At 72.2% G+C, this 56,294-nt stretch carries 51 protein-coding genes and 2 pseudogenes (1 of these 53 running past the window's edge); 26 read left to right on the top strand and 27 right to left on the bottom strand.

Going from position 1 to position 56,294, the window contains the following annotated elements; all coding sequences use genetic code 11:
• From ACZ592_RS34130 to ACZ592_RS34115, 4 genes are all read right to left on the bottom strand, one after another.
• Positions 1-137, bottom strand: partial view of a GOLPH3/VPS74 family protein gene (locus ACZ592_RS34130; RefSeq protein WP_471585581.1) — the 5' end (the start) only. It extends 472 nt beyond the left edge of the window; only the first 137 of its 609 coding nucleotides appear in the window; the start codon lies at positions 135-137; its stop codon lies beyond the left edge, outside the window.
• 92 nt (positions 138-229) lie between these two features.
• Entirely contained in the window at positions 230-934 is a 705-nt protein-coding gene (locus ACZ592_RS34125; protein ID WP_471585580.1) for a DUF3159 domain-containing protein, read from the bottom strand.
• Between the two features lie 114 nt (positions 935-1,048).
• Positions 1,049-2,953 carry a S9 family peptidase gene (locus ACZ592_RS34120; protein WP_471585579.1) on the bottom strand — a complete coding sequence of 635 codons (1,905 nt, stop codon included), beginning with the start codon at positions 2,951-2,953 and terminating at the stop codon, positions 1,049-1,051.
• Between the two features lie 98 nt (positions 2,954-3,051).
• Positions 3,052-3,711 carry a TetR/AcrR family transcriptional regulator gene (locus ACZ592_RS34115; protein ID WP_471585578.1) on the bottom strand — a complete coding sequence of 220 codons (660 nt, stop codon included), beginning with the start codon at positions 3,709-3,711 and terminating at the stop codon, positions 3,052-3,054.
• Between the two features lie 150 nt (positions 3,712-3,861).
• Here ACZ592_RS34115 and ACZ592_RS34110 point away from each other — a divergent pair, with 150 nt between their 5' ends.
• Entirely contained in the window at positions 3,862-4,866 is a 1,005-nt protein-coding gene (locus tag ACZ592_RS34110) for a YihY/virulence factor BrkB family protein (RefSeq protein WP_471585577.1), read from the top strand.
• On the opposite strand, the gene ACZ592_RS34105 is transcribed toward ACZ592_RS34110, so the two are convergent.
• Positions 4,863-5,471, bottom strand: a complete 609-nt coding sequence (locus ACZ592_RS34105; RefSeq protein ID WP_471585576.1) for a HutD/Ves family protein — start codon at positions 5,469-5,471, stop codon at positions 4,863-4,865. The two genes, ACZ592_RS34110 and ACZ592_RS34105, sit on opposite strands and share 4 nt — an antisense overlap.
• A 194-nt stretch (positions 5,472-5,665) precedes the next feature.
• Here ACZ592_RS34105 and ACZ592_RS34100 point away from each other — a divergent pair, with 194 nt between their 5' ends.
• The gene (locus ACZ592_RS34100; RefSeq protein WP_471585681.1) at positions 5,666-6,220 is read left to right on the top strand and encodes a YciI family protein; all 555 of its coding nucleotides are present in this window, start codon (positions 5,666-5,668) and stop codon (positions 6,218-6,220) included.
• A gap of 13 nt (positions 6,221-6,233) precedes the next feature.
• Here the strand turns inward: ACZ592_RS34100 and ACZ592_RS34095 are convergent, their stop codons facing one another.
• Entirely contained in the window at positions 6,234-6,764 is a 531-nt protein-coding gene (locus ACZ592_RS34095; protein ID WP_471585575.1) for a TetR/AcrR family transcriptional regulator, read from the bottom strand.
• 464 nt (positions 6,765-7,228) lie between these two features.
• Between ACZ592_RS34095 and ACZ592_RS34090 the strand changes: the two genes are divergently transcribed.
• Both ACZ592_RS34090 and ACZ592_RS34085 read left to right on the top strand, forming a co-directional pair.
• Positions 7,229-8,248 carry an ATP-binding cassette domain-containing protein gene (locus ACZ592_RS34090; protein WP_471585574.1) on the top strand — a complete coding sequence of 340 codons (1,020 nt, stop codon included), beginning with the start codon at positions 7,229-7,231 and terminating at the stop codon, positions 8,246-8,248.
• Entirely contained in the window at positions 8,245-9,042 is a 798-nt protein-coding gene (locus tag ACZ592_RS34085; RefSeq protein WP_471585573.1) for an ABC transporter permease, read from the top strand. Before ACZ592_RS34090 ends, ACZ592_RS34085 begins: the two co-directional genes overlap by 4 nt.
• Here ACZ592_RS34085 and ACZ592_RS34080 read toward each other — a convergent pair.
• The 5 genes from ACZ592_RS34080 to ACZ592_RS34060 form a co-directional block, all read right to left on the bottom strand.
• Positions 9,023-12,163: an ATP-binding protein gene (locus ACZ592_RS34080; protein WP_471585572.1), complete on the bottom strand. Its 3,141-nt coding sequence runs from the start codon at positions 12,161-12,163 to the stop codon at positions 9,023-9,025. The genes ACZ592_RS34085 and ACZ592_RS34080 overlap by 20 nt on opposite strands.
• 217 nt (positions 12,164-12,380) lie before the next feature.
• Complete coding sequence (locus ACZ592_RS34075; protein ID WP_471585571.1) at positions 12,381-12,905, bottom strand: SRPBCC family protein; 525 nt, start codon at positions 12,903-12,905, stop codon at positions 12,381-12,383.
• A 30-nt stretch (positions 12,906-12,935) separates the two neighbouring features.
• Positions 12,936-14,168 carry a DegT/DnrJ/EryC1/StrS family aminotransferase gene (locus ACZ592_RS34070; protein ID WP_471585570.1) on the bottom strand — a complete coding sequence of 411 codons (1,233 nt, stop codon included), beginning with the start codon at positions 14,166-14,168 and terminating at the stop codon, positions 12,936-12,938.
• 125 nt (positions 14,169-14,293) lie between these two features.
• Positions 14,294-15,472: a GNAT family N-acetyltransferase gene (locus ACZ592_RS34065; RefSeq protein ID WP_471585569.1), complete on the bottom strand. Its 1,179-nt coding sequence runs from the start codon at positions 15,470-15,472 to the stop codon at positions 14,294-14,296.
• Positions 15,473-15,782: 310 nt separating this feature from the next.
• On the bottom strand, positions 15,783-16,625 hold the full coding sequence (locus tag ACZ592_RS34060; protein ID WP_471585568.1) for a class I SAM-dependent methyltransferase: 843 nt from the start codon (positions 16,623-16,625) through the stop codon (positions 15,783-15,785).
• 135 nt (positions 16,626-16,760) lie between these two features.
• Here ACZ592_RS34060 and ACZ592_RS34055 point away from each other — a divergent pair.
• Positions 16,761-18,347 (top strand): annotated as a pseudogene (locus ACZ592_RS34055) (AfsR/SARP family transcriptional regulator).
• Positions 18,348-18,431: 84 nt separating this feature from the next.
• On the opposite strand, the gene ACZ592_RS34050 reads toward ACZ592_RS34055, so the two are convergent.
• The 3 genes from ACZ592_RS34050 to ACZ592_RS34040 form a co-directional block, all read right to left on the bottom strand.
• Positions 18,432-18,731 carry a hypothetical protein gene (locus ACZ592_RS34050; protein ID WP_471585567.1) on the bottom strand — a complete coding sequence of 100 codons (300 nt, stop codon included), beginning with the start codon at positions 18,729-18,731 and terminating at the stop codon, positions 18,432-18,434.
• A 149-nt stretch (positions 18,732-18,880) separates the two neighbouring features.
• Complete coding sequence (locus ACZ592_RS34045; RefSeq protein ID WP_471585566.1) at positions 18,881-19,054, bottom strand: hypothetical protein; 174 nt, start codon at positions 19,052-19,054, stop codon at positions 18,881-18,883.
• A 130-nt stretch (positions 19,055-19,184) separates the two neighbouring features.
• Positions 19,185-20,720: an alpha/beta hydrolase gene (locus tag ACZ592_RS34040; RefSeq protein ID WP_471585565.1), complete on the bottom strand. Its 1,536-nt coding sequence runs from the start codon at positions 20,718-20,720 to the stop codon at positions 19,185-19,187.
• Positions 20,721-21,056: 336 nt separating this feature from the next.
• On the opposite strand from ACZ592_RS34040, the gene ACZ592_RS34035 reads away from it, so the two are divergent.
• A complete protein-coding gene (locus tag ACZ592_RS34035) occupies positions 21,057-21,251 on the top strand; it encodes a DUF4236 domain-containing protein (RefSeq protein WP_471585564.1) in 195 nt (64 codons plus the stop codon).
• A 130-nt stretch (positions 21,252-21,381) separates the two neighbouring features.
• Positions 21,382-22,713: pseudogene (thrS, locus tag ACZ592_RS34030) on the top strand (threonine--tRNA ligase); the annotation flags it as partial.
• Positions 22,714-22,755: 42 nt separating this feature from the next.
• On the opposite strand, the gene ACZ592_RS34025 reads toward thrS, so the two are convergent.
• Positions 22,756-23,370 (bottom strand): LysE/ArgO family amino acid transporter, encoded by a 615-nt coding sequence (locus ACZ592_RS34025; protein ID WP_471585563.1) that lies wholly within the window; start codon positions 23,368-23,370, stop codon positions 22,756-22,758.
• Between the two features lie 71 nt (positions 23,371-23,441).
• On the opposite strand from ACZ592_RS34025, the gene ACZ592_RS34020 reads away from it, so the two are divergent.
• From ACZ592_RS34020 to ACZ592_RS33985, 8 genes are all read left to right on the top strand, one after another.
• Complete coding sequence (locus tag ACZ592_RS34020; protein ID WP_471585562.1) at positions 23,442-24,386, top strand: LysR family transcriptional regulator ArgP; 945 nt, start codon at positions 23,442-23,444, stop codon at positions 24,384-24,386.
• Positions 24,387-24,485: 99 nt separating this feature from the next.
• Positions 24,486-25,199, top strand: coding sequence for a HEAT repeat domain-containing protein (locus ACZ592_RS34015; protein WP_471585561.1), 714 nt, complete (start codon positions 24,486-24,488; stop codon positions 25,197-25,199).
• Positions 25,200-25,205: 6 nt separating this feature from the next.
• Positions 25,206-26,210, top strand: a complete 1,005-nt coding sequence (locus tag ACZ592_RS34010) for a MerR family transcriptional regulator (protein WP_471585560.1) — start codon at positions 25,206-25,208, stop codon at positions 26,208-26,210.
• Positions 26,211-26,292: 82 nt separating this feature from the next.
• Positions 26,293-26,562 (top strand): hypothetical protein, encoded by a 270-nt coding sequence (locus ACZ592_RS34005; RefSeq protein WP_471585559.1) that lies wholly within the window; start codon positions 26,293-26,295, stop codon positions 26,560-26,562.
• A gap of 330 nt (positions 26,563-26,892) precedes the next feature.
• Positions 26,893-27,735, top strand: coding sequence for a HalD/BesD family halogenase (locus ACZ592_RS34000; RefSeq protein WP_471585558.1), 843 nt, complete (start codon positions 26,893-26,895; stop codon positions 27,733-27,735).
• Entirely contained in the window at positions 27,732-29,060 is a 1,329-nt protein-coding gene (locus ACZ592_RS33995; RefSeq protein WP_471585557.1) for an APC family permease, read from the top strand. Before ACZ592_RS34000 ends, ACZ592_RS33995 begins: the two co-directional genes overlap by 4 nt.
• Positions 29,057-30,046 (top strand): ornithine carbamoyltransferase, encoded by a 990-nt coding sequence (locus ACZ592_RS33990; RefSeq protein WP_471585556.1) that lies wholly within the window; start codon positions 29,057-29,059, stop codon positions 30,044-30,046. Before ACZ592_RS33995 ends, ACZ592_RS33990 begins: the two co-directional genes overlap by 4 nt.
• The gene (locus ACZ592_RS33985) at positions 30,043-30,807 is read left to right on the top strand and encodes an SDR family NAD(P)-dependent oxidoreductase (protein WP_471585555.1); all 765 of its coding nucleotides are present in this window, start codon (positions 30,043-30,045) and stop codon (positions 30,805-30,807) included. The genes ACZ592_RS33990 and ACZ592_RS33985 overlap by 4 nt, the downstream gene beginning before the upstream one ends.
• Before the next feature lie 51 nt (positions 30,808-30,858).
• On the opposite strand, the gene ACZ592_RS33980 is transcribed toward ACZ592_RS33985, so the two are convergent.
• Positions 30,859-31,302 (bottom strand): Lrp/AsnC family transcriptional regulator, encoded by a 444-nt coding sequence (locus ACZ592_RS33980; RefSeq protein WP_471585680.1) that lies wholly within the window; start codon positions 31,300-31,302, stop codon positions 30,859-30,861.
• A gap of 85 nt (positions 31,303-31,387) precedes the next feature.
• Here ACZ592_RS33980 and ACZ592_RS33975 point away from each other — a divergent pair, with 85 nt between their 5' ends.
• Complete coding sequence (locus ACZ592_RS33975; RefSeq protein WP_471585554.1) at positions 31,388-32,314, top strand: SMP-30/gluconolactonase/LRE family protein; 927 nt, start codon at positions 31,388-31,390, stop codon at positions 32,312-32,314.
• Between the two features lie 15 nt (positions 32,315-32,329).
• On the opposite strand, the gene uriT is transcribed toward ACZ592_RS33975, so the two are convergent.
• Positions 32,330-33,808 carry a uridine transporter UriT gene (gene uriT / locus ACZ592_RS33970; protein ID WP_471585553.1) on the bottom strand — a complete coding sequence of 493 codons (1,479 nt, stop codon included), beginning with the start codon at positions 33,806-33,808 and terminating at the stop codon, positions 32,330-32,332.
• Positions 33,805-34,752 carry a uridine-preferring nucleoside hydrolase UriH gene (gene uriH / locus ACZ592_RS33965; RefSeq protein ID WP_471585552.1) on the bottom strand — a complete coding sequence of 316 codons (948 nt, stop codon included), beginning with the start codon at positions 34,750-34,752 and terminating at the stop codon, positions 33,805-33,807. The genes uriT and uriH overlap by 4 nt, the downstream gene beginning before the upstream one ends.
• A gap of 263 nt (positions 34,753-35,015) precedes the next feature.
• Between uriH and ACZ592_RS33960 the strand changes: the two genes are divergently transcribed.
• The gene (locus ACZ592_RS33960) at positions 35,016-36,023 is read left to right on the top strand and encodes a LacI family DNA-binding transcriptional regulator (RefSeq protein WP_471585551.1); all 1,008 of its coding nucleotides are present in this window, start codon (positions 35,016-35,018) and stop codon (positions 36,021-36,023) included.
• A 72-nt stretch (positions 36,024-36,095) separates the two neighbouring features.
• On the opposite strand, the gene ACZ592_RS33955 is transcribed toward ACZ592_RS33960, so the two are convergent.
• Positions 36,096-37,439 (bottom strand): M64 family metallopeptidase, encoded by a 1,344-nt coding sequence (locus tag ACZ592_RS33955; RefSeq protein WP_471585550.1) that lies wholly within the window; start codon positions 37,437-37,439, stop codon positions 36,096-36,098.
• A 248-nt stretch (positions 37,440-37,687) separates the two neighbouring features.
• Here ACZ592_RS33955 and ACZ592_RS33950 point away from each other — a divergent pair, with 248 nt between their 5' ends.
• The 5 genes from ACZ592_RS33950 (at position 37,688) to amaB (ending at position 44,711) form a co-directional block, all read left to right on the top strand.
• Positions 37,688-39,085: a helix-turn-helix domain-containing protein gene (locus ACZ592_RS33950; protein WP_471585549.1), complete on the top strand. Its 1,398-nt coding sequence runs from the start codon at positions 37,688-37,690 to the stop codon at positions 39,083-39,085.
• Between the two features lie 290 nt (positions 39,086-39,375).
• On the top strand, positions 39,376-40,272 hold the full coding sequence (locus ACZ592_RS33945; protein WP_471585548.1) for a CPBP family glutamic-type intramembrane protease: 897 nt from the start codon (positions 39,376-39,378) through the stop codon (positions 40,270-40,272).
• A gap of 236 nt (positions 40,273-40,508) precedes the next feature.
• Positions 40,509-41,708, top strand: coding sequence for an NAD(P)/FAD-dependent oxidoreductase (locus ACZ592_RS33940; protein ID WP_471585547.1), 1,200 nt, complete (start codon positions 40,509-40,511; stop codon positions 41,706-41,708).
• 88 nt (positions 41,709-41,796) lie between these two features.
• Positions 41,797-43,185 (top strand): 2-oxoadipate dioxygenase/decarboxylase, encoded by a 1,389-nt coding sequence (gene hglS / locus ACZ592_RS33935; protein WP_471585546.1) that lies wholly within the window; start codon positions 41,797-41,799, stop codon positions 43,183-43,185.
• Positions 43,182-44,711, top strand: coding sequence for an L-piperidine-6-carboxylate dehydrogenase (gene amaB / locus ACZ592_RS33930; protein ID WP_471585545.1), 1,530 nt, complete (start codon positions 43,182-43,184; stop codon positions 44,709-44,711). The genes hglS and amaB overlap by 4 nt, the downstream gene beginning before the upstream one ends.
• A gap of 74 nt (positions 44,712-44,785) precedes the next feature.
• Here the strand turns inward: amaB and ACZ592_RS33925 are convergent, their stop codons facing one another.
• The 4 genes from ACZ592_RS33925 to ACZ592_RS33910 form a co-directional block, all read right to left on the bottom strand.
• Complete coding sequence (locus ACZ592_RS33925) at positions 44,786-46,510, bottom strand: acyl-CoA dehydrogenase family protein (RefSeq protein ID WP_471585544.1); 1,725 nt, start codon at positions 46,508-46,510, stop codon at positions 44,786-44,788.
• A gap of 70 nt (positions 46,511-46,580) precedes the next feature.
• The gene (locus ACZ592_RS33920) at positions 46,581-47,144 is read right to left on the bottom strand and encodes a PadR family transcriptional regulator (protein ID WP_471585543.1); all 564 of its coding nucleotides are present in this window, start codon (positions 47,142-47,144) and stop codon (positions 46,581-46,583) included.
• A 106-nt stretch (positions 47,145-47,250) separates the two neighbouring features.
• On the bottom strand, positions 47,251-48,186 hold the full coding sequence (locus ACZ592_RS33915) for an SMP-30/gluconolactonase/LRE family protein (protein ID WP_471585542.1): 936 nt from the start codon (positions 48,184-48,186) through the stop codon (positions 47,251-47,253).
• A gap of 171 nt (positions 48,187-48,357) precedes the next feature.
• Entirely contained in the window at positions 48,358-48,879 is a 522-nt protein-coding gene (locus tag ACZ592_RS33910; RefSeq protein WP_471585541.1) for an RrF2 family transcriptional regulator, read from the bottom strand.
• Between the two features lie 142 nt (positions 48,880-49,021).
• Here ACZ592_RS33910 and ACZ592_RS33905 point away from each other — a divergent pair, with 142 nt between their 5' ends.
• Positions 49,022-49,762 carry an SDR family oxidoreductase gene (locus ACZ592_RS33905; RefSeq protein WP_471585540.1) on the top strand — a complete coding sequence of 247 codons (741 nt, stop codon included), beginning with the start codon at positions 49,022-49,024 and terminating at the stop codon, positions 49,760-49,762.
• Positions 49,763-49,866: 104 nt separating this feature from the next.
• On the opposite strand, the gene ACZ592_RS33900 is transcribed toward ACZ592_RS33905, so the two are convergent.
• A complete protein-coding gene (locus ACZ592_RS33900) occupies positions 49,867-50,337 on the bottom strand; it encodes a peroxiredoxin (RefSeq protein WP_471585539.1) in 471 nt (156 codons plus the stop codon).
• A 241-nt stretch (positions 50,338-50,578) separates the two neighbouring features.
• On the opposite strand from ACZ592_RS33900, the gene ACZ592_RS33895 reads away from it, so the two are divergent.
• Together ACZ592_RS33895 and ACZ592_RS33890 are read left to right on the top strand one after the other, a co-directional pair.
• Positions 50,579-52,867, top strand: coding sequence for an FUSC family protein (locus tag ACZ592_RS33895; RefSeq protein WP_471585538.1), 2,289 nt, complete (start codon positions 50,579-50,581; stop codon positions 52,865-52,867).
• A 91-nt stretch (positions 52,868-52,958) separates the two neighbouring features.
• Positions 52,959-53,756, top strand: a complete 798-nt coding sequence (locus ACZ592_RS33890) for a serine hydrolase domain-containing protein (RefSeq protein ID WP_471585537.1) — start codon at positions 52,959-52,961, stop codon at positions 53,754-53,756.
• A gap of 20 nt (positions 53,757-53,776) precedes the next feature.
• Here the strand turns inward: ACZ592_RS33890 and ACZ592_RS33885 are convergent, their stop codons facing one another.
• The 3 genes from ACZ592_RS33885 to ACZ592_RS33875 all read right to left on the bottom strand — a co-directional run bounded on the left by ACZ592_RS33885 (position 53,777) and on the right by ACZ592_RS33875 (position 55,910).
• A complete protein-coding gene (locus ACZ592_RS33885) occupies positions 53,777-54,271 on the bottom strand; it encodes a hypothetical protein (RefSeq protein ID WP_471585536.1) in 495 nt (164 codons plus the stop codon).
• Between the two features lie 63 nt (positions 54,272-54,334).
• A complete protein-coding gene (locus tag ACZ592_RS33880) occupies positions 54,335-55,348 on the bottom strand; it encodes a CU044_5270 family protein (RefSeq protein WP_471585535.1) in 1,014 nt (337 codons plus the stop codon).
• Complete coding sequence (locus ACZ592_RS33875; RefSeq protein ID WP_471585534.1) at positions 55,338-55,910, bottom strand: RNA polymerase sigma factor; 573 nt, start codon at positions 55,908-55,910, stop codon at positions 55,338-55,340. The genes ACZ592_RS33880 and ACZ592_RS33875 overlap by 11 nt, the downstream gene beginning before the upstream one ends.
• 106 nt (positions 55,911-56,016) lie before the next feature.
• On the opposite strand from ACZ592_RS33875, the gene ACZ592_RS33870 reads away from it, so the two are divergent.
• Positions 56,017-56,294 (top strand): cbb3-type cytochrome c oxidase subunit I (locus tag ACZ592_RS33870; RefSeq protein ID WP_471585533.1); only part of this gene is annotated, 278 nt, incomplete at its 3' end.

Raw genomic sequence — 56,294 nt, 5'->3', positions numbered from 1 at the left:
GGCTCCGCGGGCAGTCGGACGACCTTACCGCCCTGCGGCGCGAGGAGGCCGTCGAGGGTGAGTCGGGTCAGTGCCCCGGCGCGCAGGAGTTGGCCGCGCCCCTGGAGGTTGGTGAGCTCGAACTTGCCTTTGTCCACGTGTAGCAGAGCAGGTAGAGGCTCTGGGGCAGTGACTGGTGCATCGGTACTCCTCAGGGTTCCCGGGGCGGGCGACAGGGGCGGCCGGGGCCTCAGGCCGATGCGTCGAGTTGTTCGCCCGCCGGGCTCTTCAGCCTCTTGGCCGAGCGGCGCCCTGCCCACAGGACCACCAACAGGCCAAGGGCGAGGAGCGGGTAGCCCATCGCGATCCGCGCGAAGGCCAGCCAGCCCGTCTTGTCCTCGTCGTAGAGCCACTGCCAGACGGCGAACCGCGTCGCGAAGACGCCCACCAGCGTCAGCGTGGCGATGTCGTAGTAGCGCCGCGAGGGCTTGTCCTTGAGCCAGGCGGTCCCGGTGCCGTTGAGCGCGCCCCAGACGATGCCGGCCAGTGGCCTGCGGACGAGGACCGACAGGAGGAAGACCACGCCGAGAGCGAGGTTGCTCCAGATCCCCGTCAGGAAGAAGCCCTTGGCCGAGCCGGTCTTCCAGGCCACGAACGAGGCGACGGCGACGCCGAACAGGCCGGACAGCGCGGGCTGGAGCGGTTCCTTGCGCACCAGCCTCAGTACCGCGATCGCCAGGGCGACGCCGACGGCGGTGCAGGTGGCGGCCGTCAGCCCCACGGAGGCGTTGGCGAGGATGAAGGCCACGATCGGCAGCATCATGTAGACGAGGCCGGTCGTTCCGCCCATCTGCTCCAGCGGCGTCGGTTTCGGCGTCGCCCGAGGTGCGGCGGGCGATTCGCTCGTGTTGGTGGTCAGGTGCGTCGTGTGCGTCGTGCGTACGGGTTCGGTCATCGGAATCAACTCACCATGCGGTCGTTGTCGGTTCGGCATGCGGGGTGCTGCTCTGCGGGCCGCCGGCGCGGAGCCCGGCGCTGTGTTCGCAGCCGGGACCCGTGCCGCGGCGGCTCACTCCGTGGCTGTCGTGCCGCCCAGGTGCCGGGCGAGGAAGCGGTCGGCCGTCCGGTAGGCGTCGATGTTGTTCTCCGGGTTGACGAAGCCGTGGCCCTCGTTCTCCTTGACCAGGTACTCGACCTCGACTCCGCGGGAGCGGAGCGCTTCGACGATCCGGTCGGACTCCGCCTGCACGACGCGGACGTCGTTGCCGCCCTGGACCACCATCAGCGGGGTGCGGATCTCGTCCACCCTGCTGATCGGCGAACGGGCCAGCAACTCCGCCTCCTGCTCGGGTACGTCGGGGTCGCCGGCGAAGAGGTACCAGTTGTTGATCAGATGGGGCCGCACGAACTCCGGCACGGTCCGCAGGAAGGTGACGAGGTTCGAGATGCCGCAGAAGTCGATCGCGGCGGCGAAGACGTCAGGGGTGAAGGTGACCCCGACCAGCGCGGCGTACCCCCCGTAGGAGCCGCCGAAGATCGCGACGCGGTCCCGGTCCGCGTACCCCTCCCCGACGGCCCAGTCGACGGCGTCGATGAGGTCGTCGTGCATCTTCCCTGCCAGCTCCCCGATGCCGGCCTTGAGGAACTCCTTGCCGAAGCCGGTCGAGCCGCGGAAGTTGACCTGCAGCACCGCGAAGCCGCGGTTGGCCAGCATCTGCACGATGGGGTGGTAGCCCCAGCTGTCGCGGGTCCAGGGGCCGCCGTGGACGAGCAGGACCAGCGGGAGTCCGGTCGGCTCGGCCCCGAGGGGCAGGGTCAGGTACGACGGCAGGGTCAGGCCGTCGCGTGCGGTGATCGTGACCGGTGTCATGGGTGCGAGGCTCTCGGGGGCCAGTTGCGGGAACGGCCGGTACAGCAGGCGGCTCTCGCCCGTGGAGTGGTCGTAGTAGTAGGTGGCACCCGGATCGCGGTCGTGGGTGAAGGTGACCACCCAGCGCTGCCCGTCCACGTCGGACGACAGGCCGGCCAGATCGCCGTCGGACAGCTTCTCCAGGTGTGCCAGCACCTCGGCGAAGTGCGGGTCGAGCGCCTGGATCACCTGCCGCTCGCCGAGGTAGCGGACCCCGAGCAGCTCACCGGAGCGCCGGTGGCGGATCAACGGCGACGGCAGGGTCGGGAAGACGGCGGCCCGCATGTCGATGTCGAATTCCGGATGGCTGTCGACCTCGGTCTCCACGCCGGTGGCCAGGTCGAGCCGGACCAGGCGGGTTCGGTCGCTGCCCCGGGTGGAGCCGAGCCACACGCCGGTGCCGTCCGGGGTGAGTTCGAAGGGCTGGACACTCAGCGGGTGGTCGGCGCCGTCGAAGGTGGCGACCGAGCGGACCTTCCCCTTCTCCGTGTCCCACTGCGCCAGCTCGATGTCCCCCTGGTCCGTCCAGTTGTGGGTGTACAGGTCGCCGGAGGGCGTGTACAGCAACCCTGCGATCTGGCCGGGGTTGCGCACCAGCATCGTCAACTCGGCGGTCGCGATGTCGAGTTCGTAGAGGTCGAACTCGACGGGATTCCGGTGGTTCAGCCGTACGAGCACCTTGCCGGGGCGCGTGACCATCGTCTCCAGGCCGATGGCGATCGCCCCGGGGAAGGGGGTGAGGTCGACCGCCTCCGCTTCGGGGTTCTCCAGGTCGACGCGGTGGATGTGCCACTTCTCGTCGCCGTCGCCGTCCTGCTCGTAGAGCAGCCAGCGCGGATCGTCCGTCCAGTGGTACACGTGCACGCTGCGGTTGTCGTCGGTGGTCACACAGCGCGCCGGCTCCTTGCCGTCGACGCTCTCCACCCAGACGTTGAGCCGGTCCCGCCACGGTGCGAGATAGGCGATCCTCGTGCCGTCGGGCGAGATCTTGGCGGCAGCGCGGACGGGCGAGCCGAACAAGTCCTCTACGGCGAGGTGCGGGATCCCGCTCGGTTCAGCGGCCATCGGGAGACTCTCCTTCTGCGTCGGTCTTGGCTTGGTCGTCGGTGGGCCGGGGCCCGGTACGGGGCCGAGGTCCGGGGGCCGTGCGCGGATCGATGTCCTCAGGCGACGGGATCGCCGACGACTCCGCCGGTGGCCGTGCGGATCGCGTGGGCGAAGCGCCGGGAGACGGCCACCACATCCGTGAACTCCGTGAGGTCGGCCTCGGCGAGGATGGCGGCGCCGATGTGCTCGTCGAGCACCCGGACGACGGCGGCGGCGGCCGCGGCGTGCAGCCGCACCTCCAGATCGTCGGCGGAGCGCTCGAGACGGCCGCCGATGATCACGCGCATCTGCTGTTCCGTCTGGTCGCAGGCCATCAGCCAGGCCGCGCGGAGCGCCGGTTCGGTGTCGGCGAGGCGGATCATCTTCATCCCGAGCATCTCGTCGGCGATGTCGACCGGCGGCTCCTCGTGACGGAGCCTGGCCAGCTCCGTGGCCAGGTGGTCCTCGAGGGAGCTCTCCCTGGGCCAGCTGCGCAGCACGCTCAGCAGGGTGACGACGCCCTGCATGACGATCGGTTCGGCGCAGCTCTCCTTGCTGCGAAAGTGCCGCCAGATGGTCCGCGTGGAGAGGCCCACGGCCTCCGCGATCTGGTCGCCGCTGGTGGCCGCCACTCCCTGCTCCCAGAACAGGCGGGCCGCCTCGCGGGAGATCTCCAGACGCAGCCGCGCACGCCGCTGCTCACTCATTCCTCCCCCGCTGCGCTTCTTGGTTTCCATGGCGCCGCGTCACCCTCCTCGCTCGATGTCCTCAAGAGACACTGTGTCACTTAGTGACATCTTGTGCAAGAGGTCGGCGTCTGGGCACCCGACGCGTGAGCGGTGCCTTCGGCAGCGGAAACCGGCCCACGAGCGACACAGGAGCGAGCCATGACGACCGAGAAGGACGATCCGGGGCCGGTCGAAGAGGGGCCCAAGGAGCCCAAGGACCCCACCGACCTGCCGGCCCGCTCCTGGGGAGCGGTCCTGCGCCGGACCGGCAAGGAATTCCTCGACGACGACCTCCCCGACAAGGCGGCCGCCCTCACGTACTACGGCGTCCTGTCCCTGTTCCCCGCGCTCCTCGTCCTCGTCTCCCTGCTCGGGGTCATCGGCGAGAAGGCGACGCGGACGGTCCTGGAGAATCTGCGGCACCTCACCCCGGGCCCGGTCCGGGACATGCTCGACGACTCGGTGCGTCAGTTGCAGGACAGCGGTGGCACCAGCGGAGTGATCGCCGTGGTGAGTCTGGTCGCGGCCCTCTGGTCGGCGTCCGGCTACGTCGCCGCGTTCATCCGCACCGCGAACGCCGTGTACGACCTGCCCGAGGGCCGCCCGGCATGGAAGCTGACGCCGCTGCGGATCGCCCTGACGGTCACGCTGATGCTGCTGCTCGCGATGAGCGCGGTGATCGTGGTCTTCACGGGGCCGCTGGCGCGGCGCGCCGGGGACACCATCGGCGTGGGCGACGCGGTGGTCACGACGTGGAACATCGCGAAGTGGCCGGTCCTGCTGGTCCTGGTCGTCCTGATGGTGGCGCTGCTGTTCTGGCGCGCCCCCAACGTCCGCGGCCCCGGCTTCCGCTGGCTCAGCCCGGGCAGTCTGCTCGCGGTGCTCCTGTGGATGGCGGCGTCGGGTGCGTTCGCGCTGTACGTGGCCAACTTCAGCTCGTACAACAAGACGTACGGCACGCTTGCGGGCGTCATCATCTTCCTGGTCTGGCTCTGGCTGTCGAACCTGTCCATCCTGCTGGGCCTCGAACTGGACGCGGAACTGGCCCGCCAGCGGGCGATCAGCGGCGGCCTGCCCGAGGGCGAGGAGCCGTACGTGGAACCGCGCGACACCCGCAAGTGGCCGGCGCGCCTGCGACGCAGGGTGGGTGGCAGGCCCGCCTAGGAGGCGGCGCTCCCCGCCCCGTCCGGCCCCGACGGCTCCACGCGTACGCGGGCCACGGTCGCGCCCTGGAGGCCGAGGCGCGTCTCATCGGCGCCCGGGAGGATCGTGTCGAAGCGCTCCAGGCGTCGGCCACCGAGCGAGACGAGGCCTTCGAGGATCACCAGCGCGGTGGCGGACGCGGCCGAGACCGGCATCTGCGCGTCCCCGCGGAGCAGGTCGAGACCGCCGCGGACGCCGGTGCGCGTCATGAGGTTGAGCGCCTGGGCCCGGCCCTGCACGGCGGTCGTGGCCGCTTCCGCGTCCCCGGCGAACGAGACGACCTGGGTGTAGTGCAGGTCGTGGACGGCACCGTCGATGGTGAGTTGCAAGGGCGCGGGAGCTGCCGAGAGCAGGTGGCGCTCCATCCCCGGAAACGGGGAGAAGGGGCCGGTGCCCTCGATGTCCGCGAGGCTGAGGCGCCACGTGAGTGCCTCCGGAGAGTCCGTCGCGGGCTCACGGTGGATCTCCCGGGTCCAGCCTCCTCCGTTGGCCCACCGCTGCGGTTCGAGCGTGGCCACCGCGATGACGCGGGACGCGCCGATGGCGGACGGCTCGGGTGAGAGCATGCCGGGTTCGTCTCCTGCCTGGTCTTCTGTCATCTTCGTCAACGGCCGGACCGCATGCGGCACACCCTAAGTTGTGAGCACAGATCACTCAATTCTCCGCGTGCCGAGCCTCGTACGACCGGCGTACCGTGCCCGATCGCCAGGCCCCGAATCCGGTTGAGACACGGCCCCGCGATACGGAAAGCTCTGTGCTCGTGGAATTCTTCTGTTATCACCGTGACCGGTCCGCCTCCTCGGAGTTGCGCGAGACGCTGCTGGAGGGGCACTGGTCGTACATGGACCGGTACGAGAGCGAGCTGATCGCTCGCGGGCCGGCCTTCGCCGACGACGGCACGACGCCCGTCGGCAGCGTGCACATCGTCGACCTGCCCGATCCCGCCGCTGCCCGCGCGTTCGCCTTCGAGGAGCCCAACTACCAGGCGGGCGCGTACCGGGACGTGCTGCTGCGCCGTTGGCGCAATCTGCTCGGGCGCACCATGTGGGACTTCCCCGGCGGCGCGACCGGGGGCAGCAGGTACCTGGTGCTCGCCCTCGGTCCCGACCGGGCCGGCGACCTCGCCGTGCCGCCCGACGGGGAGGACGGCCTCATCGCGTTCGGGCCACTGCTGTCCGACGACGCCCGCACGTGGCTCGGGACGGCCGCGCTGGTGCGGGCCGCGGATCCCGGCCGGGCGCGCGCTGTCCTGGAGCCGGTGCGGTACGCGGACGTCGAGGTCCACGCGTGGGAGTTCGGCGGGCGGCGGACCTGAGCGGACCCGTCCGTCAGCGGTGCCGCGCGATCAGCATCTGTCCCATCTCCCGCGCCCGGAGCGCCGCGTCGGCGTCCCCTTCGGCCGCCGAGATGATCGACCCCTTCATCAGGATGTGCCAGGACCGGGCGAACGACTCGGCATCCCGCAGCCCCGCCTCCTCGGCCATTCCGCGCACGAGGGAGCGGATCCGCTGCAGGTAGTCGATGCTCGCCCGCCCCAGCGGGTGCTGTCTGCCCATCTCGAGCAGGACGTTGATGAACGTGCACGCGTCGAAGTCCTCGCTGCGGAACCACTCGTCGAAGACGTCGAAGATCGCCAGCAGGCGTTCCTCCGGAGTGCCGCCCCTGCGGTGTGCGCCCGCCATCACGAGCCCCAGCGTCCACTGACGTTCCCTGCGGGCGAGGAACGCGAGCACGAGCTCGTCCTTGGACGGGAAGTGCCGGTAGAGCGTCGCCTTGGCGACGCCCGAGCGTGTGATGACCTCGTCGACGCCGACAGCACGGATGCCGCGCTGCGAGAAGAGCTCGTACGCGGTCCGCAAGATCCGTTCACGAGGCGCCGGCCGCGGCGTCCCTGGTGCCCGGTCGCTGTCCATCACCGTCCAGAATAGTCCTGGACAGAGTCTCCGCACGGTGCCATCTTCTAGGCAACGGCTCACGGGACAGACCGGTCTTTCTCTCTCCGCGGCTCCATGAACTTCCGCCCCGAGCACCACCCCAGGATCCCGGTGTACGCACATCCGGCAGGGCAGCCGGTACGGGAGACCGGCCACCCGCCCACCACCGGGAAACCGCCCGACGGGTGGGGCAGCAGGCTCCCTGGCGCGCCCCTCCCGCCAGGTGAGCCGCCCCCACCCGTCGGGCGTGCCGTCCCCGGCACGGTGACCCCGGCCCTGCCGGGCGACGGGCCCTCCGCAGCTGACGCACCGACAGCGGACCGCTCCTGCGGCGCCGCTGAAACCCTCGTGAAACCGGGCTGAACGCGCCCTGCCGCAGTCTCCGCGGCATGACGAAGCCGACATCGACATCAGCGGACACCTCAGGCCCCCCACCCACACCGCTCGCCATCTCCGCCAAGGGGCTGCGGAAGACCTTCGGGGACAAGACCGTCCTCGACGGGATCGACCTGACCGTGCCGGGCGGCAGCGTCTTCTCGCTGCTCGGTCCGAACGGCGCGGGCAAGACCACCGTCGTCAAGGTCCTCTCCACCCTCATCCGGGCCGACGCCGGCGCGCTGCGCGTAGGCGGGCACGATCTGGCCGTGGACCCTCAGGCGGTGCGCGCCGCGATCGGGGTCACCGGACAGTTCTCCGCCGTCGACGGCCTGATCACGGGCGAGGAGAACATGCTCCTGATGGCGGACCTGCACCACCTCTCCCACCGCGAGGGCCGCCGTACGGCCGCCGAACTCCTCGAGCGCTTCGACCTCGCGCAGGCGGCGAAGAGGCCCGCCGCCACCTACTCCGGCGGCATGAAACGCCGGCTCGACATCGCCATGACGCTGGTCGGCGCACCGCGGATCATCTTTCTCGACGAGCCGACCACCGGCCTCGACCCGCGTTCCCGCCACACCATGTGGGGGATCATCCGCGAGCTGGTGTCCGGTGGCGTGACCGTCTTCCTGACCACCCAGTACCTGGAGGAGGCCGACCAGCTGGCCGACCGCATCGCGGTGCTGAGCGACGGAAGGATCGCCGCCGAGGGGAGCGCCGAGGAGCTGAAGCGGCTCGTCCCGGGCGGGCATGTGCGGCTGCGGTTCACCGACCCGGTCGCCTACCGGTCCGCCGCGGTCGAACTGCGCGAGGCCGCCGCGGACGACGAGGCGCTGTCGCTGCACATTCCCCACGGTGGCAGTCAGCGTGAGCTGCACGCCCTCCTCGACCGGCTGGACTCCGCCGGCATCGGGGCGGACGACCTGACGGTGCACACCCCCGACCTCGACGACGTGTTCTTCGCCCTGACCGGTGGCACCGATCGCCCCGCCGACCCCGTCCACCCCGTCCACCCGAAGGAGGCCGTCCGATGAGCTCCGGCTCCCTCTCCCTCGCCGTGCGGGATTCGTCCACGATGCTGCGCCGCAATCTCCTGCACGCACGGCGCTACCCGTCGCTCACCCTCAACATCCTGCTGATGCCCATCGTCCTGCTGCTGCTCTTCGTCTACGTCTTCGGTGACGTGATGAGCGCGGGCATCGCCGGCGGCGGCGCGGACCGATCCGCGTACATCGCCTACATCGTGCCGGGCATCCTGCTGATGACCATCGGCGCGACCCCGGCGGGGACCGCGGTATCCGTGTCCATGGACATGACCGAGGGCATCATCGCCCGCTTCCGCACGATGGCGATCCACCGCGGATCCGTGCTCATCGGGCACGTCGTCGGCAGTGTGCTCCAGGCGGTCATGAGTGTCGTCCTCGTGGGCGCCGTCGCCGTCGCCATCGGCTTCCGGTCCTCCGGCGCCACGGTCCTTGAGTGGCTCGCGGCGTTCGGGCTGCTCGTGCTCGTGGCCACGGCGTTCACCTGGATCGCGGTCGGCCTCGGCATGGCGAGTCCGAACGCCGAGGCGGCGAGCAACAACGCGATGCCGCTCGTCGTCCTTCCGCTGATCTCCAGCGCCTTCGTCCCGGTCGACGCGATGCCTGGCTGGTTCCGGCCGGTCGCCGAGTTCCAGCCGTTCACCCCCGCCATCGAGACCTTGCGGGGCCTGCTGCTGGGCAGCGGGATCGGCGACAACGGGTGGTTCACCCTCGCCTGGTGCGTCGCCCTGACCGCGCTCGGTTACTCCTGGTCGAAGTCGATGTTCAGCCGCGACCCGAAGTGAGCGCCCGGGCTGCTTCCCGCAGTCCGTCCCGGCCCAGGGCGGTGTACTCCGACAGCGCGTCGGCGTACACCGCCCGGTCGGCGCGCTCGGCCGCCCGCCGGGCGCGGTCGGCCGACATCGTCGGCTGGAACTCGCGCAGCACCAGCAGCCGCTCGGCCAGCGCGATCATGCGTACGGCACGGGCGTCGCCGGTGACCTCGCCGGTGGCGAGACCCGCCATGCCGAGCGCGTGCAGCACCGTTCCGAGGACCGGCAGGTCCGTGGCGGTGCGGGAGGGGAGACTCAGGAGGATGACCAGGCGCTGCCGGAGCCGGTCGACGGTCTCCGTGACGGGTTCGACGCGCCCCGCGTGGGCGTGCGCCGTCACCGCGGCCGACTGGATCTGCAGCGCCCACGGGTCGAGCCAGAGGTCACCGTCGGGCGCCGAGTGGGCCCCGGGCAGCCGGTCCACGGCCTCGCGCCACAGGCCGAGGCCGACCCCGGTCATCCCGCGGGCGAGCGCGATCTCGGCGTGCCCGCCGAGATCGGGGCTGTAGAACGCGTCCCTCTGCAGGTGGTTGTCTTCCGCCGCCTGCCGCAGCCAGTACTCGGCCTCGTCGGGGTCGCCCCGATGCAGGCCGGCGAGGGCCAGGCCGCAGCGGATGCCGATGTGGTCGTGCTCGTCACCGAGCCGTGTCAGTGTCTCCAGGGCGGCCTTGAGGTGCCCGTGGGCTGCGGCGCCCTCACCCGCCCTCAGGTACAGCTCGCTCAGCCGGGAGTGGCCCATCACGTGCAGGGTCGGGTTGTCGAGCGGTGCCAGTGCGGCGACCATCCGGCGGGCCGAGGCGAGCGCGCGGTCGAGATCGTGTTCGTTCTCCCACACGTAGGTGGCCACGCACTCGGCGACGCCCGCCACCAGCGGCCGTGCGTCGGCGCAGAGCGCGCGCAGCACGCCGTCGTCGGGCGCGCGCATCTCGGGGAGTGCGCTCAGGACGACGGCGACGGCGCGAACCAGCGTGTCCGGCGGGGCCGTGGGGAGCCGGCGCAGGGTGACGAGTTGACGGACGACGTGCGGGCCGTGGTTCATGGACAGGCCCGCGGCGCACAGCACGGCTGCTGCACGGGTCACTTCGACGTAGGCGGGCTCGGGGCGGTAGCGCGACAGGGGCGGGCCGGTGTCGGCGGCGAGATCCGCGAGGCGCGCGTAGTGGGAGTCGGTGGACCACAGGGCGGCGAGGACGGCGGTGACGGCGGCCGTGCCGGGGCCGTCCGAACGGGCCAGGGCGTGGCGCAGCGCCGCCACGAGATTGTCCTGCTCGTCCTTGATCCGCCCCCGGGCGTCCAGGGGCCGCGAGCCGAGGAGCACGTCGTGGTGGGCGACCCCGAAGTCCCGTGCCCAGGCGAGGAAGCGGCCGACCGCCCCCTCCTCCTCACCCGCGTCCGCAAGACGGGCCGCGCCGAACTCCCGTACGGTCTCCAGCATCCGGAACCGCGTGCCTGCCGGAGTGTCGGCGGCGGTGAGCAACGACTGGTCGGTCAGCTGCTCAAGAAGGGACAGCGCCTCCGCGCCGAGGACGTGCTCCGCCGCGTCGACGCCGAAGCCGCCGGGGAACACGGACAGGGTGCGCAGTGCGGCCCGCGCGTCGTCCGCGAGCAGGTTCCAGCTCCACTCCACGACGGCGTGCAGTGTGCGATGGCGTTCCGGCGCATCGCGCGCACCGCCGCGCAGCAGCGCGAACCGGTCGCCGAGGCGGCGGGCGATCTGCGGCACCGAGAGCACCCGCACCCGTGCCGCGGCCAACTCCACGGCCAGCGGCAGGCCGTCGAGATGGCGGCAGAGCCCGGCCACCTCATCGGGTGGCAGCTCCACGCCCGGCCGGGCGGCCCGGGCGCGCTGGGTGAACAGCTCGATTGAAGTGTCGAGGCCGAGCTCGGGCAGCGCGTACACGGCCTCCGACGTGAGGTCGAGCGGGGCCCTGCTGGTGGCGAGGACCCCCAGACCCTTCGAGGAGGAGAGCAACGCCCCTACGAGGGCGGCGACACCCCGCACGATGTGCTCGCAGTTGTCCAGGACCAGCAGCGCGGGCCCGGCACCGAGCACACCGCGGATACCGGACACCGGGTCGGCCGGGGCCTGGCCGCTCCTGACACCGTGCCGCCCCTCCCCGACGCCGAGAGCGGCGGCCACCTCCCGGGGCACGTCCTCGTCCGCGGTGACGCCGACGAGCGGGACGAAGTACACCGGGCGCCGCTCGGCCCGGCGGCCGACGGCGTGGGCGAGCCGGGTCTTGCCCAGGCCGCCGGGGCCGACGACGGTGACGGCCCGGGAGGTTCCCAGCAGCTGTTCCACCGCCGCGATGTCCGCGTCCCTGCCGAGGAGTTGGTTCGGTTCGTGCAGCACGCCGCGTCCGGCCGCGGGGGCTTCCTCACGCAGCAATTCCTGGTGCACGGCCCGCAGCGGTGCACCCGGATCCGTGCCGAGCTCGTCGCGCAGTTCGCGTCGGTACGCCTCGTACCGGGTCAGTGCCGCTGCGGGACCCTTCGCCGCCGCCTCGCCGCGCAGCACCTCGGCGAGTACTTCCTCGTCACGGGGGTCTTCCGCGACGAGCGCCGCGAGCGGCCCTGCCGCCCGGGCGCGCTGTCCGAGACGGGCGAGCGCAAGGGCCCGTGCGCGTTCGAGGGTGCGGTGGACGGGGGCGCGTTCGGCACGCAGGGCGGCGACGGGGTCGTCGGGGGCGCCCGCTCCGTCGGGGGTGCCCTCCCACAGCGCGAGTCCGGCCTCGGCCGCCGTCAGTGATCCCGCGTGGTCCCCGGCCGCGGCCCGCTCGGTACTCGTGGCGGCGTGCAGGAGCAGCGCGGAGCTGTCGACCTGGACCTCAGCGAGGGCGAGCCGGTAACCCGTGGGCGTGCTCGCTATGACATCGGCGCCCAGCTGCGCGCGCACCCGGGACACCAGTACTTGGAGCGCTTTTCCGGGCCGTTCCGGCAGCTTGTCCGGCCAGATGCCCGCCACCAGCCGTTCGGTGCCGCAGCCGCTGCGCAGGTCTGCGGCGAGGAGGACGAGGAGACTGCGGAGCCGGGGCGCGCCGACCTCCTGCCCGCGGTAGGCCACGCGTGGCAGCAGGGTCAGGTCGGTGGTCACCTGTGCAGGTTAGCCAAGGCGCCGGTCAGCGGTTCGCCGGACCTCGCACGTGATCCGGGCCCCGCGTATGAAGCGGGCCCCGCGCATGAAGCGGACCTCTCGCATGAGCCCGTACACGGGCCCTGAGTCCACAACTGACCGCGCCGACCGGCCGGGGAGGACATGCGGTGCGCCGCGCCCTCGCCGCTTCGGCGAACCGGCGGCCCCGGAGGAGGGCTCAGCGGCTGGGTACGCCCTCCAGTTCCCGCTTGAGGTTGCGCAGGGTCCTGTCGATGTTCCCCACCTGGAACACCGCGAAGGTGTGGCCCCTCGTGGCGATCCGGTCGAAGACGCCGGCCACGAGGTCGGGCCAGCGACGCCGGTCGTCCGTCCAGGTCTCGGTCACGCGCGTCGCCGGCCCTGACGCGTCGGACTCCGTTTCCTCGAAGCGGTACTCCCAGGTGGCGATCGGAGCGCGCAGCCGAGGACGCTTCAGGCCGATCGCGTGCACGCGGAAGGCGAAGCGGCTGCCCGCGTCCGCCGCGGTGACCGTGCAGCGCGTGGTCCAGCGGAACGCCCCGCGTTTGTTGTGCCCCTCGAAGACCAGACCCACCCGGGCCGGTTCGTCGGCGCCCGGCACCGTCGCGCCGAGGTTCTCCGGACTCCAACGGCCCATCTGCGCGGGCCTGCTGACCTGTTCGTACACCGCTGACGGCGGTGCCTGGATCACGATGCTGCGGGACACGGTGAACGTGCGGGCCATGGGGAATGCTCCGTTCCTCGGCCCCCGACCTTACCCGCCAGTAGGGCTGACGGGAAGCGGTCGGTCCGCGTGCGAGCCGAGCGGTGGCCGCGCCGGTCGCGCCCGTTCCTTCGTCAGCGCCCTGGTGATCCTGCGGGCCAGGAGCGGGTCGGCCGGCAGCGCGTGCGCGGCGAACCAGCGGGCGCCCGACGGGTCGGGGGACGGTTCCACGAATTCGGCGCCCGCGTAGTCGTCGAGCGGCGGATCGTAGAGGTATCCGGCGACGATGCCGTGCCGCACCAGGCGGTCCACCAGGGCGTCCCGGCTCTGGACGAGCAGCGGCACGCGGAAGAGGGGCACGGGGCCGTCGCCCGCCGCACGGTCACGGAGCGCCGGGGAGGCCCAGCCGGTACCCGTCAACAGTGCGGTCCCGGCCGCCCGCCGGGCGAGGTCGGCGTCCAGCAGCCGGTCCACCCGCAGCTCCAACTGACAGCGCACCAGGGCGCCGTGGCGGGACCGGTAGCCGTGCAGGTCGACGCGTATCCACGGTTCGTACGCGGTGAGGCTGGGCGCCTCGGACGCGCAGCGGGCGAGGCGGGGCGCGTGCAGGTCCATCCGGTAGCCGTCACGCTCCAGCATCCCGAGGCGCCCCATCGTGCGCCACAGGGGTCGCACCAAGTGGAGGTCGCGCACCGCTGAACGCGCCAGCGGGCGCAGGGTCGTGGCCAGGTCGGTGCGGAGCCGACCCGGCACGAGGAGTTCGTCGCGCCGCCGTTCCAGTTCCTTGCGGGTGCGGACGTCGTCGACGGCGAGGAATCCGCCGGCCGTCGCCGCCACGTGCTTGGACAGACTGAAGGCGGCCGCCGTCCCGAACGTCCCGATCGGCCGCCCGCCCACGCGGGTGCCGATCGCGTGGGCGGCGTCCTCGAACAGCGGGATGCCCAACTGGTCGCAGCGGCGGCGCAGTTCGACGACCCGGTCGGGCACGCCGTACAGGTTCGTCGTCAGGACGGCATCGACGTTCCGCCAGGTCTCCGCCGGTACGGCGGCGGGGTCGATGTTTCCGTCCCGGAAGGACACCGGGGCGTGCACCGGACGCAGTCCGGCCGCCAGGACCACGAAGAGGATGACGTCGTCGTTGACCGGGGACATCAGCACGCGCGAGCCCGGCCTGCACCAGTGCCGCAGTGCCAGGTACAGCGCGAGCCGTGCCGAGGGCGTGTAGACGCATTCGCGTCCCAGTCGCCGCGTCATCAGCGCGGCGAGCCGCGAACCGTAGGTCATCCTCGCTTCTTCCGTCGAAGGGGCGCAGGGAACACGGCGCAACTGCAGGAACAGGAAGGGGGGAGGGAAGGCAGAGCAGAGACAGGAAGGGGTCGACGCGACCGCCGCGGGGGGGGCGAGTGCGCTCAGCGTGCGCGACGGGCCGCGCCTGCGGAACCAGCGCCTTGGGAGCCACCGGAACCAGCGCCTCGGGAGCCACCGGGGCCCGCATCCCGGGAGCCGTCGCCGCGTGAGGTGCGCAACGTTCCGACCGTCTTCAGGAGCCGGTCGGCGGGCTCGCGCAGCCGGGGGTGGGCCAGGACCGTGTTGCGCAGGCCCCGTACCGGTCTGCGCCACAGCCGGTGCGCCGTCGCCACCGGATGGGGGCGGGTCGCGAAGCCCTCGCCCACGCGCAGTTCGCGGGTTTTGAGCCAGTCCTTGTACTTCTTGTCGCCACGGCCCATGTCCATGATCCGCACACCGGCGCGGCCCGCGGCCTCTGCCATCCGCAGGTGCATCATGAGGCCGGGCGAGTAGTAGCTGAGCTCGGGGTCGTACGCGGTGAACCAGGCGGCGAACACCGTGCCCGACGTCGGCCCGAAGTGCGCGGCCACCGGGCGCTCACCGGCGTACACCACGGACAGCACACCTGTGAAGTGCTCCTCGCGAACCTGGAAGAGGTCGTCCACCAGGTCGACGATCCACGGTCGCGCGAACCGGTCCATGCGGCCCGTCCTGCGGTACTGGGCCGATTTCCAGCGCATGAGCGTGCGCAGCATCCTGGGGTCGCGCTCGTCGTAGACGAACCGCGTCTCGCCGATGTCCCGGCTCAGCCGACGCTCCTTCTTCAGCGTCGTCTTGGCCAGGCCGGGGTAGGCGCCGCGAAGCCACTCCGCGTAGCTCTCCTCACCGGCCTTCAGGTCCAGCACCGGAGAGGCGAACGTCCCGGTGACGCAGGGGCTGAACGGCCGCTGTTCCTCGACGAGGTGGTCGAACTCGAAGACGGAGAGACCGCAGGCCCGCAGCAGCTCCTGGGGGTTCCAGGTGACCCCGGGGCGGTGCACGAGGGCCTGGCAGTCGGAGAGGCCGAGTCCGACGGCCCGGCCCACGCCGAAGGAGTTGCGCTCGTAGGGAAGGAAGCCGACCGGTTCTCCCTTCTCGCTCAGGACCGCCAGGCGCGTGCCACCGCGGTGCCTGGCGACGCCGGCCGCGAACTCCGGTGCCAGAAAGGGGTTGGCGTACTGGGGCGACTCGTCCATCGTCCGGTGCCAGGCCGCGCGCAGCGGGTCGCTCAGCTCGTCGGGACCGTGGATCGCTATGTCCATCTCAGGCCGATCCTCCTGCCACGGGCCGCCACGGACCGCGTACGCGACACACTCGGCGCGACCCGCTCGGCGCCGCACGGCCCGGTAAGGCGTACGGGACTCCGCTCACGGATCTGGACCTGACGGATCTCATGGCTGACCGCTCCCCCCGGCTCCCCGCCCCTGCCCTGCCCTGCCCTGCCCTGCCCTGCCCTGCCCTGCGAGGCTCAAAGGTCGCGAAACCGTACGCATGTGTCAAGGGTGCCGACCATGGGGGAAGCGCATGTTTCGGACTCCCGGGCCCGAACGGTTTCCCCGGCCCCGGGGCATGTCACGCGGCGTCATCGCGCCAGACGAAGACCTCGGTGCTCGGGCTTCGCTCGGAGAACCGGCCCGCGTCGGAAGCCTCCCGCAGGAGCCGGCGCAGGTCCGTCTCGAAGGCCACCAGGCGGGAGCCGAACAGGTGCGGGGCCGAACTCGACAGGGAGAACACCTCCGCGACGACGTCATCGACCGAACGCTCCAGGACGTCGCCCGCGGGCACGACCAGGCGTCGCGGTCCGGCGAATCCCGCCCGGGCGAGGACCACCTCCTCACCGCTGGGTGTGCCCCGCGGCAGCACACCGCGGCCCGCCCGGCGCACCGGCCCCAGGTAACGCTTCACCAGCTCCGCCACCTCCGCGTGGGGAGGTGCCGGATGAGGCAGACCGTCGGCGGTGCGGATCTCCGTCTTCAGGTCGGACACGTGCACCAGGGCACCGCCGGGACGGAGCATGCCCTTGACGGTCGCCGCGACGAGGTCACGGTCCATCCAGTGGAACGACTGCGCGAACGTCGCGACGGTGAACGTGCCGAGCCCCGCGGGCAGTTCCTCCGCACGGGCCCGCACCCATCGCGTCCGCCCCGCCACTCCTTGCCCTGCGGCCGCGCGCACCGCCTCGGCGATCATGTCGCCGTCCGGGTCCACGCCCACGGCCTCGCCGAACAGCGGGGCCAGGGTCAGCGCGAGAGTGCCGGGGCCACAGCCCACGTCGACGAGGCGTCCGCGTCCGTCAAGCCGCAGCGCCTCGGTCAGCGTGTCCGCGAGCCCGGGCGCGTAGGGAAGCCGTCCGCGCGCGTAGTACGCGGCGGATCCCGCGAACAGCGTGTCGTCCCACTCCCATTCGTCCGGCATGTCCGTTCGCCACCTCTCGTCCCTGTACCGCCGGTTCGCCGTCCCCCGATGATGCGGGTCCGCGCGCTCTGGCGCCGAAACCGCCTCCGGGCCCTCCGGTAATCTGGATCTTTTTCCGCAGGAGGGGTCGCGTCAGTGGAATTCCGGCTGCTCGGAGCGGTTTCCGTGGCCACCGACGCGGGCGTGGCGCCGCTCGGCCCCGCCAAGCGGCGCGGCCTGCTCGCCGCCCTGCTGCTCCGCCCCAACCATCCGGTCCCGGTGGGCCGGTTGACCGACGCCCTGTGGGACGACGCGCCGCCGCCGAGGGCCCGCGGTGTCATTCAGGGGCATGTGTCGCGGCTGAGAGTGTTGCTCGCGGAGGCGGACGCCGAGGTGTTCGGCGTCGACATCCTCACGCAGGGCACGGCGTACGCCCTGCGGATGCCGGAGTCACTGCTCGACGCGCATCGGTTCGAGGAGCTGGCGACGCGGGCGCACAACCGGCTTGCGCCCGCCGAGGCCGTGGCCCTGCATGAGGAGGCGCTGTCCCTGTGGCGGAGCCCCGCGCTGACCGGCGTCTGCCCGAGCCGTCCCCTGCGGGCGGCGGCCCAGACCCTGGAGGACCGCTCCGTCGGCCTCGCCCTCCCCCGGCGCCCTCAACCTCCTGCCCCGCGTGCCGCGCGGCTTCCACGGGCGGTCCTGCGAACTGGCCGCGCTGTCCCGCGCCGCCACCGGCGAGGCACCCGTCTGCCTGGTCACCGGTCCTGCGGGAGTGGGCAAGACCTCGCTGGTGACGTACTGGGCCCACCGCGGCCGCGAGCAGTTCCCCGGCGGGCTCCTCCACGCCGACCTGCGCGGGTTCAGTGACGCGGGCGAGCCCGGCGACGAGCCGTGTTTCACGCTGCCCGCCGGTTTCCGTCCCCCATCGGCGACAAGGGAGTTCACCGGCCGCGAGCAGGCCATGGACTGGTACGCGGCACACCGCGAGGACCTGACCCTTTCGGTGGCCGCCGCGCACTCCGCCGGACTGCACGCCAGGACCTGGCGGCTCGTCCTCGGACTGTGGCCGCAGATCGTGTGGCGGGTGCGGGACGGCTGGACTCCCCTGCTGCGCACGGCACTTGAGGCGGCGCGGGCCGACGGCGACACCCGCGCCGAGTCGCGGATCCTCGCCCTGCTCGGGTGGGTCCTGACGGAAAAGGGCCGCATCGGTGAGGCGCTGCCTCATCTGGAGGCCGCGCCCGTGCTCGCCGCCCGGGCCCGTGACACCCGCGGCGAGGCGACCGCGCTGATCAACCTGTCGCTCGCGCAGGCCGGACTCGGCAGCCCGGAGGAGGCCGCCGGGGGGTGCGCGCTCGCCGCGGAGCTCGCGCACAGCGTCGGCGACCGGACCACCGAACGCCTCGCGCTGTACCACCTCGCCCGGCACCGCCTCGACGCAGGGGAATGGCGGTGCCGGGCTCCGAGACGGCGGTCACCGCACTGGATCTGGACAGCCCTTCGGAGGCCTCGGCGGCGGCCCGGTTCCTGCTGCGCACCGTGGTCGGGGAGGCGCTCCTGGGAATGGGCGACGAGGCCGCGGGCGTCCGACGCCTCGAGGGCGCGGCCCGCGATGCGGAGTCGTGCGGCTACGACGACGGCGCGGTCCGCGCCCTGGGAGCACTGCTGCGGGTGTCCAGTACGGATGCCGGACTGCGGGCGCGGTACGACACGGCGGTGGTGCGCAGGATGGCCCGTACGTGAGAGTGCGTGCAGGCGTGCTCGACGGCGCGAGTGAGGCAGGCAGCGGCGCGCCCGGTCATGACGGCCGGCGCCCGGCCGGGCGCCTCACTCGGTGCCTGGCTCCGTGGCGCTCCCGGACGCGGTCTCGTCCGTCGCGCGGCCGGCGTGCCCGGTGAGCTGCTCGTTCACCTCGCGGGCCTGCTCGGCCAGTCTGCGGGCCCGCTCCTCGGCCTGGTCCGCCCGCGCGTTGATGCGGACGATGTCGTCCTCGATGACCTTCAGGGCCAGCTCGGTGGCGGCGTCCGCGTCCTGCTGCGGAAGATCGGCGGGAAGGTCGTCCAGGGCGCTCTTGACCGCGGGGATGCCGCCGCGTTCGTGAATCTCTTTCCAGAACTCGTAGTCCATTGCGCCATCTTGGCCGATCGGGTCCCGTCGACGCGAAACGGTGCCCCGCCGCGGATGGTCACCGCCTTCTCGGCGAGGCCCGCCCCGAAGGGGTACGGGACCCGGCCGAGGACACTCGCAGGGCGTCGCCAGGAGTGTGCAGACAGGCCCTAGGAAGCGGGCCCGGCCGACGTGCCCGCCCGTGGCTGGGTTCTGAAGTCCAACAGGTCCTCGGCCGTCTGCTGGGTGTCCTCCGCGGCCTTGCGGGCCGTGGCGACGACGTCGCCGTGCTCCTGGACGAGGGTGTGGTAGATCGGCGCCTGGGTGGCGTCATTGGCCGGCATGACCTGCGGCTCCTTGTTCGGTGACGGTGTTGCTCGGGTCGGCCGTGTGCGGCCGACCCGCGACCTTACGCGAACCCGGTGCCCCGATGGCACCCGACCCCGATCATGAGACGGCCGCTTGTGACCACCTTCACACGCGGCGGCCGGCTCGGGCGCAGTAGGTGTCCCGGTCGGGCCGTTCGCCCGTGGCCAGGAAGCGCGAGACGGTCCGGTCACCGCACGCGTTCCCGTTCGCGAGGTAGGAGTCGTGGCCGGTGGCGTCGACGGTCACCATGACCGCGCGACGGCCGAGGGCCTCGCGGAGCTTCAGGGCGCCGGTCAGCGGGGTGGCGGGGTCGCGCTCGTTCTGGACGAGGAGGATGTTGGACGGGCCTCGGTCGGTGATGCGCACCGGGGCCTCCTTCGGCCGGTACGGCCAGGCGGCGCAGAGCATCGCGTTCCTGGTCATGCCAGCGGTCAGCGGGAACTCCGCCCGGGCCTCGGTGACGTCCTTCTGGTACACGTCGGCCGTCCTGGGCCACGCGATGTCGTTGCAGAGGGTGGCGGAGCCGACGGCGACGGAGTTCTGCACGGCCCCCTCCGGAGGCGCGGGAGGCGCGGGAGGCAGCCGGTCCTTCTCGCCGTCGAGGACCGACCGTGCGTCGAGGATCAACTGCGCGAAGCCGGGATAGTCGTCGGGGTCGTCCATCGCGTTGAGCATGGTCTGGCGCAGTACGTTGCCGTTGAGCTCCGCCGGGTTGGCGCCCTCCCAGGGGATTGGTGCCCGGTCCAGACGGGCGGCGAGGCGGAGGAAGAGCGTGCGCACCCCGTCCGCCGTCCCGGCCAGGCGGTGGGTGCTGCCGGGCTTCGAGGCCCAGGCCGCGAACTCCGGGAAGGTGTCCTCGACGCCCCGCTCGTGCGCGGCGAGCCAGCCGCGGCCCACCCGGGCGGGGTCGGGGTCGTCGTTGCTGTCCAGCACGACGCGGTCGGTGCGGTGCGGGAAGAGGCGGCTGTACACGGCGCCCACATATGTGCCGTACGAGACGGCCCAGGCGGACAGCTTCTCCTCGCCGAGCGCGGCACGGATGCGGTCGATGTCACGGGCGTTGTCGGCCGTGCTGATGTGCCGGATGAGCTCGCCGCCGTTGCGGGCACAGGCGTCGGACGTGCGGCGTGCGTCCGTCATGTTCCCCGTGACGGAGCCGTCGGGGGCGGGCCAGGGATGCGACTTCGAGGGGGCGAGGTCGGCGTGGCCGAAGCCACAGCTGACCGGGGTGGAGCGGCCCGTGCCGCGAGGCTCGAAGCCGATCAGGTCGTGGGTGTCGCGGACGCTCTGGGGCAGTTTCCTTCCCTTGCCGGAGGGGTCGTCGAGGCTTGATCCTCCGGGGCCGCCCGGGATGAGCAGGAGGGCGCCTCTGCGGGCGGTGGACTTCTCGCTCGGCACACGGGAGACCGCGAGCCGGACCTTCTCGCCGTCGGGATGGGCGTGATCCAGGGGTACGTCGAGCGTGGCGCACTGCTGCCGGGAGCCGGGGCCCGCGCCCTTGCACGGTGCCCAGTCCAGGGTCGTGGCCGGGGCGGCGGTGCGCTTCACCGACGTAGCTGCCGATACGGCCGGCGGGGCGGTGAGCGTGAGCACAGCCGCGGAGGCGGCGAGCACGGCGGTGTTCCGCTTGATCTTCGTCATGCGGGAGAGCCTCGCCGGTCGTCCCGGACGGCCACATCCTCCCCACCGGCTTGTACCAGTGGGGGTTTACCCCTATCGGCCACCTAAGGGGCGGGTGCGGGTGGTGCGGCCTGCGGTGATTCCGTGCCTGAGAACAGCATCAAGGTGCCGCCCGTGTCCGGTCCAGGGCACGGCGGCTCGGGCCGGCCGGGCCTCCCGCCCCTGCTTCGAGACGGCCCGGATCCTCGCGGACGTGGGCCCACCCGCCAGGTGGGGGGCGCCCGCCAGGTGAGGGGTGCCCGTCAGGTGAGGTCCGTCCGTCTCCGGGTACCCGCGGACGGACGCAAGGAGGAGACCGTGCCACTCACGTTCCGCAAGAGTTTCCGGATACTTCCCGGGGTGCGCCTGAACATCAACAAGCGCTCGTGGTCCCTCACCACGGGCGGCCGCAACGGCCCCCGGCGCACCCACAGCAGCACCGGCCGGCGCACGACGTCGATGGATCTGCCGGGCCCCTTCGGCTGGCGCCGTACGACGAAGCGGCGGCGCTGACACCGTCCCCCGGCCCACCCGGGCACGGGAGTCACCTGAGTCCCCCCAAAAAATCCATCTCGCGACGAGTGCCGTCCTGTTACGGTCACCGGCATGGAAAAGCGCGCTGTGCTGACGACGACGCCGGAGAGTGTCCCGGCGCGCTGACCGATGTCCCAGTCCGAAGCCCCGGGGTGAGCACCCCGGGGCTTCGTCCTTTCCTCCGGCGGTCGCCCGCCCCGCCGTCCGCGAGGAGACCACCGTGCACGACCACCGCAAACTCGGCCGCGAGCTCGACCTGTTCGGCACCGACCCGCTGATCGGCGCGGGACTGCCCTACTGGCTGCCGGACGGGGCGACCGTGCGGCACACCCTGGAGGAGTACGTCCGCGACGCCGAACGACGGGCGGGCTACCGGCACGTGTACTCGCCGGTGCTCGGCAAGCGGGAGTTGTACGAGATCTCCGGGCACTGGTCGCACTACAGCGACGACATGTTCCCGCCGATGGACCTGGGCGGTGAACAGGTCGTGCTGCGGCCGAGCCTGTGTCCGCACCACGCCGTGATCTACCGCTCCCGGTCCCACAGCTACCGCGAGCTGCCACTGCGCATGGCGGAGCTCGGCGGCATGTACCGCGCCGAACTCTCCGGCGTGCTCGGCGGGTTGAGCCGGGTGCGGGCCATCCAGCTCAATGACGCGCACATCTTCTGCACCCTGGACCAGGTCGCCGACGAGGCGAGCGCGGCCCTGGAGATGATCCGGCGGGCGTACAGGGCGCTCGGCATCCGGGCGGCCCGCTTCCGCCTCTCGCTGCCGGGCCCCGGCGGCAAGTACGTCGCCGACCCGGAGAAGTGGCGGCGGTCCACCGCCCTGCTGACCGAGGTGCTCGACCGGTCCGGCGTGCCCTACGAAGCCGTCGAGGGCGAGGCCGCGTTCTACGGGCCCAAGATCGACGTCCAGATCGTCGACGGGGCGGGCCGCGAGTCCACCCTCTCCACCGTCCAGATCGACTTCCACCAGCCGGAGCGCTTCGACCTGCACTACATCGGCGCGGACGGCGCCAAGCACCGCCCCGTGATGGTCCACCGCAGCGTCATCGGCAGCGTGGAGCGAGCCGTCGCCCATCTCGTCGAGGAGCACGGCGGCGCCTTCCCCGCCTGGCTCTCCCCCACCCAGCTGGTGGTCCTGCCCGTCTCCGAGGCCCAGGTGCCCGGGGCCGAGGACGTGCTGCGGCGGTGCGCCGAGCTCGGGCTGCGGGCGGAGCTCGCCGGTCCCGAGCAGGGCAGTCTGGGCGCCCGGATCCGTGCCGCCCGGCTGGTGCCCTACCAGGCCGTCGTCGGCGCCGAGGAGGCCATCGACGGCCTGGTCGCGCTGCGGCTGCGGGGCGGGCGGCGCGTCGATCCGCTGCCCGCCGCCGAGGCCCTGGCCCGTATCGACGCCCTGGTCGCGGCGCACAGCACCGAGCTGTGGGACGACGGCGCGCGGCCCGGTGACGGGTCCGGGGCCGGGTCCGGGCGACGGACGTCAGAACACGCCGACGATCAGCGTCACGCCCATGACCGTCATCGTCGCGGCGATGAGGAAGTCCAGGGCGCGCCAGGACGCGGGCCGCTCGAAGAAGCCGCTGAGCAGGCGGGCGCCGTAGCCGAGCGCGAGGAACCAGCAGAGGCTGCCGAGCATCGCGCCGACGCCGAACGCCCAGCGGAGCCCGTCGTGTCCCGCGGCGACCGAGCCGAGGAGCAGGACCGTGTCGAGGTAGACGTGCGGGTTGAGCCAGGTCATGGCCAGGCAGGCGAGGAGCGCGCCGCGCCGTGACCCGGCCGTCGCGCCGGTGGTGGTCATGGCGGTGGGGCGCAGGGCCCTGCGCCCGGCGAGTACGGCGTACGAGAGGAGGAAGCCTCCGCCTATCAGGCCGACGAGGGTCAGCGCAGGGGGCCACGCGGTCACCACGGTGCCGATCCCGGCCACGCCCGCCGCGATGAGCAGCATGTCGGACACGGCACAGATGGCCACCACGCTGAACACCGCCTGGCGTCGGATGCCCTGGCGCAGCACGAAGGCGTTCTGCGATCCGATGGCGACGATGAGCGAGAGTCCGGTGCCGAATCCGGCGGCTGTGGCGGTCAGTGCTGTTCCCATGAGCACCGACGTTAAGGAACCCTGACACCTTGAGGCCAGCTAAAGATTCTCATGTAGCTTAAGCAATTGTGATGATGCGATCCGAGGAGCCGGCTCCGACGTCGGGCGCGTTGTCGGAGTTGCCGCTCGACCAGGTGCGGACGCTGCTCGCCGTCGTCGACGAGGGCACCTTCGACGCCGCGGCGGCCGCCCTGCACGTGACGCCGTCCGCGGTCAGCCAGCGCGTCAAGGCATTGGAGCGCCGAACCGGCCGCGTCCTGCTGATGCGCGCCAAGCCGGTGCGGCCGACCGAGTCCGGGCAGGTCGTGGTGCGGTTCGCGCGGCAGCTGGCGCGCCTGGAGCGGGACGCGCGCGCCGAGCTCGGCATCAGCGACACCGGCGAGCCCGCCGCCCTGCCGGTCGCGGTGAACGCCGATTCGCTCGCGACCTGGTTCCTGTCGGCGCTGGCCCGGGTCCCCGACGAGCTGCGGATCTCGTTCGAGCTGCGGCGCGAGGACCAGGACCACACGACGTCGATGCTGCGGGAGGGCTCGGTGATGGCGGCGGTCACGTCGTCGCCGGACGCGGTGGCGGGCTGCACGGTGCGCGGGCTGGGGCGGATGCGGTACCTGCCGGTCGCCTCACCCGGGTTCACGGCGCGGCATCTCGGCGACTGGCCCCGGGTGCCGCTCGGACAGGTCATCGCGGATGCCCCCGCGATGTTCTTCGACCGCCGCGACTGTCTGCAGGACGACTTCGCGCGCAGGGTGACGGGCGGGCGCGGGGCGAGTGCGATGCGGCACTACGTTCCCTCGTCGCGGGGTTTCGTCGAGGCGATCGAGGCGGGCCTCGGCTGGGGTGTGGTGCCGCGGGCGCAGGCCGAGCCCCGGCTGCGCGCCGGCACGCTGGTCCTGCTCGACGCCGATCGGGGCGTGGACGTGCCGCTGTTCTGGCAGCAGTGGAAGCTCGACTCCCCTGCGCTCGCCGCGTTGGCGGACGCGGTCGCGGCGGCCGCCGCCGAGGCGCTGGACCCGTGAGCCGAGGCCCCGGGCCGGTGGTCCGAGGCGCCGGACCGGGCGCGTGCTTGACCTTGACACGGTGACAAGGCCTTCACTGCGGGCATGGAGGTGGTCCCGATGACCCTGACGACTCAGAGCGCCGAAGCGGTGCGGGCGTTGCAGGCCCTCGACGACGGACGTGCGTCGGTGCGACTGCGGGCGGCACTCGCGATCGGTACCCACCCCGACGCGCGGTACGTGGGCAGGCTCGTGGAGCGCTGCGCGGTCGAACCCGATTTCCAGGTGCGCGAGATGCTCACCTGGGCCCTCACCCGCCATCCGGTGGCGACGACGCTCCCGGCGCTGCTCGGCGAACTCCGCTCGGAGCGCGCGCAGGCGCGGAGCCAGGCGCTGCACACCCTGTCGAAGATCGGGGACCGGCGGGCGTGGCCGGCGATCACGCCGGCGCTGCTCTGCGACGCCGACGACGAGGTGGCGCGGAGCGCCTGGCGGGCCGCGGTCGTCCTCGTGACGAAGGGACCGGAAAGGAGGGAAAGGAGGGAGGGGGCAGAAGGGGCGGAAAGCGAGAAGACCGAGCTGGCCGCCGTGCTGGCGACCCAGCTCGGGCGCGGCGTGCGGGCGACACAGCTGAGCCTGAGCCGGGCGCTGATCGCGCTCGGTGAGACGATCCTGCCGATGCTGCGCGCCGCGGCGACGGATTCCGACCCACGCGTGGGCGCGCACGCGATCGCCACGGAACAGCTGTTCCACGACCCGGAGGCCGGATTCGAGTTCGCGCTCGATGAGGCCAAGCGCATCGCGGTCCTCGGGACTCGCGGCCAGGAGGAGTGACAGGCAGTGTTGATCGGCGAGGTGGCACGGCGGTCCGGGGTGAGCGCCCGCATGCTCAGGCATTACGAGTCGCTCGGCCTGGTGCGGCCGACGCTCCGTACCGGCGCGGGCTATCGCGAGTACGCGGGCGAGGACATCCGGCGGATCTTCCACATCGAGAGCCTGCGGTCCCTGGGGCTTTCGCTGCGCGAGGTCGGGCGGGCGCTCGACGATCCCGGCTTCACACCCTCCGAGCTCGTCGACGACCTCATCCGTCGGACGCGGGAGCGCATCGCGGCCGAGACCGAGTTGCTCACGCGGCTGAGCCGGATCGGTGCCGCGGAGCCGGACGGCTGGGAGGACGTCCTGCAGGTCGTCTCGCTGCTCCAGGCGTTGGGGTCGGAGAGCGCGGGACAGCGCCAGCGCGCGGCCCTGTCCGCGGTCGACGAGGTGCCGGTGCCCGTGGAGGCGCTGGCCGAGGCCGCGTTGGGCGAGGCCGACCCCCATGTCGCCGGTGCTCTTCGCTGGGCCTTGGCGCAGTCGGGCGACGGCGGACCGGCGCTTCTTGCGGAGGGCCTGCGCTCGCCGGTCGCCGACGTGCGCAAGCGCGCCGTCCAGTCCCTCGCCGAGCTCCCGCACGACGGGGCGATCGCAGCGCTGCGGGACGCGCTCAGCCATCCCGACATCGTGGTCCGCGGGTATGCGGCCCTCGCGGTCGGGGCGCGTGGCGTGACCGACGCGGTGCCGACGCTCGTCGACATGGTCGTCGAGGAGACGAACGACGTCGACGCCTCCGACGTCCTGAGCACCCTGGCCGGCAGCCCCCCGTGGGCGGACCGGATCGCAGGCAGGCTCGTCGACCGCCTCGCCGACGCCACCGTGGACTCCGCCGCACGCCGGCGGCTCACCCAGGCGCTCGCGGACATCCCGGGCGGCACGGCGGACCGGGCTCTGGAGGATCTGTCACGGGACGAGGACCATGGGGTCGCGCTCACCGCGACGTACATCCTCACCCTGCGGGAGGGGCGATGACCTGCCCGGCGTAGCCGTCTTGACGCCCGCCCCGGGCGGACAGAACATGCGGCGCCCGCGAGTCCTGTCTAGCGTCACAGACATGAACACTGATCCGCAGAGTTACGAGCTGCTGCTGGTGCCCGAGTTCACCGCGGGCGGGACAGGGACGGACGCCGCCGCCGGTGCCTTGCGCTCGGCGGTGGTGACGGCCACAGGGAAGACCGGCGCCTCCGGCTATCCGCGGTACGTGGGCGACGGCATGGAGGCCGACATCGACCCCGCGACCCGCTCCGTGGAGGCGGTGCTCGTCGATGGGGCCGAGCTGGACTACGGGCTCTCGATCCGGGTCGCGGACCGGCCTGGCGGCTGAGGTCGGGCCGCTCCTCAGACCGTTCCCCCACGCCTCTCCGTACACCGCCGTGCGGCCGCGGAATCACCGTCGCGGCCGTATGACAGAAAGAACCGAAGCGTCAACGAACCGACGCCGTATCAGTTTTCCGGTGAATCAAGCGGATCCGTTGAATCATGTAAAACGGATCTCATTGTTCTGCGTCGACGACACGGCGCCGGAATGTGCCGCCGGACCCCCTGGCTTGAATGGTTCGCTTTCGTTGGTGTCCACAGGATGACCGAGTAGGCTTCCCATTCCGTAGCGGACCGAAGTGAGCACATCTCCTGCCAACGACGTTGGGAGCTGGCGATGCGGCCGGACGAGCGGATCGGGGGCCTCGTTCAGTCCCTCTCGGAACATCTCGTCAGGAATGTCGAGCAACACCTCCTGGAGAGCGCGCGCCGTGATTTCCTCCAGTGCGGATTCACGACGCTGCCCTTCCTCGTTCCCGACCCCGTCAAATCATCGGTCGCGGACGAAATCGAAAGCCTCGTCGCGGAGCACGGTGTCCGTCGCGGAATGAGCTTCGTGGAAACCGGCCACTCGCCCCGCCGGATGCGCAATGTCCGCCACCGGGAAATCAGTGAGCACGGAGCCGTCATCCCCCGGCTGTACGACGCGCCGGACCTCCTCGACGCGCTGCGGAAGGTCGCGGGCGAGCCGGTGCTCCCCTGCCCCTACGAGCCGGAGCGCTATGTGATCACCGAGCTGGAGCAGTCCGGTGACACGCACGGCTGGCACTGGGACGACTACAGCTTCGCGCTGGTCTGGGTCGTCGACTGCCCACCCGCCGAGCACGGCGGGTTCGTGCAGTGCGTGCCCCGCACGTACTGGAACAAGCAGGATCCGCAGCTGCACCGACAGTTCCTCGCGCAGCCCATCCACTCCTTCGAACTCCGTCCCGGCGACCTCTACTTGATGCGCACCGATACCACCCTGCACCGCGTCTATCCGCTGACGGGTGGTCGGCGCCTCATCATCAATATGGGTTACGCGTCCCAGGGAGACCTGCACAAACAGATCAGCCACGAGACGATGGACGGACTCTGGCACGGCTCGCGAGCAGAGCAGCCCGAACAGTCGGAACAGTCGGAACAGCAACAGCCAACGGGAGACGCTCGGCAGGCGGAGCCGCCGAGGCAGACCGTATGACACCAGTCGAGGGGGCCACCGCGAAGGCGAAGGAGCCCCCTCAACTGGCCCGCACGCTGGGCACCTCAGGACTCGTCGCCCACTACGTCACCTCGGTGATGGGCGCGGGCATCCTGCTCATTCCCGCCCTGGCCTGGGCCGAGGCGGGCCCGCTGTCCCTGGTGGCCTGGACGCTGCTGATCCTCTACAGCTACCCCTTCGCCCTGATCTTCGCGACGATGTCCGTACGGCACCCGACGAGCAAGGGCGTCGCCCAGTTCGTGGAGGCGGCGTTCGGCGCCCGGGCCGGCCGGATCGCCGCCGTCTTCCTCCTCATCACGCTCCTCGCGGGCAATCCCGTCCTGGGACTCGCGGCGGGCCGCTACCTCCTCGCCGCGGTCGACCCCACGGCCTCGAACCGGGCGGCGCTCCTCGCGGGCGCCGCGGTCATCGTGTGCTGCGTGGTGCTCAATCTGTGGGGCATCAAGGTGAGTACGGGCACCCAGCTGGTGGTGCTCGGCTCCGTGGTGCTGCTGCTGGCGGTCGTCATCTGCCTGGCCCTGCCCAAGGGGGACTACACGCGCCTCACGCCGTTCGCGCCGCACGGCTGGGGCTCCCTCGGCAGTACGGTCCTGATCTGCTTCTTCGGGTTCATCGGCTGGGAGAACGCGGCGCCGGTGGCCGAGGAGGTGCGGGACCCGGGGCGCACCTTCCCCAAAGGGATCCTCTACGCCGTCAGTTCTGTGGGCGTCCTGTACTTCGCCATGGCGTTCACGGTCTCCGTGGCGCTGCCGGAGGCCCCCGCGGGGCACTCCGACCTGACGGCGTTCGTGCGGCTCCTCGAGGTGGCCACGGGGTCGGGCCTGCAGAGCGTCGGACATCTCGTCGCCGGGATCCTGCTGCTGCTCACCACCAACGCCTGGTGCCTGGGCACCTCACGCGTCGTCTTCGCCCTCGCCCGCGACGGGATCCTGCCGTCCTCGCTCAGCAGGCTCTCCCCGCGGGAGCGGATCCCCACCCGCGCGGTCCTTGCGCTCCTGCCCGGCTACGCCGTGTCGGTCGTCCTCCTCCTGATCACCGACTCCAGCGAGTCGACACTGATCAAGGCCTCGTCGGCCACCTATCTGCTCATCTTCCTCATGGCCTTCCTCTCCGCCGCCCGTCTGCTCCCCCGGGGCCGCACCGCATACCTGAACCTGGCGGTCATCGCGGTCACGGTCGGCATGCTGCCGTTCTTCGGCGTCAGCCTCGTCATCGCCCTGGCGATGCTGCTGGTCTCCGTCGTCGCCGAGCGGTGGCTGCGAAGGCGCGTCACCCCACCCACCGAGACAGGAGTTCTCACGTGAGTGCGCGACACATCCTGCGGATCCAGGACCTCTCAGCCAAGGAAATGTGCTCCCTGCTCGACCTCGCCGAGGCCATGAAACGCGGCGACGACACCCGCACCCACCTCGCGGGCCGCTGTATCGGGCTGCTTTTCAACGTGCCCTCCACCCGCACCAGGGTCTCCTTCCAGGTCGCCGCCGCACAGCTCGGCGGCGACAGCTTCCCCTACGGCGTGGACGAACTGCGGCTCGCCAACCGCGAGTCGATCGAGGACACCATCGGCGTGCTCAACCGCTACCTCGACGCCCTCGTGGTGCGCTGGTACGACATGGACGAGTACGGCGCGGGCCACCGTCGCCTCCGAGCGATGGCGCAGCGGGCGACGATCCCCGTCATCAACGCCCTCGACGACGAGGAGCACCCCTGCCAGGTCCTGGCCGATCTCCTCACGCTGCGCGAGTTGTTCGGCGCCGGGCAGGTACCGCAGCGGCGGGTCGTGTACGCCTGGTGCTACTCGCCGCGCCAGAAGACGCCCGGCGTGCTGCACTCCTCGATGACGGCCGCGGCGCTGCTCGGGCATCGGATCACCGTGGCGCATCCGCCCGGCTTCGCGCCTGAGGAGCGCGTGACCCGCGCGGCCCGGGACATCGCCGCCCGCACCGGCGCGAGCGTCGAGCTCACCGAGGATCTGGAGGAGGCGGTACGGGGCTGCGCCGCCGTGTACACGCTGAGCTGGAAGTCCCCCACGCTCGCCGGCCAGGAGGAGATCCAGGCGCGGACACGGCTCGCGGACCGGTGGCGGATCACGGCCCCGCTGATGCGGCTGGCCGGGGACGACGCGGTGTTCCTCGACTGCATGCCCACCAACCGGGGCGAGGAGGTCGACGCCGAGGTGAAGGACGGCCCGTGGTCGAAGATCTTCCAGCAGGCGGAGAACCGTCTGCACACCCAGAAGGCCCTGCTCACACAGTTGTTCGACGGCACGCTCTCGGGAGGCCCGCGATGACCGTGACCGAGCCCGGCGCACGCGTGGCACTCGTGACCGGGGGTGGCGGTGGCATCGGGCGTGCCGTCGCGCGCCGCCTCGCGGACGAGGGCGCCGCCGTCGCGGTCGTCGACCGGGACGGGGAGGCCGCGGCGGTGGCCCGGCGCATCCGGGACGAGGGCGGGCGCGCCGAGCCGTTCCTGTGCGACCTCGCCGACGAGGGCGCGGTGGCGGCCCTGGTCAAGGACGTCGGCGACCGGCTGGGGAACATCACCGACGCGTGCTGCGTCGCGGGAAGCATCCGGCGCGGCACGGTGACGGACCTCTCCCTGGCGGACTGGCACAAGTCGTTCGCGGACAACGTGGACTCCGTCTTCCTCGTGTGCCGGGCGGTGCTCCCGCTCATGGAGCGCGCCGGGCACGGCAGGATCGTCACGGTCGCCTCGGGCTGGGGCCTGCGGGCCGGCGAGAAGGCCGCCGCGTACTGCACGGCCAAGGCGGGCGTGGTGATGCTGACCCAGGCCATGGCGCTGGACCACAGCCCGGCGGGGATACGGGTCAACTGCGTGGCGCCGGGCGACACCCGCACCCCGATGCTGGCCCGCGAGGCACGCCAACTCGGCCAGTCCGAAGCCCGGTTCCTCGCCGAGGCGGCCGATCGTCCGCTCGGCCGGATCGGGACGCCCGAGGACATAGCCGCGGCGGTCGCGTTCCTCGTGGGGCCCGATGCCGACTTCATCACGGGTACGGTCCTCACCGTCGACGGTGGGGGCAGCGTCTGAGTCCTGCGCCGACGCGACGAGGCGGTCTCCCGGGAACGGTCAGTGGAGCGGTCAGTCGGTGAGCGGCGACACCGGGCGCTCGAAGAGCGTCTCCAGGGAGACCGTGGCCTGCGTGCCGCTGACCCCGTCGATCGCGTACAACCGGCGCAGCACGTCCTGCAGTTGCCCGGTCGTCGCCGTGCGGACCTTCACCAGGACCGAGGCGCTGCCCGCGATGACGTGCGCCTCCTGGATCTCGGGGATCGCGGCGAACGCCGTCGCGGACTCCCCCATCCACACCGTCGATTCGACCATCACGAAGGCCAGGACCCCTCGGTCGATCGCCGCGGGGTCCACGTCGACGGTGGTGCGCCGGATCACGCCCCTCTCGCGGAGCTTGCGCACCCGTTCGTGGGCGGCACCGGCGGAGAGTCCCGCCCCCTTGCCGAGCGCGGCGTAGGAGATGGTCGCGTCCTCCTGGAGGAGGGCGATGAGCCGTCGGTCCACGTCGTCCACGTTCACCATGGCGCAACCATACAGCGTTCTGGCATAGTCATGATCAACCGAACAGAGTTCAGATTCAGTCCGCCAAGGGGTAATCATGTCCGGCAATGACAGCACCGGCCTGTACGAAGTTCTCGATGAGCGGTTCCGTACCGGACGGTGCGCGAACGGCGACGACCGGCTGGAGCAGTTGTACGGGGGCTGCCGGTGGGCCGAGGGCCCGCTGTACCTGCCCGCCTGGCGCCAGCTCGTCTGGAGCGACATCCCCAACGACCGGCTGCTGCGCTGGGACGAGGCGACCGGGGCGGTCTCCGTCTTCCGCTCGCCCGCCGGGCACGTCAACGGCAACACCCTCGACCGCGAGGGCCGGTTGATCAGCTGTGAGCAGGGCAATCGCCGGGTGACCCGTATCGAGCCCGACGGCCGGATCACCGTGCTCGCGGAGCGGTACGAGGGCAAGCGGCTGAACAGCCCGAACGACGCCGTCGTCCGCTCGGACGGTTCGGTGTGGTTCTCCGACCCGGACTTCGGGATCACCAGCGACTACGAGGGCTTCCGCGCCGAACCCGAGATCGACGGCCGCAACGTGTACCGGATCGACCCGTCGACGGGCGAGGTGCGGCTGGTCGCGGACTGCTTCGAGGCGCCGAACGGGCTCGTCTTCTCGCTCGACGAGCGGCAGCTGTACGTCTCCGACACGCGGGGCGGGTGCATCCGGGTCTTCGACGTGCGCGAGGACGGCACGCTCTCCGACGGCAAGGTGTTCGCCGAGGCGAAGGACGGCGTGAGCCGGTTCGACAACCTCCGGTTCGACGACGGCGGCCGACTGTGGGCCGCCGCCATCGAGGGAGGAGTGCACTGCTACGACCCCGACGGCACCCTCATCGGGCGGCTGCGGGTGCCCGAGCCGGTGTCCAACATCGCCTTCGGCGGGCCGAAGAACAACCGCCTCTTCATCACGGCGACCAGCTCGCTCTACTCGCTGGTGATGGCCGTGACCGGCGTGCCGCGCGTGCGCGCCTGAGGCGGCGCGCGGCGCTCACTCCGCGGCTTCCGCCTCCACCGGCTTGGGGATGAGGAAGGACGTCGCGAAGGCCGCCGCGATCAGGGCCACACCCGCGATCATGCCCGCCGAGTAGCCGGCGGTCGAGGCCTTGTCGGCCGGTTCCGCGGCGGTCTGCACGGCGTACAGGACGGCGAAGCTGAGGCCCGCGCCGAGGTTGAAGGCGCCCGCGTTCAGGCCGGGCAGGAAGCCCGGGTTCTCCTTCGGGGACAGCACGATCCCGAGCCCGTTCAGGACGATGTTGCCCACGCCCGCGTACGTGACGCCGATGAGGAGCGAGGCGACCAGGAGCAGCAGCCGCGAGTCGGCGTGCAGCGTGAACAGCATCAGGGCGACCGTCACCGCCGAGCCGATGAGGCCCAGGCGCAGGATGCGTCCGTAGCCGTACGTGGCGGCGAGGCGTCCGGCGAGGGGGCCCATGGCCAGGCCCGCGAGGGCGTACGGCGTCAGGGTCCACCAGGCGGATTGCTCGGCACTCATGCCGAACCCTGCCTGGGCGTCCTGGGCGAACGCGGGGATCATGCCGTTCATCACGGCGAACACGCCGGTCATGGTGAGGACCGTGGTCAGCAGCAGCGCCCAGGTGGACCGCTGGCGCAGGTGCCGGGTGGCGACCAGGGGGTGGCTGCTGCGGTCCTCGGTGCGCCAGAAGAGAGCGAAGGCGACGGCGGAGACGACGAAGAGGCCCACGACGAGCGGCCAGTTGGCGGCGCCGAGCTTGCCCGCCTCGTTCAGGGCGATCAGGGCCGCGCCGACGGAGACGACCAGGAGGGTGACCCCGGGCCAGTCCATGCGGGTGTCTGCGGTGTCGGCGGTATCGGCGGTATCGGCGGTATCGGCGGCCTTCGACTCCGGGGTGAAGGCGGCGACGAGGAGGGCTGCGAGCGCGGCCACTCCGGCCATCGCCCAGAACACCGACTGGAAGCCGTAGTGGTCGGCGAGGAAGCCGCCGGCCAGGGAGTCGACGCCCGCGATGCCGCCGTTGACGGCGGTGATGACGCCGAGGAGCGTGCCGTACCTCTTCGGCTCGTGGACCTCGTTCCGCAGCATGATCAGACAGAGCGGCACGGTGGGTCCCGAGATGCCCTGGATGACGCGGCCCGCGAAGAGCATGGGGACGCTTTCGGCGAGCGCGGCGACCACGCAGCCGACGACCATCAGCGCCAGCATCCCGGCGAGCACCTTGCGCCGGCCGATCAGGTCGCCGAGACGCGGCAGGAAGAGCGAGAAGAGCGCGGCCGAGGTGAAGAACGCGGTCTGGGTCAGGCCGACCTCGGCCGAGGTCGCCCCGAGGGAGTCCTCGATGTTCTTCAGGGCGGGGCTGAGCATGCTCGCGTTGAGCTGGAAGGCGAAACAGGCCGCGAGGAGCGCGGTGACCAGGACCCCGATGCGCACCGGCCGGGAACCCTTGGCGCCGCCGGGCGCGGCGGCGGGCTCGGTGAAGGAGGCGTTCATGCGCGCACGTCACCGATCCGCTCGAGGGCGTCCACGATCAGGTCCCAGAAGCGCCGGTGGTCCAGGTCGACGGCGACCTGGGTGTGGCAGTCGTCGGGGGCGGGCGCGCGGAAGTCGGTGACGGTCATGCCGAGCGTGAGCGTGCCGGTGAGCTCGATGTCCACCGGGGCCTTGCGGACCGTCATGACGCCCGGGTCGATGACGTACGCGACGGCGCACGGGTCGTGCACCGGCGGCGCGTCGAAGCCCTGGGCCTCCAGGTACATGGCGCCGAAGAAGTCCAGGAGCTCGTTGACGAAGACGGCGGGTCCGGTGCCGACCTTCGCGATGCGCTCGACGACCTCGGGGGTGGCGAGGGCCTGGTGGGTCAGGTCGAGGCCGACCATGGTGACCGGCCAGCTCTCGTTGAAGACGATGTGCGCGGCCTCGGGGTCGATCTTGATGTTGAACTCGGCGACGGGGCTCCAGTTGCCCGTGTGGTAGCCGCCGCCCATCAGGACGACCTCGCGGACCCGCTCGACGATGCGCGGCTCCTTGCGGGCGGCCAGCGCGATGTTGGTCAAGCCCGCGGTGGGGACGATGGTGATCTCGCCGGGCTCGTGCGCCATGACCGTGTCGATGATCAGGTCGACGGCGTGGCGCTCGTCCAGGGCCAGGGTCGGCTCGGGCATGACCGGGCCGTCGATGCCGCTCTCGCCGTGGATGTCCGGGGCCGTCTCGACGCTGCGCACCAGGGGGCGGGGGCAGCCCGCGGCGAACGGGACGCCGGTGATGTTCGCGATGCGGGCCACCGAGAGGGCGTTGCGGGTGACCTTCTCCAGGGTCTGGTTGCCCACCACGGTGGTGACGGCGACCAGCTCGACATCCGGGTTGCCGTGCGCCAGGAGCATGGCGATCGCGTCGTCATGTCCGGGGTCGCAGTCCAGGATGATCTTTCGGGGCATCGCGGAACCTCTTTGTTCGGCTGAGCTGACACGGCGCGGCGACAGCTCGGGAAAACGTTCTCCCAAGACTGTGTGCACAGGTACGAATTATGTCAATGGCCGAAAGCACACCCCGGCAAACGCGCCCGGAACGGACACGGTTCGGGGCTGCCCAGAAGCGAACCAATCCGGTAAATCACCGCAAAAATTGGACCTGGTTGCGGAGAATCCTCGCTGATAACGTTTGCCGAAACTTGACGGCTCGTCGAAGGGGTGGGCCCGCCGTGGCCGACGTAACGCTGAGAGACGTGGCCCGGGCCTCCGGCTGCTCCGTCGCCACGGTCTCCCGGGTCCTGGCCGGCACGCGCCCCGTCGGCGCCGAGACCGCCCGCCGCGTCCGCGAGGCCGCCGACGCGCTCGGCTACCGGCCCAACCACGCGGCCCGGGCCCTGCGCGGTCGCTCCACCGGCACGGTCGGCCTGGTCCTGCCGCAGATCACGAACCCGTTCTACCCCGCCCTCGTCCGGGAGTTGACCCATGCGCTGCACGCGGACGGACGCGCCGTGCTGCTGGCCGACTGCGACGACGATCCGGCGGCCGAGGCGGAGCACATCGCCGACCTGCTGAGTCGCCAGGTCGACGCGCTCCTGGTCATCCCGGCGCACGAGGACCGCAGCAGGGAGGCGGTGGCCGTGGCGGCGGACCGGGTGCCGCTCGTCCTGATGGACCGCGGCTGCGGACCCGGCGTCGCCGACTCCGTGGCGGTCGACAACACCGCGGGCATGGCCCTCGTCCTCGGTCATCTGGCCGCGACGGGCCGCCGCCGGATCTGCTTCCTCGGCGCGGTGGGCACGGTGTCGACGGCCGCCGAGCGGCGCGGCGCCTACGCGGTTGGGGCCGGTGCGCTCGACGCCGGGGCGCCGGACCGGGTGGCCCTCGGCGACTTCTCCGTGGAGTGGGGCCGTGCTGCCGTCGACGAGGTGTGGGCCGCCCGGCCCGACGCGCTGGTCTGCGCCAACGACCTGATCGCCATCGGTGCGCTGCAACGCCTGCGGCAGCTGGGCGCCGATGTGCCCGGCGAGGTCGCCGTCACCGGCTTCGACGACATCCCGATGGCCGCGCTCGCCACGCCGGGCATCACCACGGTCCGCCAGCCGGTGGCCGAGCTGGCCGCCGAAGCGGCCCGGCTACTGGGCCGGCGCCTCTCCGGCGACGACGGCGGACCGCGGCGCGCGATACGGCTCGCACCCGAACTCGTCGTACGCGAGTCGAGCACGGCGGGCGGGAGCTGATCGAACACGACGGGTGGGCCGGGCTCGAAAGGCACCGCGCCCGGTGCGTGCGCCGCCCGGCCTACCCGTGGGTCAGCGCTTCACCCGCCACGTGAGCTTGCCCGTGAGCAGGGTACGCAGCGCCGGGTCACGGACGGCGTCCGTCGGGTCGGTGGCGCGGACCGACAGCGTGTGCGTGCGCCCGTCGGCCGGTACGCCGAGGGCACGCGGCGACACGGTCCTCTCGCCCCTGCCCCGCTTCACCTCACGGCCGTCGACGCTCCAGCGCGTCCGGACGCCGTCGGCCACCCGCACGCCGATCTTGTCGTCGCGCCGCACCGCGCGGTCCGTCGGGGTGTCGGAGGTGACGACGGACGCGTGCCGGTGGAAGCCCGCGATCATCGCCTCACGGCCGGGCAGGTTGAACTCACGGCCGAGCGTGCGCATGATCGAGTCCGAGGTCGGGCGGTAGAGGCCGCGCGGGTAGTAGCCGCCTCCCTCGTACGCGCCGACGGTGCCGCCGTCCGGCGAGCTCTGCCCGATCCACCGGTACCACTTCTTCTTCTGCGCGGTGAGCTGGTCGGCCGTCAGCTTGCTGATGTTGCCGTCCCCGGGCTCGGCGCCCGTGTAGGTGCCGTACTCGTCGTACCAGTACTCGTCGGCCAGCTTGCCGAGCGAGTGTCCTGTCTCGTGGACGGCGACCTGGTCGGACTGGGCGTTGTCGGAGGAGGCGGTGGCGATGCCGTCGTAGCCCGACGGCGAGGTGATGTCGTTGTAGCCCGCGCCGCCGTACTTCGTGGAGTTCGCGAGGACGATGACCAGGTCGGGGTCGGCGGCCTTGGACGCGTACGACTCGACCTTGTCGGTGTCGACGCACAGCAGGCGCTCGATGCCGTCGCAGAAGAAGGCCGAGCCGAGCGCGGTGTCCTTGACGGTCCCGTTCGCCGGGTCGTTGGAGACACCGGACTGCCGCGAGACCGCGTCGACCGCCCAGACGTTGAAGAGTCCCTTGTACGAGGCGTACGGCTCGACGGCGGAGATCTTCGCCCACTTGGCGCGCACGTCGGCGTGGAAGTCCTCCTGCTGGGCGGCGGTGTAGCCGTCGCCGATGAAGACGACGTCGAGCTTGGCGTCGGTCGGTCCCGCTTCCACGATCGGGACGACGTCGCCGTCCCCCTCGATCTTCGCGCGCTCCCGGGAGGAGAGTGCCGACGGAACCGGGACCTCGGTGTACCGGGGATGACCGCCGGGGCCGGTGAAGTACTCGACGCGCTGGGACCGTTCGGCGGCTGGCGCCGGGTCCGCCGCGCCGGCCGTGCCGCCGGATCCCGTGGCGGCGACGGCCGCCGTCAGGACGATGCCGGTGGCGAGGGCGATGCGCAGGGGCGCGCGTCTGGCACGGCCGGGGGTTCCGGGTATTCGATGCGTGGGGGGCATGGGCGTCCTTCCGAAGTCCGCGATATAAATGGCGGGTTAAGCGGGGTTAAGGCGCGGCTCAACGTAGGGGCTACTGAGGCTCTGGGCAATGGGTGTGCACCAAGTTGCGGGTGGGGTGGGCGAGTTCTCGCCGCGCCCGACCCGGGCGTCGTCGGCACCGGGTAGTGGGCAGCGGGCAGCGGGCAGCGGGCAGCGGGCAGCGAGATCGACGCCGGCACCGGCATGATGTGACGTACGGAGAGGCAGCGGTGGCGCAGAACGATTCCCCAGAGGACGCACGACCCGACGAACCGGCCGAGATCGGGCGGCGCGTCCTGCGGCTGCGCTCCGAACGCGGCCTCACCCAGCGCCAGTTGGCCGAGCCCGCCTACACCCCCGCGTACGTCTCCACCCTGGAGTCGGGCAAGGTCCGCCCCTCCGAGGCCGCCCTGCGCCACCTCGCCGAACGTCTCGACGTCAGCTACGAGGAACTGGCCACGGGACGTCCCGCCCATGTGGCGGCCGGACTGCACCTGCGGCTGACCGACGCGCGGCGCGCCCTGGCCACCGGCGCCCCCGAGGACGCGGCCGAACTCTTCCGCGTACTGCACGAGGAGGCCGTCGAGCACGCGCTCACGGAGGAACAGGCCGACGCCCTCCTGGGGCTCGGCGACTGTCTTCTCGAATCCGGGGAGCTCACCGGCGCCCGGGACCGCTTCGCCGCCGCCGAGAAGCTGCTCGCCGACCGGCCACTGCCCCGCCGCGTCCCGGCGATCCGCGGCCGCGCCACCGCCCATCTGCTCACCGGCGAACTGCGCTACGCCTGCTACCTCCTGGAGAGCACGCTCGACGAGCTCTCCGCCGCGGGGCTGCACGACCCCGAGGCCCTGCTGCTCCTCTACACCGCATCCATCGCGCCCTACATGGACATGGGCGCGCACGCGCGGGCCGCGCACGCCGCCGAGCTGGCACTGGCGCTCGCCCCGCGCGTCGACGATCCGGCCCTGGTCGCGGGGATGCACCGCGGGGTGGCCCGTACGCTCATCGCCGAGGGCCGCATCGCCGAGGCCGACGCGTCGCTCGCCAAGGCCCAGGAGCTCTACCGCCACCTGCACATCCGTACCGAACTCGCGCACTGCCACTGGATGCGCGGCTATGTGCACGCCCAGGACGGCGACCTGGAGCACGCCGAGCGAGAGCTGCGCGCGGCCCGCGACATGCTCGCCTCCAAGCGGGCCGCGCTCTTCACCGAGCAGGTGGAGGTCGAGCTCGCCGACGTGCTGCGCCGACGCGGCAGGGCGGACGAGGCGGAGGCGCTGCTGCGTCCGCTGCTCACCGCGGACGACGCCGAGCGGACGGGCACCGGACCGCTCGGGGCCGGGCGCGGCGCGGTGCACGCGGGCGGCGCGCACCGGCTGCTCGGGCTGATCGCCGAGGAGCGGGGCGACACCGAAGGCGCCGAGGAGCACTACTGCGCCGCGCTGTCGCTGCTCGAACGCTCCAGCGCGGTCGGCGACCTGGCGGATCTCTGCCGTCTCCTGGGCGATCTGTTGCGCCGCACCGGGCGGGTGGAGGCCGCGATGGACGCGTACCGCACAGGCCTCGGGCATCGGGCCGCCCCCGGCACGACCACCTTGGGCCCGGCGCCCGCCACTCCTCCGATGTGACCCCGGCGCCCCACGCAGACCCGGCATCGGAGGTGGCCGCCGTCACCGCGTCACTTGCCGACGCTGCATCGAAAGATGTACGGGCATTTCCTCCGCGCCGACGAGTCCCGTGATCGCGCGGGTGCCGAGGATGGTGCGTACGCCGTGACACGGCGGCACCAACCGGCATCGATCCATACCGATCGATATCAATCGGCATCGAGGAGAGACACATGGCAGGCCGACGGCCCGGGACACCCGCCCCCTCGCTCGCCCGAGCCCTGGGACGGGCAGCGTGCGGTGGCTTGGTCATGGCCGTGGCGCTCGGGACGGGGACGGCGGTGGGTCCCGTCGTCGCCGACGCCGTCGGTGCGAGCGGGTTCGCGGCCCGGCTCGTCCCGGCCGCCCTGGTCAGCCTGGTGGCCGTGCCGCTGATCGTGGCCGCGCTGCGCCGCCGTGGCGCCTCCCTCAAGGACATCGGGTTCGACGGCCCCGGCCGGAGTCTGCGGGCCCTGCTCGTCGGAGCCGGGGTGACGGTGGGCGCCGCGGCGCTCGTGCTCGGCACGGGGACGGCGGCCGGGCTGCTGCGCTGGTCGCGCCCCGATCTGCCCGAGCTCGCCGGCTACCTGGTGGCGAACGGCGTGGTCGCACTGCTGCTGGAGGCGCTGCCGGAGGAGACGACACTGCGCGGCTACGCGTGGACGTCCCTGCGCGGCCGGTTCGGTGGCCTGGCCGCGGCGCTCGTCACCACGGCCGTGTTCCTCGTCGTGCCCGGTCTGTCGACGGTGGTGGAGGCAGGGGCCGCCCGCCTCGTCGGTGCGCAGCCCGGTCCTGTCGGATGGGCGCCGGGCGGCCGGAATCCGGTCGACTACCTGATTCTGCTCACGGTCTTCGGCCTGATGCTCACCACGGCCCGCACCGCCGTGCGGCACGCCCCGCTGTACGTCTGCATCGGCGCGCACCTGACCTTCCTCACCGTCAACCGGGTCGTGTTCGAGGGCGACCGGCGCGGTGCCGGCTGGTCCGCGGAGCTGTCGTCGCCGGACGTGGAACTCCTCGTACCGGTGTATCTGCTGGTCGCGACGGCCGGGTTCGCGGTGTGGCGGCGGGTGGCCGGCCGACGCGGGGGCGAGGGCGCGGGGGCCGCGGGACCGGGGGCCGTCGCCGAACCGGCCGGTCTCAGTAGTCCAGCAGTCGCCACGCGCTGAGCGCGAGCCGGGCGCGGCTCGGCCCGGTGGGCACGGCGGGCGGTGGGCACGGCGGGCACGGCGGGCACGGCGGGCACGGCGGGCACGGCGGGCACAGTCAGCCAGATCGCGTCGGGTGCGCGGACGCCCCATGGACTCCGGCGGGCGGCGTGCCGCACCATGGCGGGCAGACGGCTGCCCGGCGTTCCCCGGCACGCCATGACTGCCCGGGCCAACGCCTGGAAGGGAGCGGCCCCTTGGCCTCGCCACGGTCCCTGCCGACGCCGACCGGCGCCACCCACCGCACCCTGCCGTCCCGCGCCGATGTCGTGATCGTCGGCGGTGGGGTGATGGGCGCGAGCGTCGCGTTCCACCTCGCCGAGGCGGGCGTGCGCGACATCGTCGTCGTCGAACGTGGCGAGCTGGCCTGCGGCAGCTCGGGAAAGCCGATCGGCGGGGTGCGGGCTCAGTTCTCCGATCCGCTCAACATCGAGCTGGGCTACCGCAGTCTGCGCGCGTTCCGGGACTTCCCGCGCCGCCCGGGCGCGGACATCGGGCTCGACACCGTCGGCTACCTCTTCCTCTTGACCGGCTCGGAGCAGGCCGCGGAGTTCGAGGACAGCGTCCGGACGCAGAACGGCCTCGGCGTCCCCAGCCGCATGATCGGCCCCGGCGAGGCCCGCGACCTCTGCCCCTACCTCCGCACCGAAGGCCTCGTGGCGGCCGCCCACTCCCCCGCCGACGGCCATGCCAGGCCCGCGCGTGTCGTCCACGGGTACGCGCGGGCCGCGGCACGGGCCGGGGCCGTCTTCGCGACGCACACGACGGTCACCGGCATGGGCACGGCGGGCGACCGCGTCACCGTCGTGCACACCGACCGCGGCCCGGTGTCCTGCTCGACGGTCGTCTGCGCGGCCGGGGCCTGGTCGGCACGGATCGGCTCCATGGTGGGCGCGGACCTTCCGGTGCGGCCGCTGCGCCGCCAGCTCGCCTTCACCGTGCCGCTGACGCCCGCCCCGCCGCGCATACCGTTCACGATCGACTTCTCGTCCTCGGCCTACTTCCACAACAGCGACGACGGACTGCTCCTCGGCCTCGCCGACCCCGCCCAGTCCGAGGGCTTCGAGACGACGTGGACGCCCGAGTGGCTGGACCTGTTCCGTGCGGTGGCGCGGCGACGGGCTCCCGCCCTCGCGCGGATGGAGACGTCCGGCGGCTGGGCGGGCCTGTACGAGGTCACACCGGACCACAACGCGCTGATCGGCCGCTGCGCCTCGCCGGGCAACTTCCTCTACGCCACGGGGTTCTCCGGGCACGGCTTCCTGCAGGCGCCCGCGGTGGGCGAGATCGTCCGCGATCTGTGTCTGGGGCGACGGCCGTGCGTCGATGTCACGCCGTTCGACGCGGACCGCTTCCGCACCGGGTCCCCGAGCCGGCCGGAAGCCCATGTGGTGTGAGTCCGGGGCCGATCTCACGGTCATGGCCGAGGCGTGAACCGTGACGTGCCCAGGTTCCCCTTCGAGTTCGAGAAAGGACGACGTGCCGATGATCGGGCAGTGGCAGCTGCGCGCCGCGTTCGCCGCGCGGCTCTCACGGATGTACGGCAGGGAGGTCCCCGCGTACACGACGCTGGTGGACGTCTCCCGCGAGGTCAACGAGGACGTGCTGCGCGCGCGGGGCGCCGACGCCGAGCGCCTCGGCTCCATCGGGCGCGTCACCGCGGAACGGCACGGCGCCATCCGCGTCGGCACCGCGGAGGAACTGCGGCAGGTCGCCCGGGTCTTCGGGGCGCTCGGCATGCACCCGGTCGGCTTCTACGACCTGCGCGACACCGCGTCGTCCGCGCTGCCCATCGTGTCGACCGCGTTCCGCCCGGTCGCCGAGGAGGAACTCGCCCGCAATCCGTTCCGGGTGTTCACCTCCCTGCTCACCGTGTCGGATTCCCGCTTCTTCGACGCCGGCCTGCGCGCACGCCTCACCGCGTTCCTCGCCGTGCGCGAACTGTTCGGGCCCGAGTTGCTGGCCCTCGCCGACCGCGCCGAAGCCACGCGGGAACTGCCCGAGGCGGACGCCGAGCGCTTCCTCGAACGAGCCGTGCGGGCCTTCGAGTTGTCCACCGAACCCATCGACCGGGACTGGTACGCGGCACTGGAGCGGGTCTCCGCCGTCGCCGCGGACATCGGAGGTGTTCGCAGCACCCACATCAACCATCTCACCCCGCGCGTCCTGGACATCGACGAGCTCTACCGGCGCATGACCGAGCGCGGCATCGAGATGATCGACACGATCCAGGGGCCGCCGCGCTGGGCGGGACCCGACGTGCTCCTGCGCCAGACCTCCTTCCGGGCGCTCGCCGAGCCGCGCGCCCTGCGCGCCGCGGACGGCAGTGTGACGCGCGGCGCGCTGCGGGTGCGCTTCGGCGAGGTCGAGGCCCGCGGCATCGCCCTGACCCGCGAGGGTCGCGCCCTCTACGACCGGCTCCTCACCCTCGTCGACAAGAGCGTCGCGGAGCGTCCGGCGGCCGAGCGCGGTGACATCGCGCGCGCCGTGTGGACCGAGCACCTGCCGTCGACCGAACAGGAACTGGCCGTGCGCGGGCTCGGGTTCTTCACCTACCACGCCGTCCCCGGCAGGGCCGCCGACGGCGGCCGTCCGCCCGCCGACCTCGAAGGGCTCCTCGATCAGGGCTGGCTGCGGGCCGAGCCGATCGTCTACGAGGACTTCCTGCCCCGGTCGGCCGCCGGCATCTTCCAGTCCAACCTCAGCGACACGGGCGCCAGGAACAGCGGCCGGGAGGGCAGCGCGTACGACGCCGACCGGCTGTCGGCAGCCATGGAACGGGAGGTCATCGACCCCTTCGCGCTGTACGAGCGGCAGCGGGACCGCTTCCTCGCCCAGGTCCCCCGCGCACTGCGTCCCCCGGGAGCATCATGACCGGCATCGCCCTGTCCGCCACCGACGAACTCCGCACCCGAGCCCGCGCCGCACTCGACCGGATCGGCGTCACCGTGCCCCAGGGCGACGCCCTGCGCGCCCGCACCCCGATCACCGGCGAGGACCTCTTCGGGCTGGCCGCGACGGACCGGGACGGCATCGAGGAGGCGCTCGCGGCGGCCCGTGCGGCCTTCCTCGAATGGCGCACCACACCGGCCCCGCGCCGGGGCCAACTGGTCCGCCGCCTCGGCGAGTTGCTGCGCCACCACAAAGGGGACCTGGCCGACCTCATCACCCTGGAAGCGGGGAAGATCCGCTCCGAGGCGCTCGGCGAGGTCCAGGAGATGGTCGACATCTGTGACTTCGCCGTCGGCCTGTCCCGGCAGCTCTACGGCCGCACCATCGCCTCGGAGCGCCCGGGGCACCGCCTGGCGGAGACCTGGCATCCGCTCGGTGTCGTCGGAGTCGTCTCCGCGTTCAACTTCCCCGCCGCCGTGTGGTCGTGGAACACCGCCGTCGCGCTCGTCTGCGGCGACACCGTCGTGTGGAAGCCCTCCGAACTCACCCCCCTCGTCTCGCTGGCCTGCGACCGGCTGCTCGCCCGGGCCGGCGACGACGTCGGCGCACCCCGCGACGTGCACCGCCTGCTGCTCGGCGACCGGGCCGTCGGCGAGCGGCTCGTGGACGACCCCCGCGTCGCGCTGGTCAGCGCCACCGGATCGACCCGCATGGGGCGCGAGGTCGGCCCCCGCGTCGCCGCCCGCTTCGGCCGCTGTCTGCTCGAACTCGGCGGCAACAACGCGGCGATCGTGGCGCCGTCCGCGGACCTGGAGCTCGCCGTGCAGGGCATCGTGTTCGCCGCGGTCGGCACCGCCGGGCAGCGCTGCACGACGCTGCGGCGCCTCATCGTGCACCGCGACATCGCCGACACCCTGGCCGGGCGGCTCGCCGCCGCGTACCGGAAGCTGCCCATCGGTGACCCGTTCGACGAGGCCACACTGGTCGGGCCGCTCATCTCCGCCGGGGCCTTCGACGGCATGCGCGGCGCGCTGGAGCGGGTGCGCGAGGAGGGCGGCGAACTCCTGGCGGGCGGCGCCCGCAGGCCGGCCCCCGGGGCGCCGGGCGCCGTGTACGTGGAACCGGCCGTGGTCCGGGTCGCCCGGCAGAGCGACGTCGTGCGCGAGGAGACGTTCGCGCCCCTCCTTTACGTGCTGACGTACGACTCCTTCGACGAGGCGATCGCCCTGCACAACGACGTGCCCCAGGGCCTCTCGTCGAGCGTCTTCACCCGTGACCAGCAGGAGGCCGAGCGGTTCCTTTCGGCGGAGGGCTCCGACTGCGGCATCGCCAACGTGAACATCGGGACGTCCGGCGCGGAGATCGGCGGCGCCTTCGGCGGGGAGAAGGAGACCGGGGGCGGCCGCGAGTCGGGGTCCGACGCGTGGCGTGCCTATATGCGCTCCGCCACGAACACGGTCAACTACGCGAGCACGCTCTCCCTCGCGCAGAACGTCAGCTTCCTGTAAGGCCCGCGCCGTCGTGCCGCACGGGTGACGGCAGGCAACGGGTTCCCGGCCGCGCGGCCGGGAACCCGTGTGTCCTACGGGGCCATCTCGTACGTTCCCGCCAGCGCCTCGACGCGCTCCCAGACGCGCGCCGAACGGGCTTCGTCGACCACGGGGCGCCGGACCGCGCCCAGCGCCCACTCCTGCTGCTCCACCGTGGCGGAGTCCTTGCCGTGCAGCTCGACGGCGTGCGTGGAGAAGTCCCGTACCAGGACCGCGAAGAGCTCGTCGAGCACGTCCTGCGGCAACCCGGTCAGGCGCGCCTGCTCCAGGATCAGCTGGCCGTGCACGACCAGGGCGAACAGCTGCCCGACGGCGAGGAGGAGGTCGAGGTCGCGGCTCTGCTTCTCGTCGGGCGCGGCCGTGGTGACGAACGCGCAGAGCGCGTCGGCCTGCTCCCGGAAGCGGGCGACGTTGGGCACCTCGGCGTACGCGTCGAACGCGGTGCGCCAGTCGTGGAAGCGGATGGCGCCGAGGCCGCGGGCAGGGCCCTGCCCGAAGAGGAACGCGTCGTCGGCGGCGTCCAGGCGAGTCGGCACGGGCGTGTACTCGGCCGGGTTCAGCAGGTGGTTGCCCATGAACTTCAGGATGAGCGCGAGGTTGACGTGGACCGTGCCCTCCAGCTTGGGCAGGCCGCGGATCTCGACGGCCGCCTGCGCGAAGTAGTTGTCCTTCTCGAAGCCCTTGGCGGCGATCACGTCCCACATGAGGTCGATGACCTTCTCGCCCTCCGTGGTCACCTTCATCTTCGTCATGGGGTTGAAGAGGAGGTAGCGGCGGTCGTCGGGGCCCGCGGAGCGGAAGTAGTCCACGGCGCGGTCGCTGAACAGCTTCATCCCGACGAGGCGCACATAGGCGTCGGTCAGCTCGCGGCGCACGTGCGGGAAGGCGGTGACGGGGCGGCCGTAGAGGATGCGGCCGTGGGCGTGGGTGACGGCCTCGTACATCGCGTGCTCGCAGATGCCGATCGAGGCGGTGCAGAGGTTGAACTTGCCGACGTTGACGGTGTTGAGGGCGGCGTCGAAGGCGGCGCGGCCGGTGTGCAGGACGTCGTCGGGACCGACCGGGTAGTTCTCCAGACGGAACTCACTGACGTACTTGGAGGAGTCGACGACGTTCTTGACCAGGTGGTACGCGTCGTGGCGGCTGTCGGCCGCGAAGAAGACGTAGCCGTCGGGGCCCTCGATGTCGGTGCGGCGGCCGAAGACGGAGACGAGTCCGGCGGCGTTGCCGTTGCCGATGTAGTACTTGGACCCGGTGGCGCGGAAGCCACCGTCACCGTCCGGCTCCAGGAGCATGTCCGTGGAGTAGATGTCGGCGCCGTGGGACTTCTCGGAGAGGCCGAACGCGAACACCTCGCCCTGCGCGAGGAGTTCGGCCGCGCGCTCGCGCGCCACGGCGTTGTCGCTCTGCCAGACCGGTCCGAGGCCGAGGATGGTGACCTGCCACGCGTACCAGTAGTCGAGGCCGTAGAAGCCGAAGATCTCGTTGAGGGCGGCGATCCGGGCGGTGTCCCAGCGCTTCTCCTCCTGGCCCTCCCCCGCTGCCGAGGCCGGGGTGAGGAAGGTGGCGAACAGCCCCTCCTCGGCGGAGAAGGCCAGGAAGTCCGCGAGCCAGGCGCGGGTGCGGTAGTCCTCGATCAGCCGGCGCTTGCCGCGCGCCTCGAACCAGTCGACGGTGGCGCGCAGCAGCCTGCGCGTCTCGGGGTCGAAGTGCTGGGGGTCGTAGGTGTGGGGGTTGAACAGCAGCGGGTCGGCCATGGTTGTTCGCCTTTCCGGCTCGGGAGGGTGGGAGGGGTGGTCCATAGGGGTTCGGGGCCCGGCGGCCGGTTCAGCTTTCGGGCCCCAGGCGCTGGAGGGTGGCGATCACGTCGTCGAGCCAGGCGATGGTCATCCGCTCGTACGCGATGCCGCCGCGCAGGACGACGTGCTGGAGCTCCCGTCCGGCGTCGGGCGTGCCGGGGGCCGGGGCCTCGGGGCCGGTGAAGTCACGCCGCTCGCCCGCGAGGTAGTGCGCGAGCCGGTCGGCGTGGGCCCCGCGGTGCCGCCGCACCTCGTCGATGAGGGCGGTCGGGTCGTCGAAGGCCGCGCCGCGGATCTTCACGGCGAGCTCGTGCCGGACGCTCTCGGGCTGGATCGGCTCCTGCAGCCAGCCGGAGAGCGCGGTGCGGCCCGCGGCGGCGACGGAGTACTCCTTCTTGTCCGGCCGGTCCTGCTGCGCCACTTCACGGGCGCCGATCCAGCCGTCGCTCTCCATCCGCTTGAGGACGCGGTAGATCTGCTGGTGCGTGGCGGCCCAGAAGTAGCCGATGGACCGGTCGAACCGCCGGGCCAGCTCATATCCGGAGCCCGGCTTCTCCAGCAGGGACACGAGGATCGCGTGCTCTAGCGCCATGGTCGAATCCTTCTATGCAACTAGTTGCATAGACAAGCGGCACCGTGCAGGTGAGACACGGCTCACGGGCCCGAGTCCTGACTGGGGGACTGTCGCGGTCTCGGCCTCACCGCCCTGCCGAGGGCTCCGCTCCGGCGGGCACCTCGTGGATCCGGCCGTCCACACCCGCTCGGTACAGCGTGCCCGCCGAGAAACCGCGCCCGCCCTGTCCGTAGGTGAGCTGGGTGGAGAGGTGCATCCCCGACTCGACGGCACACAGGCGCCCTTCCTCGGCCCGCCAGATCTGCCCTGCCGCATGAGTGGCGATCAGCGGCCTTCCCGCGCTGTCCAGCGTGATGCCGTCGGGGAGCGCGAGGGCGTCGGACGGTGAGGTGGAGATCCAGCGGGCCGGGTGTGCCGGGTCGTCGGCCGGGATCCGGTACAGGCCCGGGGCGACGGTGGTCTGTACCACGTAGACCTGCCGGCCGTCCGGGGAGACGGCGACTCCGTTGGGCTGCGCCACCTTGGCCCAGGCGGGGTCGACGTGTCCGTCCGGCGTGACGCGGCCTATGTTCCGGCCGCCCAGCGTCGTGGTGTACACGGTGCCGTCGGGCGCGAGGGCCACCCCGTCGATGCCGCCGAGCCCGGCCGCGTACGTGGTGACCTTGCCCGACTCCGGGTCCACCAGCAGGAGTTCCGACGTCGGGAAGGCGTCGCCGGTGAGGGAGTGGGCGAGGTCGTTGCCGGTGCCGACGAGGAGGCGGCCGTCCGGGCGGACGACGATCCCGCCATTGGCGCCGACGTTTCCGGTGAGGGGCACGGGGTTGCGACCCGGCGCGTCGATGCGGTAGACGCGGCCCGTGAAGTACGCGGTGGCGAACATCCGCCCCTGCCGGTCGACGACGATCGACTCGACCCAGTCGGGTATGCGCGCCACCTGGGACGGCGGCGCCGACGCGGCGGCGTCACACGCCGGTGCCGCGTGCGCGGGGGACGGCGCGAGCACTCCTGCCCCGGCGGCGAGGAGCACCACCGGCACGATGCCGCGCCCGGTTCCGCGCAAGGCCGCACGAAACCTCCGACTCGCCTTCCACCGCATCGAACTCCCCCTCCGTCACCGGTCGGCACGCCGGGCGAAGTATCGGCTCCGGAGGCACCGTGCGCCACCCCCGCCCCCGTGGGTACGGCCCGACCGGCTGCTTTCCGCCCCTCAGCCTCTCAGCCGCTCTGCCTCTCAGCCGCCAGAGCCGCCAGAGCCGTCGGAGCCTCCCTCGGAGCCGTTCGCCGAGTTGAGCCACGCCCCGATGCGGGGCAGCGCCTCGGGGCCGCTGTCCTGCCGCACCGTTCCGACGAGGTCCGCGACGGAGACACCCCGCAGGGACGCGCGCCAGGCCTCGTCCGCGGCGCCCATCGCGCGGGCGATCGGGCACGGTTTCGTGCAGTCCTCGGGGGGCGTGCCGAACGGGCCGCGCTGACGGATCTCCGTACAGACGAACGCCGGGCTCGCCCCGTCCACCGCCTGCACGACGTCCAGGACCGAGATCTCTCCCGCGGCCCTGGTCAGGACGTATCCGCCAGTCTTGCCCTGGACGGACTTGACGAGACCCGCCCGGGAGAGCGCCTGCATCTGCTTGGCGAGGTAGCTGGGCGAGACGTCGTGCAGCTGCGCGAGCCGGGCGGCCGGGACCGGTTCCGTCGCCGCGGTCAGGACCACACAGCAGTGCAGCGCCCACTCGACGCCGCCGGACAGTTTCATGCACCCTCCCGATTGACTCGGACACAGACTATCCGAGTATTATCTCGGACATCGAATATCCGAGTTTGACCTTCCGTGGCCCCGGCCCACGGAAGGTCACTCGGTTCACGGAACGACACGCACGTCACAGAAGGGCTCAATCATGAAGATCACGGTCATCGGCGGTACCGGACTGATCGGTTCCCAGCTCGTCTCCGCGCTCGGCAAGGCCGGGCACGAGGTGGTCCCCGCATCCCTGTCGAGCGGGGTCGACCTGCTCACGGGCGAGGGACTCGACCAGGCTCTCGACGGCGCGGACACGGTCGTCAACGTCACGAACTCCCCCACCTTCGACGCGGCGTCCCCGGAGTTCTTCCGCACCACCACGGGGAACCTGCTGACCGAGGGAGAGCGCGCGGGCGTGCGCCACCAGGTCATCCTCTCCATCGTGGGGGTCGACCAGGTGCCTCAGCTGGACTACTACCGCGCCAAGACGCTCCAGGAGGACCTGCTGCGACAGGGCCCCACCCCGTACTCGATCGTGCGCGCCACACAGTTCTTCGAGTTCATGGACGCGGTCCTGTCCTGGACCTCCGACGACAGCACGGTCCGGCTGCCCGCCACCCCTGTCCGGCCCCTGGCGACGGCCGACGTGGTCGACGCCCTCGCCGACGTCACCGCGGCCGCGCCCCTGAACGGCACGCTCGACGTCGTGGGCCCCGACGTGTTCCGCCTGGACGAGCTGGGCCGCCGCACGCTGGCGGCGCGCAAGGACCCTCGTACCGTCGTCACCGACGAACGGGCGGGCATGTTCGCCGCGGTGGAGGGCGATGTCCTGGTCGGGGGTCCCGGCGCGCGCGTGGCCCGCACCCGCTACGAGGACTGGCTCAGCACCGCACGGTAGGCCGGGCTCGGTTGCCCGGACCTCGGTTGCTCCCGGTTCCGGGCCCAGGGCTGGATGCTCAGCCTTCGCCGAGGCGGTGGCTCACTTCTCGCCGGGGCGGTGGCTCACTTCTCGCCGAGGCGGCGTACGGCCGCCAGCGCGCGGTCTGCGTGCGCGCTCATGCGGAGTTCGCTGCGCACCACCTCGGCGACGGTGCGGTCCGTGCCGATGACGAACGTGACGCGCTTCGTCGGGGCGAGGGAGAACCCGCGGGTCACGCCGAACCGTCCGCGCACCGCGCCCTCGGGGTCCGCGAGCAGCGGGAACCCGAGGGTGTGCCGTTCCGTGAACTCCCGCTGGCGCTCGACCTCGTCGCCGCTGATCCCCACCGGCCGGGCGCCCGCGGCGCCGAACTCGGCGGCCAGGTCACGGAAGTGGCAGGCCTCCGCCGTACATCCGGGGGTGAGTGCCGCGGGGTAGAAGAACAGCACCACCGGGCCGTCCTGGAGGAGTTCGGAGAGCCTGCGCGGCGTCCCCGTCTCGTCCGGCAGCGTGAAGTCCTCGACGGTGTCACCGACCGCCACGCGCGCCGTCATGCCCGGCTCCTGAGCGACGTACGACCCATCGGGGACACGGTGCCTCCTGAAGTGGCGGGGAGCGACACCCTACTCGATCAACGGCGACCGCCCGCCCGTTCGGCACAAGCCCCCGTCCACCAAGCGGAGGCTGTCCCTCGACATTCCTCCCCACCGGCCTCGACCTCGGCAAACGCCGTCGTGCGATGCTGGGGCACGCCTGCGGGAACCGAGAGAGAGCGACGGGGAGAACGGCATCACGATGGCAGCGGCACGAAGGACAGCGAAGGTCGTCTGGGACCGTTTCTCGGCTTCCGACCCGGGACTCCTGCGCCTCATGGCGGGACTGCGCACGGTCGGGGCGATCCTCCTCGCACTCGCCGTACTCGCCCCGCTCGGCACCTCGATGACCCACCTCGTCGCGGGCGCGATGACGGCGATGGTCGCCACCTTCGCGATCCAGGAGAAGGAGGTGCGGGGGCAGGCGATCACGCTGGCGCTCGGGCTCCCGGTGGCCCTTGCGGCGATGTCCCTGGGCGCGCTGCTCAACTCCCGGGTGGTGACCGGGGACCTCTTCTTCATCCTGCTGATCTTCGGCGCCGTCTACTGCCGCCGGTTCGGCGAGCGAGGCACCGCGCTGGGCCTGATCGGCTTTCAGGTCTACTTCGTCTCGCTCTTCGTGAGCGCGTCGCCTTCGGCGCTGCCCAAGCTCTGTCTGACGCTGACCGTCGCGTTCGCGTGCAGTGCGGTCGTACGGTTCGCCGTGGTGCCGGAGACGCCGGAGCGGACGCTGGCGCGGCTGCGCGAGGCGTTCAGAGCACGGCTCGCCCAGTTGATCGCCCACCAGATCGAACTCCTGGACGCGGACACCGAGTCGGGCGTCGGTCCCGAGAAGGCCCTGGACGACCTGCGGCGCAGCACCGCCCGGCTGCACGAGGCGGCCCTCATGATCCAGGGCCGCCTGGAGGAGGGCACCCGCGACGCGGCCGCGGCGGCGCTGCTCCAGCGCAGGGTGGCCGACGCCGAGATCGCCGCGGAGCGCCTGGGCGTCCTGCTCCTGAACGCCCGCAGCGCCGAACGCGTGGAGACCCTCACCCTGCACCTCGCCGACCTCCGCCCGACGGCCCTGCCCCGGCGGGCCAAGATCGGGGCGGACGCGGGCACGGCGCTGCGCAGGGACCTGCGCGCCCTGCACCTGCTCGTGGTGCGGCTGGTGCCCGACGACCGGGGCACGGCACTCCCCTACGTACGCAACAGGCTGCTCGGCTACCGCGAGGAGCAGGGTCTGCCGCAGGGTTCGCCGGCGATCCAGGACTGCTTCCGCGCGATCGGTGAGGCGGCGCGCGCCATTCTGGGCCTGCGTCTTGCGACCGATGGGGCGCAGGCGCAGGACGAGGAGTACGACACGCCGGAGGTCGCCCGCTCCCGGGAGGAGTTCGAGGCGGAGGAGATCTCGATCTCCGGTGAGGCGGCGGAGGCCGACGAGGAGGAGCAGACCGGGCTGCGGCGTCCCACCACCAGGGCGGCCGTGCAGGTCTCGGTGGGCTCGGCGCTGGCCATCGTGGGCGGTGAGTTCCTGTCCACGCAGCGGTGGTACTGGGCGGTGCTGACCTGCTGGGTGGTCTTCCTCAACACCGCGTCCACGGGCGAGATCATGGTCAAGGGCTACCGTCGGCTGCTGGGCACGGTGCTCGGCGTGGTGGCGGGGGTGGCGCTGGCCGGCGCGGTCGGGAACCACACGTGGGCCGCGTTCGCCCTGGTCGTGCTCTGCGTCTTCGGGATGTTCTTCACCGCTCCGCTGTCGTACGCGCTGATGTCGTTCTTCGTCACGGCGATGCTGGGCCTGCTCTACACCGTGCTCAACACCTACAGCCTCGACGTCCTCGTGCTGCGGATCGAGGAGACGGCGCTCGGCGCGGCCTGCGGGATCATCGCCGCGGTGGTGGTCCTGCCGGTGCGGACCTCGCACCGCACGGACGAGGAGCTCGGCAACGTCCTGGCGCGGCTGCGGGACGTCGCGTCGGCCGCGGTGACCCAGCTCAGCGGCGGGCCCGCGGTCGACCTCGTGGACCTGGCGCGGGACCTGGACACCGCGCTCGACGACCTGCGCAGCTCCACGAAGCCGTTGACGCATCCGATCGCCCCGCTGCGGGCCCGGCGGCAGACCGCCCGCTACATCGTCGCGCTCCTGGAGACGTGCGCCTATCACGCCCGTTCGCTGGCGGCGACGGCCGAGCTCGTGCCCTCCAGCAAAAGCGTCGCGGCCGACGCGCGCCTCGCGCTCGCCGGGCGCCGGATCACGCACAACATCGACCTGATCGCCGCGCAGCTCCGCGACGAGGAGCCCGAGGGCGTCATCGAGTCGGGGGCCAGCATCGCCTCGATGCTCGACAGCGGCCGCCACGAGGTGCTGCGGACCGGTTCGGTGGCGTTCCGCGTGCTGCGGCACCTGCAGCGGCTCGACGAGGGCATCGTCGGTCTCGCGCGGCCGCTCGGGGTGCCCCTCGCGGCGCCCGACGAAGGCGGTGCCACGGTGGCACGGAAGGTCTGACGCGGGCGGGTCCGGGGTCGGGTCGTCCCCGCCTGCGGGCGGGGGCGGGCCGCATGGCGCGGTTGCCGCACAGGCCGGGAGGCTGACGGTCATGAAAGCGTCCACGAGATCGTTACGTCTGCGTACGGCCGTGACCGCGGCCGTGGTCCTGGCGGTGGCCCTGCCCGCGGTCGCCGACTCCCCCGAACGGCACGCGAGCGAGACCGCGTCGAGCCCGCGGGACTTGCGGCACGAGCCCGGCTTCCCGCCGGCCGACCCCGCCGACCCCGAACCGGACTGGAACTACTCCAACCCCAACTACCTCCTCGCCGGAATGATCGTCGAGAGGGTCACGGGAGCGTCGTGGGACGAGGAGGTCAGGGACCGCATCGTCCGCCCGCTGCGGCTGACGCAGACCTACGCCCCCGGGGACCACCCGCGCCTGCGCGGACCGTACACGCACGCCTACCAGCGGCTGCCCGGGTCACGCGTCCTGACCGACACCACCACGCGGAACATGTCGTGGGCCGACTCCGCGGGTGCCCTGGTCAGCAGCGAGCACGACCTGGACCGCTTCCTGTCGGCCCTGTACGGCGGCCGGCTGCTGCCCGCCGCGCAGCTCGCGCAGCTGCGGGCCACGGTGCCCGTCGGCGCCGACTTCGAGAAGGTCTTTCCCGGTCTGCGGTACGGTCTCGGCTCGATGCGGCAGCCGCTGAGCTGCGGCGGGTTCCGCTGGGGGCACGGGGGCGACCTCGAAGGGCAGACCGTCAGGACGGCGGTGAGCGGTGACGGTCACCGTTCGGTGGCCATCAACGCCACGGGCAAGAAGTCCGACGAGGCCTCGCTGCTGCGGGCGGAGCGGGCGCTGCAGGGGCTGTTGGACCGGGCCATGTGCGGCAGGACACGCTGAGCCGCACCGCCGCGCCGAGGTCACTCCGCGCGCAGCTCCTCGACAACCTCGCGCAGAACCGGCGCCGGGATGTCCGGCAGCATCATCGCGAAGGCGAGCACGAACCGGCCGAGCAGGAAGGTGGTGTCCGGCGTGGCGCGCACGATCTCCTGGACGGCCGTCACGTCCTGCGCCGCGACGGCCTCCAGGAGTCGGCCCACGTCCGGCGCCGCGCCCTCCTCCGTCAGCACGAACCGGTCGCCGAAGTCGGCCCTGCGCACCATGTGCCGCAGCACCCGGTCACCGGCGTCGGGCAGATACGCCTTGCGGACGCCCTCGTTGGCGATCCAGCACAGCGCGGAGATCAGATCGGCTGTCCGCTCGTCGGCGTCGAACTCCGCGACCAGGGCGTCGTACGCGAGTTGGTTCCCGTGCCGGAACGCGAGCAGCAGTCGTGCCGCCCGCGCCTTCGCCTCGGCCACCTGTCCTTCGGACACCTCGGCCCGATCGCCCGATTCCTGCTTGTTTACGCCCATCTGACACATGTTAACGATCACTGTGCCGGGGTCCACAAGGCCCCACGCCCCACGGCGTCGAGGTCAACGCACCCAGGCGCTGTACGACATGACGTCCCCCTTCTTCACTCCGTACTCCCGGTCGTTCCTGGTGACCGTAGACTCCAGACCGAGGACGGCGCCGCCCGCCGGGTCCAGGATCAGCATCCGGCGCAGCCCGTCGGTCTCGTGGACGTAGGCCTGGCCGCCGCGCCCCAGCCGGTCGGTGACCGCGCCCGCCGGGCGCAGGCCGTCCGTGTCGGCGAGGACGCGGGCCAGCGCCGCGGACTCGCGGGCTCCCGGGGTCCAGTGGCGCAGGAACATGGAGACGGCGTCCAGGAGTTCACCGGTGCCGGTGAGCGGGGTGCGGTCGCCGGGGTGGGCGAGTTCGGCCAGGTAGGCGCGGAGGGCGTCGGCCGTGTGCGGGGGCCGGGACTGCGGTGGCGCGGTGCCCCAACTCGGGGGGTAGCTGCGGTCGCTGAGGACCTTGCCGTCGTCGACGGTGCGGGGCCCGTCGCCCCCGTCGGTGATGACGGGGTCACCGGGGTGGCGCGGGTCGGTGGCCACGACGAGTTCGGTGTGGCTGCCGTCGGCCCGCCAGCGGGTGACACGCTCCTCGGGCAGGGTGACGGGGGCGGTGGCGCCGGGGCCCGACGACATGGCGAGGCTCCACGTCTGGACGTGGGTTCCCTTGCGCAGCCGCGGGGCGCCGTCGCCTCGCGCCGTCTGCGCCGCCCGCTCGGCGATCCGGTCGAGCGGCAGCGGCGTGGATCCGGGGCGGAGCGTGAGGGGGCGGGGGGCCGCGGCGGCGGGCGCGCTGCCCGGACCGGCGAGGACGAGGGCCAGGGCGGCCGCGACCGCGAGTGAGACCATCTCGATGCCCCAGACCAGGCGGCGCACTTGGCGTGCGGGCCTTCGGCGGGTGGCCCGCCCGCTGTACAGGAGCAGGTTCAACCGGCGTTCCGCGTGCGCGGGCAGTTCCCGGTCGCGGAACCGGCTGTCGTCGCGGGGCACGGGGTCGGCACCGCGCAGGAGGGCGAGTTCGTCGTCATGAGCCATGGCCGTGGTCCTCCGGAACGGTGGCGCGGGTCGCTTCAGGGGCAGGCCGGACGGCCGGGGCGGGGCGTATGCGGTCGACCTCGGCTCTGAGCCGGCGGCGGGCGCGGTGCAGTCTCATCGCCGCCGCCCGGTTGCCGCAGCCGAGCGCGGTGGCGAGCTCCTCGGTGTCCAGTTCCTCCCAGGCCGTCAGGCGCAGCACCTCCTGGTCGGGCGCGGAGAGCCGGTCCAGGGCCTCGTGCACCCAGTCCCCCGGGCGCTCGGCCTCGGGGCCCGCGACGACGTCCCTGCGGTGGCGGGTCTCGTCGTTGCCGACGCGTTCGAGCAGGCGCCTGCGGCGGCCGTAGCCGCGTACCGCGTTGGCCAGGCATCGCCGCGCTATCCCGTACAGCCAGGGCAGCGGCATCGGCGGCAGGTCGGCGCGGCGCCGCCAGGCGACGGCGAACACGTCGGCCACCACCTCCTCGGTGTCGTTGGCCGGGCCGCCGAGCCGCCGTGCCACGTAGCGGCTGACCGCCCAGTAGTGCTCGCGATAGGCAGCGGCGAAGGTTTCGTCGTCGCTCACAGTTACGAAGTGTCCGGCACCGCCCCGATCGTCACACCGGCGGGGTGTGATCCATGTCGCTCCGCGCACCTGTCACAGAAGCGGCCGCGCCGGACACAGGCGGGGCATGGACAGCAACACCGTGATGCCGCCTCCCGCGCGCGCCACCGACACCGATCCCGTTCCGGCGCGCGCGATCCCGCGGCCCCGCCGCCCCGGCCTCGCCGCCGTGAAGTGGCTGACCACCACTGATCACAAGACGATCGGCACGCTTTATCTGGTCACGTCGTTCGCGTTCTTCTGCATCGGTGGGGTGATGGCGCTCTTCATGCGCGCCGAGCTCGCCCGGCCCGGCACGCAGATCATGTCGAACGAGCAGTTCAACCAGGCGTTCACGATGCACGG

It is taken from the genome of Streptomyces sp. NPDC040622 (genome assembly GCF_055593965.1).
Note: the sequence above shows the minus strand (reverse complement) of the source record. Positions and strands in the feature narration are given on the sequence as shown.

Coding starts and splice junctions, on each gene's coding strand:
- ACZ592_RS34125 (WP_471585580.1), bottom strand. CDS start 934: ATGACCGAACCCGTACGCACGACGCACACGACGCACCTGACCACCAAC.
- ACZ592_RS34120 (WP_471585579.1), bottom strand. CDS start 2,953: ATGGCCGCTGAACCGAGCGGGATCCCGCACCTCGCCGTAGAGGACTTG.
- ACZ592_RS34115 (WP_471585578.1), bottom strand. CDS start 3,711: ATGGAAACCAAGAAGCGCAGCGGGGGAGGAATGAGTGAGCAGCGGCGT.
- ACZ592_RS34110 (WP_471585577.1), top strand. CDS start 3,862: ATGACGACCGAGAAGGACGATCCGGGGCCGGTCGAAGAGGGGCCCAAG.
- ACZ592_RS34105 (WP_471585576.1), bottom strand. CDS start 5,471: ATGCTCTCACCCGAGCCGTCCGCCATCGGCGCGTCCCGCGTCATCGCG.
- ACZ592_RS34090 (WP_471585574.1), top strand. CDS start 7,229: ATGACGAAGCCGACATCGACATCAGCGGACACCTCAGGCCCCCCACCC.
- ACZ592_RS34085 (WP_471585573.1), top strand. CDS start 8,245: ATGAGCTCCGGCTCCCTCTCCCTCGCCGTGCGGGATTCGTCCACGATG.
- ACZ592_RS34075 (WP_471585571.1), bottom strand. CDS start 12,905: ATGGCCCGCACGTTCACCGTGTCCCGCAGCATCGTGATCCAGGCACCG.
- ACZ592_RS34070 (WP_471585570.1), bottom strand. CDS start 14,168: ATGACCTACGGTTCGCGGCTCGCCGCGCTGATGACGCGGCGACTGGGA.
- ACZ592_RS34065 (WP_471585569.1), bottom strand. CDS start 15,472: ATGGACATAGCGATCCACGGTCCCGACGAGCTGAGCGACCCGCTGCGC.
- ACZ592_RS34060 (WP_471585568.1), bottom strand. CDS start 16,625: ATGCCGGACGAATGGGAGTGGGACGACACGCTGTTCGCGGGATCCGCC.
- ACZ592_RS34050 (WP_471585567.1), bottom strand. CDS start 18,731: ATGGACTACGAGTTCTGGAAAGAGATTCACGAACGCGGCGGCATCCCC.
- ACZ592_RS34045 (WP_471585566.1), bottom strand. CDS start 19,054: ATGCCGGCCAATGACGCCACCCAGGCGCCGATCTACCACACCCTCGTC.
- ACZ592_RS34040 (WP_471585565.1), bottom strand. CDS start 20,720: ATGACGAAGATCAAGCGGAACACCGCCGTGCTCGCCGCCTCCGCGGCT.
- ACZ592_RS34025 (WP_471585563.1), bottom strand. CDS start 23,370: ATGGGAACAGCACTGACCGCCACAGCCGCCGGATTCGGCACCGGACTC.
- ACZ592_RS34020 (WP_471585562.1), top strand. CDS start 23,442: ATGATGCGATCCGAGGAGCCGGCTCCGACGTCGGGCGCGTTGTCGGAG.
- ACZ592_RS34015 (WP_471585561.1), top strand. CDS start 24,486: ATGACCCTGACGACTCAGAGCGCCGAAGCGGTGCGGGCGTTGCAGGCC.
- ACZ592_RS34005 (WP_471585559.1), top strand. CDS start 26,293: ATGAACACTGATCCGCAGAGTTACGAGCTGCTGCTGGTGCCCGAGTTC.
- ACZ592_RS34000 (WP_471585558.1), top strand. CDS start 26,893: ATGCGGCCGGACGAGCGGATCGGGGGCCTCGTTCAGTCCCTCTCGGAA.
- ACZ592_RS33995 (WP_471585557.1), top strand. CDS start 27,732: ATGACACCAGTCGAGGGGGCCACCGCGAAGGCGAAGGAGCCCCCTCAA.
- ACZ592_RS33985 (WP_471585555.1), top strand. CDS start 30,043: ATGACCGTGACCGAGCCCGGCGCACGCGTGGCACTCGTGACCGGGGGT.
- ACZ592_RS33975 (WP_471585554.1), top strand. CDS start 31,388: ATGTCCGGCAATGACAGCACCGGCCTGTACGAAGTTCTCGATGAGCGG.
- uriT (WP_471585553.1), bottom strand. CDS start 33,808: ATGAACGCCTCCTTCACCGAGCCCGCCGCCGCGCCCGGCGGCGCCAAG.
- uriH (WP_471585552.1), bottom strand. CDS start 34,752: ATGCCCCGAAAGATCATCCTGGACTGCGACCCCGGACATGACGACGCG.
- ACZ592_RS33955 (WP_471585550.1), bottom strand. CDS start 37,439: ATGCCCCCCACGCATCGAATACCCGGAACCCCCGGCCGTGCCAGACGC.
- ACZ592_RS33945 (WP_471585548.1), top strand. CDS start 39,376: ATGGCCGTGGCGCTCGGGACGGGGACGGCGGTGGGTCCCGTCGTCGCC.
- hglS (WP_471585546.1), top strand. CDS start 41,797: ATGATCGGGCAGTGGCAGCTGCGCGCCGCGTTCGCCGCGCGGCTCTCA.
- amaB (WP_471585545.1), top strand. CDS start 43,182: ATGACCGGCATCGCCCTGTCCGCCACCGACGAACTCCGCACCCGAGCC.
- ACZ592_RS33925 (WP_471585544.1), bottom strand. CDS start 46,510: ATGGCCGACCCGCTGCTGTTCAACCCCCACACCTACGACCCCCAGCAC.
- ACZ592_RS33920 (WP_471585543.1), bottom strand. CDS start 47,144: ATGGCGCTAGAGCACGCGATCCTCGTGTCCCTGCTGGAGAAGCCGGGC.
- ACZ592_RS33910 (WP_471585541.1), bottom strand. CDS start 48,879: ATGAAACTGTCCGGCGGCGTCGAGTGGGCGCTGCACTGCTGTGTGGTC.
- ACZ592_RS33905 (WP_471585540.1), top strand. CDS start 49,022: ATGAAGATCACGGTCATCGGCGGTACCGGACTGATCGGTTCCCAGCTC.
- ACZ592_RS33900 (WP_471585539.1), bottom strand. CDS start 50,337: ATGACGGCGCGCGTGGCGGTCGGTGACACCGTCGAGGACTTCACGCTG.
- ACZ592_RS33895 (WP_471585538.1), top strand. CDS start 50,579: ATGGCAGCGGCACGAAGGACAGCGAAGGTCGTCTGGGACCGTTTCTCG.
- ACZ592_RS33890 (WP_471585537.1), top strand. CDS start 52,959: ATGAAAGCGTCCACGAGATCGTTACGTCTGCGTACGGCCGTGACCGCG.
- ACZ592_RS33885 (WP_471585536.1), bottom strand. CDS start 54,271: ATGGGCGTAAACAAGCAGGAATCGGGCGATCGGGCCGAGGTGTCCGAA.
- ACZ592_RS33880 (WP_471585535.1), bottom strand. CDS start 55,348: ATGGCTCATGACGACGAACTCGCCCTCCTGCGCGGTGCCGACCCCGTG.